Origin of the sequence: Psychrobacter sp. MES7-P7E, assembly GCF_002863645.1 — a bacterium.
Lineage (GTDB): Bacteria > Pseudomonadota > Gammaproteobacteria > Pseudomonadales > Moraxellaceae > Psychrobacter.
This window is the reverse complement of sequence record NZ_PJBU01000069.1, coordinates 1-57,671: the sequence shown is the minus strand read 5'-3', so window position 1 is coordinate 57,671 and position 57,671 is coordinate 1. Positions and strand designations below refer to the sequence as shown.

At 42.8% G+C, this 57,671-nt stretch carries 52 protein-coding genes, 2 tRNA genes and 1 riboswitch (1 of these 55 running past the window's edge); of the genes, 24 read left to right on the top strand and 30 right to left on the bottom strand.

The window, feature by feature from the left end:
* The 5 genes from phoU to pstS form a co-directional block, all read right to left on the bottom strand.
* On the bottom strand, positions 1-99 hold the 5' portion of the coding sequence (gene phoU, locus CXF62_RS01790) for a phosphate signaling complex protein PhoU (RefSeq protein ID WP_102078266.1). The gene continues 684 nt to the left of window position 1, outside the view; the window shows 99 of its 783 coding nt (coding positions 1-99); it begins with the start codon at positions 97-99; its stop codon lies off the left edge, out of view.
* 119 nt (positions 100-218) lie between these two features.
* Entirely contained in the window at positions 219-1,139 is a 921-nt protein-coding gene (gene pstB / locus CXF62_RS01785) for a phosphate ABC transporter ATP-binding protein PstB (RefSeq protein ID WP_102092673.1), read from the bottom strand.
* Positions 1,140-1,216: 77 nt separating this feature from the next.
* Positions 1,217-2,122 (bottom strand): phosphate ABC transporter permease PstA, encoded by a 906-nt coding sequence (gene pstA, locus CXF62_RS01780; protein ID WP_102092672.1) that lies wholly within the window; start codon positions 2,120-2,122, stop codon positions 1,217-1,219.
* 61 nt (positions 2,123-2,183) lie between these two features.
* Entirely contained in the window at positions 2,184-3,137 is a 954-nt protein-coding gene (pstC, locus tag CXF62_RS01775; protein ID WP_102092671.1) for a phosphate ABC transporter permease subunit PstC, read from the bottom strand.
* 209 nt (positions 3,138-3,346) lie between these two features.
* Positions 3,347-4,513: a phosphate ABC transporter substrate-binding protein PstS gene (gene pstS / locus CXF62_RS01770; RefSeq protein ID WP_057757805.1), complete on the bottom strand. Its 1,167-nt coding sequence runs from the start codon at positions 4,511-4,513 to the stop codon at positions 3,347-3,349.
* Between the two features lie 293 nt (positions 4,514-4,806).
* Positions 4,807-4,951: riboswitch (TPP riboswitch) on the top strand.
* Positions 4,952-5,199: 248 nt separating this feature from the next.
* On the opposite strand from pstS, the gene thiC reads away from it, so the two are divergent.
* Positions 5,200-7,314 carry a phosphomethylpyrimidine synthase ThiC gene (gene thiC, locus CXF62_RS01765; RefSeq protein ID WP_228153128.1) on the top strand — a complete coding sequence of 705 codons (2,115 nt, stop codon included), beginning with the start codon at positions 5,200-5,202 and terminating at the stop codon, positions 7,312-7,314.
* Between the two features lie 122 nt (positions 7,315-7,436).
* Here thiC and CXF62_RS01760 read toward each other — a convergent pair whose 3' ends face one another.
* Both CXF62_RS01760 and CXF62_RS01755 read right to left on the bottom strand, forming a co-directional pair.
* Positions 7,437-8,327, bottom strand: coding sequence for a fructose bisphosphate aldolase (locus tag CXF62_RS01760; RefSeq protein ID WP_102092670.1), 891 nt, complete (start codon positions 8,325-8,327; stop codon positions 7,437-7,439).
* Positions 8,328-8,503: 176 nt separating this feature from the next.
* Entirely contained in the window at positions 8,504-9,352 is an 849-nt protein-coding gene (locus tag CXF62_RS01755; RefSeq protein ID WP_102092669.1) for a hypothetical protein, read from the bottom strand.
* A gap of 369 nt (positions 9,353-9,721) precedes the next feature.
* Here CXF62_RS01755 and CXF62_RS01750 point away from each other — a divergent pair, with 369 nt between their 5' ends.
* The 3 genes from CXF62_RS01750 (at position 9,722) to CXF62_RS01740 (ending at position 13,248) form a co-directional block, all read left to right on the top strand.
* Positions 9,722-11,638: an ABC transporter ATP-binding protein gene (locus CXF62_RS01750; protein ID WP_102092668.1), complete on the top strand. Its 1,917-nt coding sequence runs from the start codon at positions 9,722-9,724 to the stop codon at positions 11,636-11,638.
* 81 nt (positions 11,639-11,719) lie between these two features.
* On the top strand, positions 11,720-12,610 hold the full coding sequence (locus CXF62_RS01745; protein ID WP_102092667.1) for an alpha/beta fold hydrolase: 891 nt from the start codon (positions 11,720-11,722) through the stop codon (positions 12,608-12,610).
* A 20-nt stretch (positions 12,611-12,630) separates the two neighbouring features.
* A complete protein-coding gene (locus CXF62_RS01740) occupies positions 12,631-13,248 on the top strand; it encodes an alpha-ketoglutarate-dependent dioxygenase AlkB family protein (protein WP_102092666.1) in 618 nt (205 codons plus the stop codon).
* A gap of 32 nt (positions 13,249-13,280) precedes the next feature.
* Here the strand turns inward: CXF62_RS01740 and CXF62_RS01735 are convergent, their stop codons facing one another.
* From CXF62_RS01735 to CXF62_RS01720, 4 genes are all read right to left on the bottom strand, one after another.
* Positions 13,281-14,123, bottom strand: a complete 843-nt coding sequence (locus CXF62_RS01735) for an EcsC family protein (protein WP_102092665.1) — start codon at positions 14,121-14,123, stop codon at positions 13,281-13,283.
* Between the two features lie 195 nt (positions 14,124-14,318).
* Positions 14,319-15,350: an NADP-dependent oxidoreductase gene (locus tag CXF62_RS01730; RefSeq protein ID WP_101204652.1), complete on the bottom strand. Its 1,032-nt coding sequence runs from the start codon at positions 15,348-15,350 to the stop codon at positions 14,319-14,321.
* Between the two features lie 186 nt (positions 15,351-15,536).
* The gene (locus tag CXF62_RS01725) at positions 15,537-16,292 is read right to left on the bottom strand and encodes an endonuclease/exonuclease/phosphatase family protein (protein WP_102092664.1); all 756 of its coding nucleotides are present in this window, start codon (positions 16,290-16,292) and stop codon (positions 15,537-15,539) included.
* A 208-nt stretch (positions 16,293-16,500) separates the two neighbouring features.
* A complete protein-coding gene (locus CXF62_RS01720; RefSeq protein ID WP_102092663.1) occupies positions 16,501-17,613 on the bottom strand; it encodes an AOC03_06830 family ribosome hibernation factor in 1,113 nt (370 codons plus the stop codon).
* Between the two features lie 496 nt (positions 17,614-18,109).
* Between CXF62_RS01720 and CXF62_RS01715 the strand changes: the two genes are divergently transcribed.
* The 4 genes from CXF62_RS01715 (at position 18,110) to CXF62_RS01700 (ending at position 21,867) form a co-directional block, all read left to right on the top strand.
* Positions 18,110-20,320, top strand: a complete 2,211-nt coding sequence (locus CXF62_RS01715; protein WP_102092662.1) for a M3 family metallopeptidase — start codon at positions 18,110-18,112, stop codon at positions 20,318-20,320.
* On the top strand, positions 20,321-20,578 hold the full coding sequence (locus CXF62_RS01710; protein WP_102092661.1) for a YheV family putative zinc ribbon protein: 258 nt from the start codon (positions 20,321-20,323) through the stop codon (positions 20,576-20,578). It begins immediately after the preceding gene.
* Between the two features lie 142 nt (positions 20,579-20,720).
* On the top strand, positions 20,721-21,269 hold the full coding sequence (locus tag CXF62_RS01705) for a hypothetical protein (protein ID WP_102092660.1): 549 nt from the start codon (positions 20,721-20,723) through the stop codon (positions 21,267-21,269).
* 34 nt (positions 21,270-21,303) lie between these two features.
* Positions 21,304-21,867, top strand: coding sequence for a hypothetical protein (locus CXF62_RS01700; protein ID WP_102092659.1), 564 nt, complete (start codon positions 21,304-21,306; stop codon positions 21,865-21,867).
* A 119-nt stretch (positions 21,868-21,986) separates the two neighbouring features.
* Here CXF62_RS01700 and pnp read toward each other — a convergent pair whose 3' ends face one another.
* The 14 genes from pnp to tpiA all read right to left on the bottom strand — a co-directional run bounded on the left by pnp (position 21,987) and on the right by tpiA (position 35,782).
* Positions 21,987-24,089, bottom strand: a complete 2,103-nt coding sequence (gene pnp / locus CXF62_RS01695) for a polyribonucleotide nucleotidyltransferase (RefSeq protein ID WP_102092658.1) — start codon at positions 24,087-24,089, stop codon at positions 21,987-21,989.
* Between the two features lie 690 nt (positions 24,090-24,779).
* A complete protein-coding gene (rpsO, locus tag CXF62_RS01690) occupies positions 24,780-25,046 on the bottom strand; it encodes a 30S ribosomal protein S15 (protein WP_045443035.1) in 267 nt (88 codons plus the stop codon).
* Positions 25,047-25,425: 379 nt separating this feature from the next.
* Positions 25,426-25,602 (bottom strand): hypothetical protein, encoded by a 177-nt coding sequence (locus tag CXF62_RS14665; RefSeq protein WP_185156578.1) that lies wholly within the window; start codon positions 25,600-25,602, stop codon positions 25,426-25,428.
* A 113-nt stretch (positions 25,603-25,715) separates the two neighbouring features.
* Entirely contained in the window at positions 25,716-25,877 is a 162-nt protein-coding gene (locus CXF62_RS14660; protein WP_185156577.1) for a hypothetical protein, read from the bottom strand.
* Positions 25,878-25,974: 97 nt separating this feature from the next.
* Positions 25,975-26,499: a type 1 glutamine amidotransferase domain-containing protein gene (locus CXF62_RS01685; RefSeq protein ID WP_102092657.1), complete on the bottom strand. Its 525-nt coding sequence runs from the start codon at positions 26,497-26,499 to the stop codon at positions 25,975-25,977.
* A gap of 385 nt (positions 26,500-26,884) precedes the next feature.
* Positions 26,885-27,976 (bottom strand): tRNA pseudouridine(55) synthase TruB, encoded by a 1,092-nt coding sequence (gene truB, locus CXF62_RS01680; protein WP_102092656.1) that lies wholly within the window; start codon positions 27,974-27,976, stop codon positions 26,885-26,887.
* Positions 27,977-27,985: 9 nt separating this feature from the next.
* On the bottom strand, positions 27,986-28,375 hold the full coding sequence (locus tag CXF62_RS01675) for a ribosome-binding factor A (RefSeq protein WP_101204661.1): 390 nt from the start codon (positions 28,373-28,375) through the stop codon (positions 27,986-27,988).
* Between the two features lie 201 nt (positions 28,376-28,576).
* On the bottom strand, positions 28,577-31,303 hold the full coding sequence (gene infB, locus CXF62_RS01670) for a translation initiation factor IF-2 (protein ID WP_057757754.1): 2,727 nt from the start codon (positions 31,301-31,303) through the stop codon (positions 28,577-28,579).
* A gap of 147 nt (positions 31,304-31,450) precedes the next feature.
* Positions 31,451-32,935: a transcription termination factor NusA gene (gene nusA / locus CXF62_RS01665; protein ID WP_057757751.1), complete on the bottom strand. Its 1,485-nt coding sequence runs from the start codon at positions 32,933-32,935 to the stop codon at positions 31,451-31,453.
* Between the two features lie 134 nt (positions 32,936-33,069).
* Positions 33,070-33,570 (bottom strand): ribosome maturation factor RimP, encoded by a 501-nt coding sequence (gene rimP / locus CXF62_RS01660; protein ID WP_102092655.1) that lies wholly within the window; start codon positions 33,568-33,570, stop codon positions 33,070-33,072.
* Positions 33,571-34,022: 452 nt separating this feature from the next.
* A tRNA-Met gene (locus CXF62_RS01655) sits at positions 34,023-34,099 on the bottom strand.
* 123 nt (positions 34,100-34,222) lie between these two features.
* Positions 34,223-34,306 (bottom strand) — tRNA-Leu (locus CXF62_RS01650).
* A 141-nt stretch (positions 34,307-34,447) separates the two neighbouring features.
* Positions 34,448-34,756 carry a preprotein translocase subunit SecG gene (gene secG / locus CXF62_RS01645; RefSeq protein ID WP_021814138.1) on the bottom strand — a complete coding sequence of 103 codons (309 nt, stop codon included), beginning with the start codon at positions 34,754-34,756 and terminating at the stop codon, positions 34,448-34,450.
* Between the two features lie 213 nt (positions 34,757-34,969).
* Positions 34,970-35,782 (bottom strand): triose-phosphate isomerase, encoded by an 813-nt coding sequence (gene tpiA / locus CXF62_RS01640; protein WP_102092654.1) that lies wholly within the window; start codon positions 35,780-35,782, stop codon positions 34,970-34,972.
* A gap of 384 nt (positions 35,783-36,166) precedes the next feature.
* Between tpiA and pilB the strand changes: the two genes are divergently transcribed.
* From pilB to coaE, 4 genes are all read left to right on the top strand, one after another.
* Complete coding sequence (gene pilB / locus CXF62_RS01635; RefSeq protein WP_102092653.1) at positions 36,167-37,882, top strand: type IV-A pilus assembly ATPase PilB; 1,716 nt, start codon at positions 36,167-36,169, stop codon at positions 37,880-37,882.
* Positions 37,883-38,102: 220 nt separating this feature from the next.
* Positions 38,103-39,326 carry a type II secretion system F family protein gene (locus CXF62_RS01630; protein ID WP_102092652.1) on the top strand — a complete coding sequence of 408 codons (1,224 nt, stop codon included), beginning with the start codon at positions 38,103-38,105 and terminating at the stop codon, positions 39,324-39,326.
* A gap of 7 nt (positions 39,327-39,333) precedes the next feature.
* The gene (locus CXF62_RS01625; RefSeq protein WP_102092651.1) at positions 39,334-40,233 is read left to right on the top strand and encodes a prepilin peptidase; all 900 of its coding nucleotides are present in this window, start codon (positions 39,334-39,336) and stop codon (positions 40,231-40,233) included.
* A 141-nt stretch (positions 40,234-40,374) separates the two neighbouring features.
* Complete coding sequence (coaE, locus tag CXF62_RS01620; protein ID WP_102092650.1) at positions 40,375-41,061, top strand: dephospho-CoA kinase; 687 nt, start codon at positions 40,375-40,377, stop codon at positions 41,059-41,061.
* On the opposite strand, the gene rlmB is transcribed toward coaE, so the two are convergent.
* Both rlmB and CXF62_RS01610 read right to left on the bottom strand, forming a co-directional pair.
* Positions 41,024-41,794, bottom strand: a complete 771-nt coding sequence (rlmB, locus tag CXF62_RS01615) for a 23S rRNA (guanosine(2251)-2'-O)-methyltransferase RlmB (RefSeq protein WP_102078746.1) — start codon at positions 41,792-41,794, stop codon at positions 41,024-41,026. The two genes, coaE and rlmB, sit on opposite strands and share 38 nt — an antisense overlap.
* Before the next feature lie 223 nt (positions 41,795-42,017).
* On the bottom strand, positions 42,018-42,353 hold the full coding sequence (locus tag CXF62_RS01610; RefSeq protein ID WP_057757729.1) for a pyrimidine/purine nucleoside phosphorylase: 336 nt from the start codon (positions 42,351-42,353) through the stop codon (positions 42,018-42,020).
* A 764-nt stretch (positions 42,354-43,117) separates the two neighbouring features.
* Here CXF62_RS01610 and recN point away from each other — a divergent pair.
* The 7 genes from recN to CXF62_RS01575 all read left to right on the top strand — a co-directional run bounded on the left by recN (position 43,118) and on the right by CXF62_RS01575 (position 48,636).
* On the top strand, positions 43,118-44,797 hold the full coding sequence (gene recN, locus CXF62_RS01605; protein WP_102078809.1) for a DNA repair protein RecN: 1,680 nt from the start codon (positions 43,118-43,120) through the stop codon (positions 44,795-44,797).
* Positions 44,798-44,964: 167 nt separating this feature from the next.
* Complete coding sequence (locus CXF62_RS01600; RefSeq protein ID WP_101204671.1) at positions 44,965-45,528, top strand: YqgE/AlgH family protein; 564 nt, start codon at positions 44,965-44,967, stop codon at positions 45,526-45,528.
* A gap of 50 nt (positions 45,529-45,578) precedes the next feature.
* Positions 45,579-46,154: a Holliday junction resolvase RuvX gene (ruvX, locus tag CXF62_RS01595; protein ID WP_227673305.1), complete on the top strand. Its 576-nt coding sequence runs from the start codon at positions 45,579-45,581 to the stop codon at positions 46,152-46,154.
* Between the two features lie 86 nt (positions 46,155-46,240).
* Positions 46,241-46,735: a hypothetical protein gene (locus tag CXF62_RS01590; protein WP_102092649.1), complete on the top strand. Its 495-nt coding sequence runs from the start codon at positions 46,241-46,243 to the stop codon at positions 46,733-46,735.
* An 83-nt stretch (positions 46,736-46,818) separates the two neighbouring features.
* The gene (tusA, locus tag CXF62_RS01585; RefSeq protein WP_102092648.1) at positions 46,819-47,145 is read left to right on the top strand and encodes a sulfurtransferase TusA; all 327 of its coding nucleotides are present in this window, start codon (positions 46,819-46,821) and stop codon (positions 47,143-47,145) included.
* Positions 47,146-47,211: 66 nt separating this feature from the next.
* A complete protein-coding gene (gene xerD / locus CXF62_RS01580; RefSeq protein ID WP_102092647.1) occupies positions 47,212-48,150 on the top strand; it encodes a site-specific tyrosine recombinase XerD in 939 nt (312 codons plus the stop codon).
* 156 nt (positions 48,151-48,306) lie between these two features.
* On the top strand, positions 48,307-48,636 hold the full coding sequence (locus tag CXF62_RS01575) for a DUF3817 domain-containing protein (protein WP_102092646.1): 330 nt from the start codon (positions 48,307-48,309) through the stop codon (positions 48,634-48,636).
* A gap of 63 nt (positions 48,637-48,699) precedes the next feature.
* Here CXF62_RS01575 and CXF62_RS01570 read toward each other — a convergent pair whose 3' ends face one another.
* A complete protein-coding gene (locus CXF62_RS01570) occupies positions 48,700-49,143 on the bottom strand; it encodes a PH domain-containing protein (RefSeq protein WP_102092645.1) in 444 nt (147 codons plus the stop codon).
* 241 nt (positions 49,144-49,384) lie between these two features.
* Here CXF62_RS01570 and CXF62_RS01565 point away from each other — a divergent pair, with 241 nt between their 5' ends.
* Positions 49,385-49,993 carry a class I SAM-dependent methyltransferase gene (locus CXF62_RS01565; RefSeq protein WP_102092644.1) on the top strand — a complete coding sequence of 203 codons (609 nt, stop codon included), beginning with the start codon at positions 49,385-49,387 and terminating at the stop codon, positions 49,991-49,993.
* A 120-nt stretch (positions 49,994-50,113) separates the two neighbouring features.
* Here the strand turns inward: CXF62_RS01565 and lptG are convergent, their stop codons facing one another.
* Together lptG and CXF62_RS01555 are read right to left on the bottom strand one after the other, a co-directional pair.
* Positions 50,114-51,322, bottom strand: a complete 1,209-nt coding sequence (lptG, locus tag CXF62_RS01560; protein ID WP_102092643.1) for an LPS export ABC transporter permease LptG — start codon at positions 51,320-51,322, stop codon at positions 50,114-50,116.
* Entirely contained in the window at positions 51,322-52,632 is a 1,311-nt protein-coding gene (locus CXF62_RS01555) for an LPS export ABC transporter permease LptF (protein WP_102092642.1), read from the bottom strand. Before CXF62_RS01555 ends, lptG begins: the two co-directional genes overlap by 1 nt.
* A gap of 492 nt (positions 52,633-53,124) precedes the next feature.
* Here CXF62_RS01555 and CXF62_RS01550 point away from each other — a divergent pair, with 492 nt between their 5' ends.
* From CXF62_RS01550 to sstT, 4 genes are all read left to right on the top strand, one after another.
* On the top strand, positions 53,125-53,742 hold the full coding sequence (locus tag CXF62_RS01550) for a cysteine hydrolase family protein (protein ID WP_228153127.1): 618 nt from the start codon (positions 53,125-53,127) through the stop codon (positions 53,740-53,742).
* Between the two features lie 225 nt (positions 53,743-53,967).
* Positions 53,968-55,623, top strand: coding sequence for a leucyl aminopeptidase (locus tag CXF62_RS01545; protein WP_102092641.1), 1,656 nt, complete (start codon positions 53,968-53,970; stop codon positions 55,621-55,623).
* Positions 55,624-55,630: 7 nt separating this feature from the next.
* Positions 55,631-56,128 carry a DNA polymerase III subunit chi gene (locus CXF62_RS01540; RefSeq protein WP_102092640.1) on the top strand — a complete coding sequence of 166 codons (498 nt, stop codon included), beginning with the start codon at positions 55,631-55,633 and terminating at the stop codon, positions 56,126-56,128.
* 295 nt (positions 56,129-56,423) lie between these two features.
* On the top strand, positions 56,424-57,626 hold the full coding sequence (gene sstT, locus CXF62_RS01535) for a serine/threonine transporter SstT (protein ID WP_057757687.1): 1,203 nt from the start codon (positions 56,424-56,426) through the stop codon (positions 57,624-57,626).
* Positions 57,627-57,671 lie beyond the last annotated feature (45 nt).

Here is a 57,671-nt window from a genome sequence, read left to right as displayed (position 1 = left end):
CACTTGGTTAGCCGCGCTATCACCCATGTATAAAAATAAACGGATGGCTTCATCAAGGTCTTGGTCAAAACTTTTGGAGATATGCTTATCACTTTGCATAAGAGGTATTCCCTAGAATCTATATTTTAATAGCGCAGTGTGCCTATGAAGTTAGAAAGTCGGCTTATGACATACTAGTCAGCGTTGTCTGCTTGTACCGACTTCAATCTCAATCAATATTAGCCATAACGACCTGTAATATAGTCTTCTGTCGCGGTTTGGGTAGGTTTGGTAAATATCTGATCGGTCTCACCCATTTCAATCATGTCGCCCAAATACATATAGACCGTGTAGTCAGATACGCGTGCTGCTTGCTGCATATTGTGAGTGACGATAGCGATGGTATAGTCGTTTTTCAGATCTTCGATCAAATCTTCGATAGCACCCGTCGAGATAGGATCCAGTGCTGAGGTCGGCTCATCAAGCAACAGCACTTCAGGCTTGGTCGCCACACTACGGGCGATACACAGACGCTGCTGCTGACCACCTGATAACGACAGTCCTGATGCTTTTAGCTTGTCTTTCACTTCTGGCCATAGCGCCGATTTTTTTAGTGCCCACTCCACGCGATGATCCAGCTCGTCTTTGCTGAGCTTTTCATAGAGTTTGACACCAAAGGCAACATTGTCATAGATTGACATCGGGAACGGCGTTGGCTTTTGAAATACCATACCGACCTGCGCGCGTAGCAAGTTGACATCTATGTCTTTGCCCAAAATATTGCGCCCATCAAGGTTGATAGCGCCCTCTGCACGCATTCCTGGATACAGATCATACATGCGGTTAAAGGTACGTAGCAGCGTCGATTTGCCGCAACCTGATGGACCAATGAACGCCGTTACTTTCTTTTCTGCGATATCGATATTGATGTTTTTTAATGCCTGAAAATCATCGTAGTAAAAGTTTAGATCGCGGACTTCCATTTTTGCTTTGGGCATGTTTTTGGGGATATCATGAATGCTTTGCTTAGTGAAGTCAGCAGTATTGGGTTGCTGCGATTGCGCACTATGAGACGTGGTTCTATTTAACAAGCTGTCTGTTGTACTGTTAAGGCGATCAGCCGTTGTTTCTGTGCGGGCTTTGCTTACGACATCATTCATAATATTATCCAACCTAGCTTAGTGTATTTCGTATAAATATAAGTAAATACTTGGTATCTTTGCAGCGATATCTGTCTTTATTTGACCTGACCGCGATTGCCAATAAATCTTGCCAAAATATTCAATACCAAGACCGACGCTGTGATCAGCAGCGCGGCTGCCCATGCCAGTGTGTGCCAATTATCATAAGGACTCATCGCAAACTGGTAAATGGTATTGGGTAAGTTAGCAATAGGCTGACCCATATCTGTACTGAAGTATTGATTGTTAAGTGCGGTAAATAGTAACGGCGCTGTCTCACCAGTGATTCGAGCAAAGGCCAGTAGCACACCTGTGGTCAGTCCAGCTCGTGCAGCTTTTACCGTAACCTGAGTGACCAGTTTCCATTTAGGAGTACCTAGCGCATAAGCTGCTTCGCGTAGACTATTAGGTACCAAGTTCAGCATGTTTTCTGTCGTACGCACGACCACTGGAATAACAATCAGCGCCAATGCCAACGCGCCCGCCCAACCAGAGAAACTTTGACCTTTTACCATCAGCGCATAGATAAATAGACCGATGACAATCGATGGCGCTGACAATAGAATATCATTTAAAAAGCGAGTGACCTTGCCCAGCATACTGCCTTTAGAAAACTCAGATAAGTAAATACCTGTCATAAGACCAATAGGTGCACCGATAAACAAGCCTGAAAACGCCAACATGACCGAACCAACGATAGCATTACGTAAGCCGCCTGCACTCATCGGTGGCGGCGTATCAGCGGTAAAGATTGGCAACTGCACCATGCCTTGGAAGCCTTCAACAAACAAAGTCACCAAAATCCATGATAACCAAAAGAGGCCAAAAATCATCGCTGACATGGCAAAGCCTAGACCTAACTTGTTGGTCAAACGACGCTTGTTATACAGGCTTTGATTGTAGCGGGTAGCGCCGTTTGGCTTAGTAGGTAGTGGTGCATTGATCGTATTGTTAGCAGGCATAATATTTATTTCCCATATCTTTTATCAATATCTATCAAGGTTCAATAAATCGGTAACAGACTTATCGGTTACCTGCTTTGTGATCCATGCGCATGAGCATCAGTTTTGCTAAAGACAGCACAATGAAGGTGATGACAAATAAGATTAAGCCTAGATGTAGTAAAGACGCAAGATGTAGCTCACTAGATGCTTCAGCAAACTCATTAGCCAAGGCCGAGGTAATCGTCACACCAGACGTGAATAGGCTTGGACTGATATTAAACGCATTACCAATCAAGAAAGTAACTGCCATCGTCTCACCCAATGCACGACCAAGACCCAAAATTACGCCACCAACGACACCAGCTTTGGTATAAGGCAAGATAATCTTGAACATGACTTCCCAAGTCGTCGCGCCCATGCCATATGCTGACTCTTTCAGTAAGTCTGGTACGACAGAGAAAACATCGCGCATAGTAGCGGCGATGAACGGTATGATCATAATGGCAAGTACTAGGGAGGCGGTAAACATACCCAGTCCCATAGGCGCACCTGCAAACAGCTTACCGACAATAGGCAGAGGGCCGACGTGCTCAATAAACCATGGCTGAATGTGATCACCAAAAAATGGCGCAAATACGAATAATCCCCACATACCATAAATGATAGATGGGATACCAGCCAACAACTCAATGGCGATACCAAGTGGTTTTTTGAGGAACTTAGGGCACATCTCGGTTAAAAATATCGCAATACCGAAACTGACTGGAACCGCGATAACAATAGCGATAAATGACGTGACTAAGGTGCCGTAAATAGGCGCTAATGCCCCGTATTCATTGGCGACTGTATCCCAGTTATTACTGGTATAAAATCCCAAACCAAACTCTTGAATACTCGGCCATGCTCCAACAATTAGAGACACCAAAATGCCCCCTAAAGATAGGAGGACGAGTATGGCAAACGCTTTAGTAGAGTTGACAAATAAAGCGTCGTAACGTTTTTGTTTAGCCAGTTGGGACCTTAAGTCTGTCATAAGTGTCTCAGCATTGAATGGGATGAATCGAAATATTAAAAAGATGTATCTCAGGTTTTAACACAACAAACTTAAATGGGATATGTAAGCATATTTATCGAGATGTATTCATCAAATTTGCTGTGTTAAAACCTCTCAAATAACTACCGGAGAATAGTTATTCGAGAGGATAACTTGTCGGTTGCTAAATAGTATTTAGCAGAAACAAATTACTGAGCTGGCTTGTAGACAGGCTGTCCATCACTACCTTTCACTTCGTTCCACTTCTCTTTAAACAAGGCTACTGCCGTATCAGAGAATGGTACGTAGTCTAATTCCATGGCGCTGTCATCACCTTGGGTATAAGCCCAGTCAAAGAAGTTCAACACGCCAGCGACTTGCTGAGGATTTTCTGGTTGCTTATGTACCAAGATAAAGGTCGCAGCAGCGATAGGCCATGCTTGGTCAGTTTCAGAGTTGGTGATGACCTTATAAAAGCCTTCTTGTTGTGACCAATCGATATCACCTGCCGCAGCAAACGTCTCAGCAGATGGCTGTACGATGTTACCAGCTGCGTTTTTCAGCGCAGTATGTGACATCTTATTCTGCTTAGCGTAAGCATACTCAACATAACCGATAGAGTTTTTCATACGGTTGACGTAGCTTGATACGCCTTCGTTACCTTTACCGCCTGCACCAGTAGCAGAAGTCGGCCATTTGACGGTTTTATCAACACCAACGGTGTCTTTCCAGTCTGGTGAAACCTTGGCAAGATAGTCAGTAAAGTTAAACGTCGTACCTGAACCATCTGAGCGGAATACTGTTGTGATTGGGGCATCTGGCAAGGTCAAATCTGGGTTCATCGCCTTAATCGCAGGGTCATTCCAGTTACTGATTTTACCCAAATAGATATCAGCCAACGTTGTGCCGTCTAGCTTCAGTGCACCAGGCTCAACGCCATCAATGTTGACGATTGGTACAACACCACCGATGACTGTTGGGAACTGAATCAAACCTGCTTCGTCTAACTCTTCAGGCGTCATCGGTGCATCAGAAGCACCAAAGTCTACTGTCTTTGACTGGATTTGTTTGATACCACCAGATGAACCAATCGACTGATAGTTGACTTGGCCGCCGGTCGCAGCATTGTAGTCATATGACCATTTCGCATAGATAGGCTGCGGGAATGACGCACCTGCACCTGTAATATTCATAGCGATATTTTCAGCAGATTTAAAATCTGACGTAGCAGAAGATGCTGTCTGAGAGGTTGTTTCAGCTGTTGTCACAGCGCTACTGCTAGTATCAGCAGTTGGCTCCGCCGTATCTGTTGACTTATTACACGCCGTAAGCATTAATGTACAACTGACGGCCACTGCTAATAACGAATAACGCATGTAGGACTCCTGAAGTTTAACAACGGTATAAAAAAGCATTGCTTGTGATATGCGTGTTATCTTGCCAAATCTTTATGACAGTTTAATGACAACTTCTAGAATCCTTCATTCGCTTTACATAATATTTGAACAATTTGTCTACAACCTAGTAATACTAAGTACCCTCATCTATCAACACTCAAAAAAATTATTCACGAAAATATTGAACCGTGTGTTTGACACAGAATATTTGTATCCAAATACTATTAGCCGTTGGTAGAGAATTTTGTTAGTATGAAGGCTGATTTACAACACTGACAGACTCGGGGTGCGGTGTATTTTTGGCTCACTTTATTAAACTTGCTTTATCAAAGTAGTCGCCTTGATACATTCGCTGAGAGATCACCCGCCGAACCTGATGCGGTTAGTACCGACGCAGGGAAGTCTTAAGCACTTTGTTATTTATGACAAAGGGCGCGTAGAAATACATTTTTATCGTCACTATTGTCTTAATATGCGTAATGCATAAACAGATAAGAAGAGATGATATAAAGCTGCGTCCAATATTTGATGATCACCATGCGCGACGATACTTTTTGGTCGAAGTTGTGGGTTCATGATATAAATTTGTCTAGATGATGGATGCCTACCCCCGCAGATACTGGCGGTGTTGATTTTATTCAAAAACCAACACGCTAGGACAGCATATGACTACTGCAGACACTACCTCAATTGCACCGAAAGCCCAAACGCATAACCCAGCCGACAACTCAACGCTTGCTTCAAATGCTGCTGACACGACCAAAGTCAAAGCAGATAAAAAAGCAGATGCGTTAAAAACCCCTGCTCACCGTGCCGCAAGTGATGCCCGTTTCGAAGAAGATGCGCGCGACTTGCACCGTATTTTACCCGCCTCAAGAAAAGTCTATCTCGAAGGCTCAAGACCTGACATCCAAGTACCGATGCGTGAAATCAGCTTGGCTGATACACCTGTAGGCGGTACGGGAGATAAAGACGGTGAGCATAATCCACCGTTTTATGTGTATGACACCTCAGGTGTATATACCGACCCTAATGTCGATATCGACCTAACACGTGGATTGCCAAAGTTGCGTGAAAGCTGGATCGCGGAACGCAATGATACCGAGCAATTAAGCGGCCTATCTAGCTCATACGGACAAGCGCGTGCGCGTGATATCAGCACTGCTAACCTTAGATTTGCCCATATTGATAAACCGCGTCGCGCCAAAGCAGGACAGAACGTCACGCAAATGTACTACGCGCGCCGAGGCATCATCACCCCTGAGATGGAATATATCGCCATACGCGAAACGCAAAAGCAGCATGAACTGACCGATATGCGTCAACACGATGGCGAAAGCTTCGGTGCCAATACGCCTCAAATCATCACCCCTGAATTTGTCCGTGATGAAGTGGCGGCTGGACGCGCAATTATTCCAAACAACATCAACCACCCTGAATCTGAGCCGATGATCATCGGGCGCAATTTCTTGGTGAAAATCAATGCCAATATCGGTAACTCAGCGCTGGGCTCGTCTATCGATGAAGAAGTATCTAAAATGACGTGGGCAACACGTTGGGGTGCGGATACCATCATGGATTTATCAACGGGCAATCACATTCATGAAACCCGTGAATGGCTAATCCGTAACTCTCCTGTGCCGATTGGTACGGTACCGATTTATCAAGCATTAGAAAAAGTCGATGGCGTCGCTGAAGATCTTACATGGGAGATATTCCGTGATACGTTGATCGAGCAAGCAGAGCAAGGCGTAGATTACTTTACTATTCACGCTGGCGTGCTATTACGCTATGTGCCGCTCACCGCAAAACGTCTGACAGGTATCGTCTCACGCGGCGGCTCTATCATGGCGCAGTGGTGTTTAGCCCATCACAAGGAAAGCTTTTTATATACGCATTTCGAAGACATCTGCGAGATTATGAAACAGTACGATGTAGCATTTAGTCTAGGTGATGGCCTACGCCCTGGTTGCTTGCAAGATGCCAATGATGAAGCGCAGTTCGGTGAGCTACGTACGCTTGGTGAATTGACCAAAGTGGCATGGGAGCACGATGTACAGGTAATGATCGAAGGCCCTGGACACGTCGCGATGAACCGCATCAAAGAAAACATGGACTTGCAGCTTGAGCTATGTGCTGACGCGCCTTTCTATACTTTAGGGCCATTAACGACAGACATCGCTCCAGGCTATGACCATATCACTAGCGCCATCGGAGCTGCGATGATTGGTTGGTTTGGTACAGCGATGCTATGCTATGTCACGCCAAAAGAACACTTAGGCTTGCCAAATAAAAAAGACGTCAAAGACGGCATTATTACTTATAAAATCGCTGCACACGCTGCTGACCTTGCTAAAGGTCATCCAGGAGCACAAGCACGTGACAACGCGCTATCTAAAGCCCGTTTCGAATTCCGCTGGGATGATCAGTTCAACCTAGCGCTCGATCCTGATACTGCACGTGAATATCATGATGAGACGTTGCCAAAAGACGCACACAAATCGGCACACTTTTGCTCCATGTGTGGCCCTAAGTTTTGTTCAATGAAAATCACTCAAAACGTGCGTGAATATGCAGCAGGACTAGATAAAGCTGCTGCCAACCAAAAAGTAACGCCGCAAACAGGCGACTTAACTGACGCTGGTCATCTAATCAAAGAGGTAGATACAGAGCTCGTTGGACAAGTTGGTGAAGCCACTGCTGAGGAAATTCGCCAAGGCATGGCGGAGATGACTAAGAAATATAACAACGAAGGACGCCAGTTATATAAAGAGGTGTAGTGTTAATAACCTATGCTTTTGAAATAAGAAAAGCCCTACTATTTAAGTATTTGCACACTTATCTAGTAGGGCTTTTTTGCTTATTTACTCATGATTTATGTGCGAGTTTTTATTTACTACGTTTACACTTTCGACGCTTCATAAATCTCTTCAATTGACGTATTAATGGTTTCAGCAAACTCGCTATCACTTTGTTGCTTACTCAAGCCTTCAGTAAAGGCACGCGAGAAGCTCGCAATCATACCTGGGTTTTGTTTAAGCTTGGCACAAGCATCGCTACGACTATAACCACCAGATAACGCCACAACTTTTAACACTTTAGGATGGTCAATCAGCTCCTGATAAAACCCTGCCTCTTCTGGTAACGTCAGCTTGAGCATCACTTGATGTTCGTCACTTAAGCGTTCCAGATTGCGCAGTATATCTGTCTTCAACAGTAACTCGCACTCATGCTTTTGAGTGCTTTCAATATTGACCTCTGGCTCGACGATAGGCATCAAACCTTTTGAAATAATTTGCTTAGCCACATCAAACTGCTGCTGTACCACAAGCTCGATACCATCGACATTTGGCTCATAGATGACTGAGCGCATTTTAGTACCGAATACGGGATAGTTTTTTGCTTTGTCTAATAATAGATCTAGATTCGGGATTGGCTTCATAATTTGTACGCCGCTCATTTGCTCAGCCAGACCTTTGTCTACCTTTAAAAATGGTACGATATTTTTATCTTCCCATAGGTAATTGGCCGTCGACTTACCATTGACTTCGCGCTCCATAGTGTCTTCAAACAAAATTGCACCAAGTACACGATCACTATCAAAACAGTCACACGTCATAATACGAGCACGCATTTCATGAACCAAATCAAACATGGCCTCATCATTATCATAAGCATCGCTGCTGACACCATAAGTCTCTAACGCTTTTGGTGTGCTGCCACCACTTTGATCAAGAGCAGCAATAAAACCTGAACTATTTTTTATACGCTGTAATTGCTTATCGTATTCCATTGAGCCTGCATCCTATTTTTATTGGTTAAATTAAATATCATAAACTAAGCTTTTTTATTCCATACAAGCCGTGTTATTTGTAGATAACCTTATCATAGGATGATTTGTATGCCTATATAGGATACGTGACAATATAGCCAAAAAATCATGAAACCAATACTTTTAGACAATGCGCATTACGCCAAAAATAGTACCCCTACACAGCAGACTGCCAATACTAAGCCTACTATATTGATACGGTTTAACTGCTCTTTAAATACACCTACGCCAATCAATGTCGCTACGGCAATAACACCGACATTCATACCAGTAAAGACGATGCTAGGAGAATCATGCAGCACTTGGTGTGCCCGTACATAGGCGTAGATATTGCCCATGTTTAGTGCACCAAGCAGCAAGCCTGTCATAAGCGCTTGTTTTTGCCAACGTACCCGTGTGATAAGTAAATAGATTAGAAGCAATAAACCTGCTACGCCGAAGCTAACCAGTAGAGTCAATGGAAAAGCTGCTCCTTGTTTGGCAACTTGTTTGAACAAAATATCAATAATGCCGTAGCCTGCCCATACCCCGAATAACCACAGTGGCGTATGCTTTGCTTGGCGAGTAATATCGTTATACTGTGGTCGATAGACAAGTGCACCTAATGCCAAAAATCCTAACGCCAATCCAAGTATACGTGTACCAGTCAGCACCTCACCGAATAGCAAAAAAGCCGCTACGATAGGAATGATAAGTGATAAGCGCTGAGAGGCGTCGGTTGCTACCATCCCCACCGCTTCAATAGCCCGTCCCAGAATGATAAATACGGCAGGTAATAGTATCCCAAGCGCGATGATGATGCCCCAAGCGCTATCAAGCGCATGTATGGCCCCTATATCAGGTTTTAGTAATACCCAAGTCAGTAAAAAAGCCACAGGATAGCCTGCCACGATGGTCTGACGAATATCTATATTTTTCTGGCGCAATATTTTCAAAAGTATGGAGACGGCGACGCTACATAGCACCGCTATTATTAAATACATCATTCACTACTACCTTTTGAACTTCAATGTTGAGTTATTACTGTTCGTATATTAATAAAAACCATTAAATAAAACCCCTGCTAATCAGCTGATTTTTGCAATGAAATCATGCTTATAAAAGCAATATTTAAACCATAAATAAATTTAGGTGTAGAATGTAACAAAATATGTTTTCTACAGCAATCTATTTATTATGGTTATAACTGAAGCTTTCAAAACATAGCTATTCTTAAGCAAATTACAATTAGCATGCAGGTATGATTAGTAATTTTGCTAAAATAGCACCTAATCCCAATCACAAAAGTAAAGATTCTAGATAACGAGTCCTCTCGTTCATCTTGACGTACTGCTATTGATGTTTTATTACTGCCTATGAATGCTCTATTTCGCTTTTTCGAAAACCGCCTACCCGCCTTTCCAGATACACCTATGCCATTGCCATCACCTCGCGATGGCATGCTGAAGTTTTTGTGGGCATGTACCAATGGCCTACGCGGCTGGCTACTAATCTTTATGATTTTGTCCGCTGGTATCGGTATCTACGAGGCCATGCTGTTTGCTTGGATAGGTAATATCGTCGATTGGTTGGGCGTTTATACGCCGCAAAACTTATGGGTAGAAAAAGGCGATATGCTACTCATCATGCTCGCTGTCATGATAGTGAGCCCATTGTGGATCGCCTTGTCATCATTTATCCATTTTCAGACCTTGCAGGGCGTGTTTCCTATGCAGATGCGCTGGCGGTTTCATCAGCGAATGCTTGGGCAATCCATGCAGTTTTATCAGGATGAGTTTTCGGGTCGTGTCTCAGCTAAGGTAATGCAGACAGCCCTAGCAGTACGCGATACCGTAATGACCGTCACCGATATGTTTATGTATGTCTCTGTCTACTTTATCACCTCAGGGGTGATTTTGTTTAATTTAGACAGCTTACTACTCATTCCATTTGTCATTTGGCTGGTCTTGGTTGCCATTACCATTTGGTACTTTATCCCTAAGCTTAAACAAACAGCGATTGTGCAAGCGGATGCCCGTGCCTTGATGACAGGACGAATCACTGATGCTTATGCCAATATCATGACCGTTAAGCTATTTAGCCATTCTCGTCGTGAGCTAGGCTATGCCAAAAATGCCATGGGACAATTCTTAGGTACGGTACATGCGCAGATGCGCTGGGTCAGCTATTTAGAAGTATCGACCCATCTTATCAGTGTGATCTTGGTCAGTAGTACCGCGGGTATTGGATTGTACTTGTGGCAACAAGGCGCAGTTGGTGTTGGCGCCATTGCTGCTGCGACTGCTATGGCGTTGCGTCTAAATGGTTTGACGCGTTGGATTATGTGGCAGACAGCCAGTTTGTTTGAGAGTATCGGTACAGTTCAAGATGGTATGCGTACGTTGTCAGCACCGCAGACAATCATTGATAAACCTGATGCGCCAGCCCTAGCCGTTACGGACGGGCGTATCGTGTTCGACCATGTTGACTTCAGTTATGAAAATGACGAAGAAGACAATGACCAAACTAGCGAGCCTATTGATAGTACCAACATCGCTAAGCGCGCTCCTAACTCATATATCAAACTGTTGGACAACTTCCACTTAGATATTAAGCCGGGTGAAAAGATTGGTTTGGTTGGGCGTTCAGGTGCTGGTAAATCGACCTTGGTCAATCTGTTACTGCGCTTTTTTGATGTCGATAGCGGTAAGATTCTGATTGATGGTCAAGCTATTGATGCGGTCACACAAGAATCGTTGCGTCAACAGATTGGTATGGTGACTCAAGATACCTCGTTGCTACATCGTACTGTACGTGAAAATATCGCCTATGGTCGTCCTGATGCTACTGATGAAGAGATTATGATCGCTGCCAAACAAGCTCAGGCATGGGATTTCATCAAAGATCTGTACGATGATAAAGGCAATACAGGACTTGATACCCAAGTGGGTGAACGCGGAGTCAAACTATCTGGCGGTCAACGTCAGCGTATTGCTATCTCACGTGTTATGCTAAAAAATGCGCCGATTTTACTTTTAGATGAAGCCACCAGTGCGTTAGATTCTGAGATTGAATATGCTATTACCGAAAGCTTAAATGACATCATGACCGGCAAGACCGTTATTGCTATTGCCCATCGCTTGTCTACTATTGCCGCACTGGATAGACTGGTCGTTATGCATCAAGGCCGTATTATTGAGCAAGGTAGTCATGATGAACTATTGGCATTGAATGGTGTCTACGCTCGACTGTGGCAACGTCAAAGCGGTGGCTTCTTAGGTGAAGATAACTAGGACTTGTTAAGTCAGCTCAATCATAAGAAGACAAACTACAAAAAAATCACTCAAAATAAGTCACAAGGAAGTGTTTATTTTATGGAAGCATTCACAAACCGCATTAATCTTGGCGGAAAACAGGCACGCTATTATGACCTTAGCCAGTTTAATCAGCCGTTAGATTTCAGCTCTACTCCCCGCGCGCCAGCACATTTTTATAGTGGTAATAGTTTTACCGTTGGCACTTATACACCGCTATTAAGTAAGCTAGCCACTGAGTTTGATATCAGCTCACTTGCCCTACGTGGCTACTGGTATGATAAGCCGCAGAGCCGTCGTCTGACGCGCGAGCAAGATGCTGATATGCTGATTGAGTTTTTAGAAAAGACCCAAAATAAGCCTGTCATAGGTATTGGTCATTCGCAAGGGGCTACGGCTACAGCGATGGCAGCTGCCAAACGTCCAGAGCTATTTTCACAGTTATACTTGATCGAGCCAGTCACATTTACCAAACACCAAGCCACCTTATATAACCTTTTGCCACGCTCTGTCCTACTGAGCCGCGAGCCTTTCAAAAGCACCTTAACTAAGCAATCTACTTGGCCAAGTACCCATAGTTATTACGAGAGCCTACGTGCGCAGCGTGCTTATAAACGTATCAGCGATGAGCACTTGCAAGTATTTGCTGAACAAAGCCTGAGCAAAAACACAGATGGTAGCTATACGCTTATGTTTGCACCAGAACAAGAGCTGGCCAATTATTTTGGCGCACCTCATATCGATGCTGCCCTTAAAAAACTACGCTGTCCCTACACGTTGATTACAGGCAAGCCTACCCTGTTCATCAATGACAAAGTACGCAAGCAATGGAAAAAATTTGTCCCAGATAGCAGTCTTATTTCGCTGTCAGATTATGGTCATCTATTGCCAATGGAAGCGCCTGAACTATGCGCTCAAATTATCAACGAGCACTATCAAAGCAGTAAATAAGGATTTACAACGACTAAATTATGACTGACCTCTTTGCTTCTGCACCCACGGATAACTTACTACCCTATGATGGTAAGGTGAATGATTTAGGCGTGATTATCGACGATGCCACTGCCCTTTATCACACTCTACTAAATGAGCTACCTTGGCAATCAGATATCGTGACGTTATTTGGTAAGACCCATATAACCACTCGGCAAATCGTTTGGATGGGAGACGAAGATGCCAATTATCAATACTCGGGGCATGTGCGGCAAACCGTTCCATGGACAGATAAAGTGTTTCACGTGAAACAGAGAATTGAGCAAGCTTTAGCAGAGATTGGCGTCACTGCCAATTTCAACACCTGCCTGCTTAATTACTATCCTTCTGGCGCTGATGGTATGGGCTATCACGCTGATGACGAAAAAGAACTCGGTCATCAACCAGTCATCGCCTCCTTATCGCTTGGTGCCACACGAAAATTTGTTTTTAAGCATAAAAAAACTCAAGACAAAGTTGAACTTTATCTTGAGTCTGGTCAGCTCGTTGTGATGCATGGTGATACACAAACCTTTTGGAAGCATACGATTACTAAGACAAAGACGGTCGATGCTGGGCGAATCAGTCTAACGTTTCGGCATATGCTTACATCTTGATACTATCGCTGACTTAACGAGTCATCTAATTCTTACGCGAGACGGTCCAAAAAACGCTCACGGTAACACTGATAAGCAGCTTCACAAACATTGGCAGTGTAGCTAGCATTAACACCACCTGCGACCACTGCGCCTACCGCTGGAATAATTTGCGCCGCTTTTGTCTTAACGATGTTAGTGGCTACTTTAGTCGCTGTCTGACGCAGTACACGAGACATAACTTCTTCATTAATCTGATTGAATGCTTGAGTTTCTGGATCTTTAATCATCGCATGAGTGTCATCTAACGCCGCTTTACGCTCTTCAACAGAGGCAGAAGTTGCTACAGCCAACAAAGACATAGCAAATAACTGTTCGCCTTCATCATTGATATCAAAGCCATAGTACGTTGCATATTCTCCAATCGCTCGTAGGTTAGCTGTAATAAGCCCAACGACATCAGCAGGGATACCTGCCCAGCCTACAACCCCCGTAGTCACCCCTTGCGCACTGGTTAGCGCTACATATTTGCTCTTAAAAAGCTTAACTTGTTTATCTATAACAGCAATGGGTAGACTTTTGATGTCAGACAGCGTTTTGATAGAGAAGTCGTTAATATCTGCTGCCTCTTGATAGCTATCAATAACGTCTTGAGTGTCCAGTGTCCAATTGGCTGCATCACTCAAAGCACTAATCGTTTCTTCAGTTGCTTTTTTTAGAGAATCGCCAAATTGTGGAGCCTCCATTAACGCATCACCGGCTGCTACCACAGGGGTATTAAGCACTGAGAGCGTCTTATCCAAAATCCCTTTATCAGGGTTCTTCCATGCTTCTATTTCTGCACGGACTTTGGATTCATAAGCAATGTGGTCATCTGTTTTTTCATTGATAGTCATATTATTCCCTTTCTTAGTATCGTTCGCTTTCTATCCTATGATAAATCAGCGAAGACTACAGGGACGTTCTGTTGTCCAAAATAAAACTTTTGTATGATTTGTTAAATCATCAGTTAAGTTTACTGCGTTTCAACAGACATCCCTTTACTAATAAATCCTATCGAACACTACCTAATACTTGGGCAATCTTGACATTCACTCAGCTGCCGCTAAGACAATCTTGCCAAAAGCATCGCCTTTTTGTAGCTCGTGGTGCGCTGCAACGACTTCTGAGAGTGGATAGGTTTTTTGAATTTTTAAAGTTAGCTTACCATCGGCCACCTCCTGTAAAACACGCGCCATATCTTGACCACTACGCTGCGCTTTATAGCCTGCTACTGCTAAGTCTTTTTGCTGACCGGCTTCTTTGAGCTTATCAACCCAGATAGTTGGTAATACATTCACTCGAGCGCCTGACTTGAGCACGCTAAGCGCGCGGACACCTGCTTCATCACCGACTAAATCAAGTAGCACGTCGGCTTGTAGGTCAGGGAAGTCTTCATCTTTGGTATAATCTATCCAGCCCGCCAGCTTAGATACGTCTATCAATTCATCAAGCTTGGCGTACTTTTCTGGCGAGCAAATTACCGTCACCTTGATGTTATCTTGCGCCACCTTATTCATGAGCAATTGGATTAGTAAATGACCGACACCGCCTGCTGGTGCATTAATTACCACATGCTCGCCTGTTTTTATATCAGCAAAATCTACAAATTGTAGCGCCGTTTGTCCAATACAAGGTAAAGCACCCGCCTGCTCTAAGCTGACATTGTCTGGTACTTTCGCAAGCAACTTGGCATCTACTGCCACGTATTGCGCATAGCCACCACCGCTAAAGGTCAAAGCCGCTACTCTATCGCCAACAGCAAACTCGTCGCTATTACTGCTGACTACTTCGCCTGATACATCGAACCCTAAAATAGCTGGCTGATCATTCTCAAACTTGTCTTTGCGAATGTTTTCCGCACCCCAGCCTTTACCTTGGCGAGTTTTATAATCGACAGGGTTAATCCCAGCATAGGCAATTTTTACCAGTACTTGGTCGTCCTGTAGCTCAGGGACATCAGCACCATCTTGATATTTCATTACTTCAGGCTCACCGAACTCGCGTATGAGTACGGCGTGCTGTGTCTTAGGTATATTGTGGTTAGCTTGTTGATTATTATCAGTAGTAGACGTTGTTGCCATCGTAGAATATCCTTATATTTTGTTTATTAGGCTGTACTTGTTATTCATTTTATTGAAACGTTGTGCTGTTAATATCACTTTCAATCGAGAACATAGTTAATTAATAATATGATCAATAAAGACAATTGTTCATATATCGATAGATTGCCAATATAATACATTTAGACGAATTATTATAGTTAGGTATTAGGGCAACATCAGCTCTGCGCTAATGGGCAGATGATCTGATAGCGATGACCAAGGTTTTCCAGTGTGTACCCAAGCATCCTTCACAAGCAAATTGCGCACATAGATACGATCTAAGCTGAGTACTGGCAGTTTTGCGGGAAAGGTTGGCAACAGCTTGCCATGACAATGTTTGAACGCTTCTATCATACCGAGATCTGACGCCAGTTTGTCACAAGACATCTTTTTCCAATCATTAAAATCGCCTGCTAAGATAAGTGGTTGATCCGGCGCAATCTCATTTCGCACATAGTCACTAATCGCTTGATACTGCTTGATACGATCGCGCTCAAACAAGTTCAAATGTGCACACAATACGACAACTGGCATCTCCCAACCGACAGGTTTTACCTCACAGTGCAAGACACCGCGCTGCTCAAGCTTGTTGACCGTAATATTTACATTGTGTTTGGGGTCTAGCGGGAAGCGACTCAATACTGCATTGCCGTGGTGGCCGTTTTCGTATTCGGAGTTTTTACCGTAACTGTTTTGCAAATCTAAAAATTCGCCAAACCATTCATGCTGTGATTGATCTGGGTACTCGTTATATTGCATATTACGCTTGAGGTTTTGGCCCTGCACTTCTTGTAGGCACAAGACGTCTGAACCCACAGACTCTAGCGCCTGAGCAATACCTTGCATCTTCACTTGGCGATTCAGCGGTGACATGCCTTTATGGATGTTGTAGCTAGTTAAAACAAAAGAGGTGGTAGTCATAGTTTGGTTAGTTGTACGCTCATTATTTATGGAGTAAAGATCAATAGCTCAGCTACGATAGCATCCATAGTGATGGTAATGACAGACATAAAAAGAGCACTGGCTCGTATTGAACCAATGCTCTCATATTACACCTATGTATTATCAATGGCTAATTCATAAATGGCTGATTCATAAATGAATATCGCACATAGGTGGCATCGTCAGATTAGTAGCGAGTTACTAGCGCTATTGGTTGATCTTCACCCATGATATCTTGTGGCATAAATACAGCTTCGCCGCCATTGTGAATGACGTGCTCGATGATTTCACCGATTGCATCATCTGTGATGCCTTCCGTAGTAGCATCATTGGCAGGGCTTAACGTTTGTGCCTTTTCATCAATCTTAGCAGATTGTATATAGCCACGGCGTACATAAAGTGTCTCGCCAGCTCCTTGGAAAGCACTTCGATATACTTCCTGCAAGTCAGTCTGCAACATATTCGCACCGCGAGCTTTATCTATTTCACCCAATGCAGCTTTGTGCAGCGATGTGCGATACTCTTCTACAGCTTCTTGCACACTGTCAACGATATGCTGTGCACTACCATCTTCTAGATTGGTCGCATTCGATACTGTAGCAATGATATTATCTGGACGATCGCAGACTTCTTTATAGTAGCCAATATTTTTTGCATCACCAACTATCACAAGAGGCATTTTATGCTCGCCCCATAACTCTTGGACGCTTTTATCGACTTGGTTAAAGAATTCTTTTAAGTGACTGCTTTCGTTGTTTGATGAACGATCTGAGCCACCGTCGCCTGTTGTGTATAGTCCGTTGTTTTCGACAGGGAACTGAATGTTCTCCATGTTGTTTTGTGCATCGTCATCTTTATCGAACTCTCTCACGACGCGGTCATTAGATGCTTCAATCAAACGCGCATTGTCACGGGTTAAGACCACCGTATAATAATGAACCGCACTTGCCATATCACGGACCAAGTCACGCGTAGCAAATCTATCTGAAATCACAACGCGCTCTGTCGTATCAATTGGCATACGGATGACTTGCACATCATCTGTACTAGCAAATATAGCTAACGTATCGAGGTTATAATTGTGATTGAGCTCACTGATTTTATTTTGAATATTATCTAGAATGGTAGTCGCTGTGCGTTTGTCGTACTCCTTCGTCAAACGATCTTCGGCAACTTTCAATTGATTTTTTAGAGCGATAGGATCTTGCTCATTAGCTGGATGTTCACGATACGTTTTAACAAAGATACTTACTGCAGGGTTAGCTTTAGTTTCACGTAAACTTTTAAGAGTCGCTTTCATATATTGCTCCTTGTTTTATTATCGTTCATTTTTAACTTTATGTATTTCTTCACTCATGTACTTTTATAAGTGTAGAAATTTCTATCCGTGTTTTTCTTGCATCCTGTCGATGCATAATATTTAAATTCCATTACCTTGATGCTAACAGCTATACCCCACTCCCTGTAGGGTTAATTTGCAAGCAAATGATAGCGCTTTGTAAGTAGAGCACTCTATATTGTTAAAGAACTGCCTTAACGAACATAGCTACATATTCAGATAATTATCTTGAGAAGTTGAATTTAAATATCAGAATCTCGATGTTTACCTTCAGATTGCTAGCACTGTCCTAATTACTTGAATCGTATAAAAGTGCTTAGGTTGTATTTTTACCAAACGAACCCATCTTTTATATAATCTATATATAAAATAAGAACACACTGTATATTTCCATAGTAGCTAGATTTATTTCATTCTCATTTTGATTAATAATAATTCATTGATATCGGATACCTATATGACACCTTCTCCTTCAGATTTACGCCTTGTCGATTTTACCGACACTGCGCCACATACGTTACAAAACCAAGTAATTGATGCCATTGATGCTGCCAATGCTTTTTTAGATACCTTAACCGTGGTAGAAAGCGATAGTGCTGAAAAAACAAGTGCTGAAAAAATAAGCGCTGAACAAGCTTTAGCAGATGTGATGAGCTTTGACCATATCAATTTGGCATTAGATCGTAGCTGGGGTATTTTGTCGCATCTCAATAGCGTGATGAGCAACGATGAGATTCGCCATGTTCACCATGAACTGCTACCAAAACTATCTGCTTACGGTACGCGAGTGGGCCAACATCAGCCTTTGTTTAATCGTTATCAAGCTATCGTCAATGACACAGATTTCTTTGCTACGTTAGAGCCTGCTCGTGCACGTGCAATCGAACTGGCATTACGTAGCTTTGAGTTATCAGGCGTTGCATTACCTCAAGCTGAGCAAGAAAAGTTTGCCGCTATCCAAAGTGAGTTATCGACCCTGTCTGCAACCTTTTCGGACAATATCTTGGATGCGACGCAAGCATTTGCCCTGCCTTTAGAAGACTCTCAGTTAAAGGGGTTAACAGAGAGTGGTTTGGCACTATTGGCAGATGCAGGCGAGCAATACAAAGCGCGTGAGCTTGCTAGCGGTGCCCTTAGCCAAGCTGATATAGATGCGCTTCCTACTCCTTACTATGTGGCCAGTTTAAATATTCCTGTATATCTAGCGATCATGACTCATGCGGACGATCGTAGCCTACGTGAGAAGCTGTATCATGCTTACGTCACACGCGCCTCTGAGTTTGATACGCATACCAATGCAAAAGGCAACTCATTAAATAACGCTGACAATATGAGTCAAATCCTCTCATTACGTGAGCAAAAAGCCAAGCTACTTGGTTTTGCAAATTATGCTGAAGTATCGCTATCGACCAAGATGGCAGACAGCGTCTTAGAAGTTGAAACATTCTTACGTGACTTAGCAACGCAAGCGACCTCTGCTGCCAAAGCGGATTTGGCACAGCTACAGAAATACGCTAGTGATTATGGCATTGATGAATTGCAACCGTGGGATAGCGCTTACATCGCTGAAAAGGTAAAACAAAGTGAGTTCAGCTTATCGCAAGAGGAAATTCGTCCATATTTCCCATTACCCAAAGTGATTAATGGCTTGTTTACTATCGTTGAGCGTCTATACGGTATCAAAGTACAAGAGCAAAACCATAAAGATGTAGAAAGTGACTCAGTCTCTCGCTGGCATGACGATGTAAGCTTTTATCAATTATTCGATGCTGATGATCGCTTGCTCGGTGGCTTCTACTTTGACTTGTTTGCACGTAGCGGTAAGCGTGGCGGTGCATGGATGAGTGGTTTCCAATCTCGCTATAGCTATGAAGCACAAAACCATCAGCAGCTTCCCGTTTGCTTTATGGTTGGTAATTTCACGCCGGCACTTGATGGCAAACCTAGTTTATTGACCCATGATGAAGTATTAACCTTATTCCACGAGTTTGGTCATGGCTTACATCATTTATTGACTCAAGTCACGGTCGGCGATGTCGCTGGTGTCAATGGCGTCGAGTGGGATGCGGTCGAGCTTCCTAGTCAGTTTATGGAAAACTGGGCTTGGGACGCTGAAGGTATCGCTCTTATCAGCAGTCACGTTGAGACTGGTGAGCCATTACCTAAAGACAAACTTGATGCACTACTAGCAGTGAAAAACTTTCAAAGCGGCATGCAAACACTGCGTCAGATTGAGTTTGCTCTATTTGATTTACTCATTCACGCTCATACGCCAGCACTAAGTTACGATGGTATTTTAGAGACGCTCAATACTGTCCGTCATGATATCTCCGTTATGCAAACACCTGACTATAACCGCTTTGCTAATGGTTTTAGTCATATATTCGCGGGTGGTTATGCTGCAGGCTATTACTCATATAAATGGGCGGAACTGCTGTCAGCTGATGCGTTTAGCAAGTTTGAAGAAGACGGTATTTTCAACCCAGCGACAGGCAAAGCGTTCCGTGAATCTATCTTATCTGTTGGCGGCAGTTTCCCAGCGAAGACCAACTTTGAAAACTTCCGCGGTCGTAGCGCCAGTATCGATGCCTTGCTACGTCATAATGGTTTCACTGATGCTAAAAATATCGATGCGGCAAATACTCAAACGACGCGCGAGGTCATTTAAATGCGTTATCAGTCATCGAGTCCTAAGCGCCGATTTTTAGCAGGGGTGCGTTGTCCAAAATGTCAGGAAATGGATGCGGTCGTGCAAGTCAATATCGTAACCCCTGCCCCAGATGAGTATATTGAATGCACTCAGTGCGGACACACAGAGCAACGCCCCGATCCTGATGCCATTAGTGCAAAGAACCATTTAGAAGATCAGATGGCTCGTGATGCGATGGCAACTGGCACTAGCGGCACTGTAAAATTTAAGCCTTAGTTATTTAGTTTTCACAACTAAAAACAGATTAAATACTTTATTATTTAATGGTCTATTAAGCCTATCTATCAATAGATAGGCTTTTTATTTTGAGTTTGCTATAGTATGGCTTCTTATATTCTTGACATGAATCGATCATAATATGAAACCAGACAACATCCGGCCTTCATCAACCCGCGCTTCCAAGAAAAAACAGACTAAAACACGTCAGAAAATTTTGGCAGTACTTATCTCAGTATTGCTACTTATCGTCATTGTCTACCTTATCGTAGGAAGGTCTGGCACTCAGTCCACACTCCCTACAGATAACGCCACTTCAGCACCAGTAACTGACCAATCACAGACAGAATCAGTCACAGACAGCACTTCAGAAGTATCAGATGATTCTGTGATTGACGACGGTGTGCTCATGGATGAAAACTCTGGAGCAGCCAATAATGACAGTACTGCGATACCAAATCCTACTGCTATATTAGATGCGCCGCTACCAGAAAATGATAGCTTGGCGAAAGAAGAGATTGATCGTTTAGAAGATGAACGTCAGCGACTGGCCGAACAAGAAAAGTTAGCCGCTGAACAAGTGGCTATGAATAAGCAGTTGACTGATATGAAGGCAGAACAAATTGCGCTACTCGAACAACAAATTGCTCAGTTAGAAGCAAACGACTCTAATAAAGCGACGGTTCAATAACCGTATACTTGATTTGGTTATAGAGAGGCTTACGATGGCGATTTTGCAATTCACACATGCCTCTATTTTAAATAGCAATGCACAGTTGCTTGTTTTACCTGTCAACAATACTGGTATCGTTTTAGATCCTGTACTCACACGAGCGAAAACTCTATTTCCTGATAATTATAGTCGCTATCATCGCGCGTGCCGCGATGGTAGTCTGAATGTTGGTAGCTGCTTACTTAATAAGCGTACACGTGAGCTGGTCGGACTTGGTATCAGTAGTAACGGTAACCAGCCAAACTATATTGCCAACCTTGTGATATCAAACCATCCTTATCATCCAGCGCGCACACGTTGGCTGACTGCTGCCTTGATTGATTTGCAACAGCAAATAATGCCGCTTATACGTTACCAAGGCATACGCAGAGTTGCATTGCTTGCGCGGCCACTTATCTCAGGCAGACCACGTGATATCGTATCCAATGAAAGCAATACAGCAGATACTCTGCCTTTAGACTGGCATGCTGTTACTTTGCCATTATTAACTGAGTATTTACAAGACCTACCAAAACTTCGTATCGATATACACCTGCCTAAAAGCATTGAGTTATAAATGGCCTTTTAGCTAGCCAGTCATCGTCTTTTTGAGCACATAAAAAAACCGCCTTGAATACTCATAACGAGCATTTCAAGGCGGTTTTTTCTTATTTAAACCACATCAGATATTGAGTATTAGTTCTGCTCAACACCTTTCATAGTTAGTTTGATACGACCACGGTTGTCAACGTCTTGTACAAGTACTTTAACGACCTGACCTTCTTTTAGGTAGTCTGACACATTCTCTACGCGCTCTTCTGCGATTTGTGAAATATGTACTAGACCATCAGTGTTTGGCAAGACATTTACAAATGCACCGAAGTCGACGATACGAGCAACGGTACCTTCATAAGTTTTACCAACTTCAACTTCAGCAGTGAGTGCTTCGATTTTACCGATAGCTGCCTTGGTCGCTGCTTTGTTTTCACCAAAGATACGGATAGTACCTGCGTCATCAATATCGATAACCGCGCCAGTTTCTTCCGTTAGCTGACGGATAGTTGCGCCGCCTTTACCGATAACGTCACGAATCTTGTCCGGGTTGATTTCGATAACCGCGTAGTTTGGTGCATGAGCATTGATTTCAGTACGGCTCTCAGGCAATACTTGGTTCATTGCTTCTAGGATATGGATACGACCTGCATGGGCTTGTTTAAGCGCTTGCTCCATGATATCAGGGGTAATACCTTCGATTTTGATATCCATCTGAAGTGCAGTGATACCGTTTTTAGAACCAGCTACTTTAAAGTCCATATCACCTAGGTGATCTTCATCACCCAAGATATCTGACAATACAGCGAAACGATCGCCTTCTTTAACCAGACCCATTGCGATACCAGCAACTGGTGCTTTTAATGGTACGCCTGCGTCCATCAATGCCAAGCTTGCGCCACAAACAGAAGCCATAGAAGATGAACCGTTAGATTCAGTGATTTCTGATACCACACGAATCACATACGGGAAACGCTCACTATCTGGCAACATTGCTTGTACACCGCGGCGTGCTAGACGACCATGACCGATTTCACGACGTTTTGGAATACCTTCACGGCCCGTTTCACCAACTGAGAAATGCGGGAAGTTATAATGCAGCATGAAATGGTCACGAATCGTGCCACCTAGTGAGTCAATCATGTTGACGTCACGGCTGTTACCAAGTGTGGTAGTAACCAATGCCTGCGTCTCGCCACGTGTGAACAATGCTGAACCATGCGTATATGGCAATACACCAACTTGTACGTCAAGCGCACGAACTGTCTCAGGGTCACGACCATCGATACGCGGCTTACCTGACAAGATGTTGTCACGAACGGTACGATATTTAAGGTCGTTATAGATTTCTTTAAGCTCAGATACGGTATCAGCATAAGTTTCTGACTCAGCATCACCAGCAAGTGCATCAATAATTGACTGCTTAATTTCATCAAGCTTGGTGTAACGTGCTTGCTTATCAGTAATGGTATAAGCGTCAGCAACTTGTTCGCCGAACTGCTCTTTCATGCTGCTAATAAGGGTTTGGTCACGCTCAGGAGCAGAGTATTGCTGCTTAGCAGTACCGATTTCTTCAGCCATTGAAGCAATGTTATCAATAACGATTTGTTGTTGCTGATGGCCGTACAATACTGCACCTAGCATCTGGTCTTCTGACAGCTCTGCCGCTTCAGATTCAACCATTAATACCGCAGACTTAGTACCAGCCACAACCAAATCCAGATCACTGGTTTCAAGCTGCTCAGACGTTGGGTTTAGAACGTATTCGCCGTTAATGAAACCAACACGAGCGGCAGCAACAGGACCATTAAATGGCGCATCAGAGATAGCCAATGCTGCTGAGGCACCGATTAGTGCAGCGATATCTGCAGACTGAGTTTTATCTGATGATACAACTGTTGCGGTGATTTGGATTTCGTTTACGTAGCCTTCTGGGAATAGCGGACGAATCGGACGGTCAATCAAGCGTGAAGTTAAGGTTTCAAATTCGCTCGCACGGCCTTCGCGTTTACCGTAAGCACCTGGAATTTTACCTGCTGCATACATTTTTTCTTGATAATTAACCGTTAGCGGAAAGAAGTTTTGACCTTCTTTAGCTTCTGATTTCACGACTGCTGCAACTAATACGGTTACGCCGCCCATGTGTACTAAAATAGAGTTTGCTTGACGGGCAATACGACCTGTCTCGATAACAACCTGCTGGTTGCCATACTGAAATTCACGCTTAATGGTGTTGAACATTGTCATATAATCTTCCTAATGTTGACTGACAAAACTGATATCAGCGTCAAAAAAATCTGATATCTGTCATTAAAATTCTGTGTATATGGCTATCCGTTGATATGTTTTCTATTAGAAATCATCGCAACCAATGCCAATAACGTTACTTGGTTATCTCATATATTTGTCTGAGTTAGACATCGTACTATTATGTATATTCGGTCGTGCAATTTTGCCTTTACTATAAATACTATCAAAAAGACATTAAGTCAAAAGACTTCGATGCTAAAAACCCTACAGGCTATTTTCTGAACTTTCAAATATCAGCTATCTGCGCTGATTACCAAGCCAAATCATAAATATCTTAACAATAATCGCCATATCTGTAGCAGATGCGCTATCAAACTAACAAGGCATTATTTTACAGTGATTTATAGCCATTGACCAATTAATTGCACAGTAGCGCAATTATCATCAGAAAATACCGCATTTGAGGCTTGGTTAGTACAGTTTATACCAATATTCCTCTTAGCTATTCTAGAGAAGGGGTTCTACCTCTTACTACTTGAGCACAGTATCTAAAACGAATAAGCATAAAAAAACGGCGTGAAACTATTCCACACCGTTTTTAGAAAAATCTATTTTATCGATAACAACAAACAAGTTCCAAGCGATTTAGCAAAAAATTCAGCATTCACTCGTACTATTGTCGTTAGATTAACGACGTAGACCTAACTGGCTGATTAGAGTAGTGTAACGACCAAGGTCTTTACCTTTTAAGTAATCAAGCAGTTTACGACGCGTGTTAACCATACGGATAAGACCGCGACGGCTATGATGGTCAGCTTTGTGTGCTTTAAAGTGGTTCTGCAAATCATTGATACGAGCACTCAACAAAGCTACTTGAACTTCTGGAGAACCAGTGTCATTTTCGCCACGTTGGTATTGAGCGATGATTTGTTCACGATCGGTATTAGTTAGCATAAATATCTCCGGCAATGCTAAAAACTTTAAAAAGCGGACTGCAATTTGAGTCAGTATTAAAGCAATAGAATAATAAATAAAATAACCTGTACGCCATTCAGGACAACCCTGCATTACTAGAGTTGACCTAGTGTACGACAAGCTCAGTTAACAACCATTTAGCATGTTTTGAATCGTACATTGTAGTTAACTATAGCACTACTTAATCAAAGTAATGGGCTAACTACAGTACATCATTCAAAACCTAATTTAAATGTGGGGGTAATTATAACAAAAAACTGCTGAACTAGCAGCAGTTTTTCATAATACTTGTAAAGCGACATTTAATTTCTAGTAGCTAGTATTCTATAGATAACTATCTATTAAGTGCCTACCTAGGCTACTTACTAACGTCAGACTCTGTCGCATTGCCGCCTAGTTCATCATCTTCAAGAGGCGCGGCAGTAGTTACTTCCGCTAAGCTGTCTGGGGCAGTATGCTCGCTTGGATTAATTTCTTCTGCAAGCTTTTCAATCTCTTTTTCCTGCTCGTCCATATTGTTCGGTGAATTACTCATATTAGCTCCTGAATTATTATTTTGTGGACTAACTGTCGTTGCACTCATCGATCATAAGACGTGCAAACTATAAACATATCAATGCCACCTATTACAGGTGGCATATTAAAAACTTACTTATCTTCTTTCGCGTTTTCTAAGTTAGCTGCGATACGTTCTGCTGCTGCTTCGCTGTTTTCACTATGATTATCTTCAGTTTGACTTTTAAGTGCTGCTTCTGCTGAATCAGAACGTTGTTGCTCAAGCTTAGTATCGTTTGGGTTAGAGTTTGACATAGTATCTTCCTTAGTTATGGTTATAAATGTTAGTTGTACAGAATTTAGATTTAATAGTACTTAGTTAATTAAACTTGTCTGGTTAGAAGTCAAAATTCTAAGATAATGCTTTATCTATGGCATCAACAAAATTGGGTATATCGTCTGGGTTACGCGAAGTAATAAGATTACCATCTACCTGCACTGTCTTATCTACGTAGTTTGCTCCAGCGTTTTCTAAATCTAGTTGCAAAGTAGGATAAGCGGTAAGGGTTTTGCCTTTAGCAATATTTGTATTGATGAGAACCCAAGGAGCATGACAAATAACAGCTAGTGGCTTTCCTGCTTCATTTATAGCATTGATAATTTGATGAGCCTTTTCGTTACCACGAATAGTATCAGCGTTGACAGTACCACCTGGTAACACCAATGCATCATACTCAGAAACGTCAGCATCTTCTGCAAAGATATCAGCAGTAAAAGTATCACTCTTATTTACGTCTTGCTGCATGGCTTGCACTTCTTTTTTATCATTTGTTGTTATGAGAAGTGTTTTGTAGCCTTTGTCTTTTAGCTGATTATTAACGTCTTCGTACTCTGCTTGTTCGAAGTGGTTATGCAGTAAAAAAGCGATCGTTTTCATAACTTTCCTTCTTCTTATCTATTAGTTTTTGTGAGCCAGTATATTTTTATAAGCTAATTTTATTATTATTCAGTAGTACATTTTCCTTTGAACTATTTTATTTTTATTCAAATGCGTCCTTTCTGCATTAATTTTTTCTTTTAATTGTCTATTTTTTAATTATTAGCTTTATAGCAATTTTTTATTCTTATAATATTTATCCATTTTATTTTTTAGCTCAGCATTTCCTATCTGATGAATCTAGAGTACAAAAAAAACAGGTTTCACCATAGGCGAAACCTGCAATAAAATGTGACGGTATGTGATTAGTGTAAACTATTAGTAAATCAGGCCAACGTTAGGTGGTAGTTTCTCTATTTAAGTAACATTGGTGAAAACGTGACTATTAGCGCTGAATCAATTTCTTAGGTTGTAGACGTCCATTTAAGCTCACAGACCCCAAACCGAGAAATTCTCCCTGCTCATTGAGTAAACGTATATCAATAGGTATTTCATGCTCTAGGAGCTGAGGCGCATCAAGACCAATATTAGCTTTACTGTGAGTACTAGCATCATCATTAATATCGACAGAGCTATTCTTAGACAGCTGGTCAGAAACCATTCTAGCAACATAATCCTTGAGCTTACCTGTTAGCTCATCAAATACGTTTAAGCGTTGCCCCATATGTACGCGGGCGCATTGTTCCTCTGTCAGCGTCAGCTCAGCATCGATATCAATACAAGCATCGGTAGGCAGCAGCCAAGACTGACGCCCCTCTAAACTATGCTCTTCTAATAATGATACAGCGATCGCATCATCAATGCTGAAGCTCCCTACTTGTGTACGACGCAATGCCGTCAAATGTCCTAGCGTACCTAGCTGCTTTGCAATATCTTCCGCTAATACACGTACGTAAGTACCTTTCGTACAAGTAACCGTTAGATTAATCTGGGTATCATCTATCATCTGTAGATTAATTGCTTTAATCGTGATATCTCTGGGCGGTCTATCAACCTCAATACCCGCGCGAGCATATTCATACAGTTTTTTGCCATCTTTTTTTAGCGCTGAATACATCGGTGGTATCTGCTGCTGAGCGCCCAAAAACTGCTGGGCAATAGTCGCTAATGAGGCTTCATCAAATTTTGGGATAGAAGCCTGCGTTACGATTTGGCCATCAGCATCACCAGTATCGGTTTGACTACCTAGCAAGATAGTCGCTTGGTAAGATTTATCAGCATCCAGTTGATAATGGCTAAACTTGGTAGCTTCACCCAAGCAAATAGGCAGCAGGCCAGTTGCCATCGGATCAAGCGTCCCTGTATGCCCTGCCTTTTTACTATCGTGTATCGGTGATTTAAATAAATACTTCACTTTTGACACAACTTGCTGCGAGGTCATACCTTTGGGTTTATCCACCAATATAACACCTGAAACTTTTACTTTTTCAGATACTTTATTAGCTTTTTTATCAACTTGCTTAGACGCTATAGACATAATAATAATTTACTCGTCATTCTCGTTTTTCTCAGTTTTAGTCACGGCCTTACTAATCAAGTCCATCATGTAGTTACCACGAGCCGTTACTTCATCGTAATGAAAACGTAAGCGCGGCGTAGTACGTGTCTTTAAGCTATGGCTTAATTCTGTACGCAAAAACCCTGCCGCTTTATTCAATACCTTGATACTTTCTTCATGGTTGGTCTTATTCATAGCATCATTGAGCTCAGGCTCCATGATAGTGACATAGACGTCCGCATAGCCTAAATCTGGGCTAACTTTGACACTAGAGATCGTGACAAAACCTGTTAGACGAGGGTCATTAACTTCATCGCGAATAAGAACAGCAAGCTCACGCTGAATCTGATCCGATAATCTTTGTAAACGTTGGTTCATGTTGTTACCTTACTTTAATGGGCTTATTTTATTACTGTATAATTCTGCTGATTAATAGATGTTGCACTGATATGTGCTAAAAAAGGCCTAGCAGGATGTACCTGTTAGGCCTAAGTACAGCTGAATATTAGCAAAGTATCTAAACAGCTCAGCGGATTACGCATATTGCATTAATACATACTCTGCTATCGAACAGCAGCTTTAGATAGTACGTGCGAACTCTTGGATTTCAAAGACTTCGATCTTATCGCCAGCTTCAACATCATAACCACGAACGGCTAGACCACATTCCATACCAGTACGTACTTCATTGACGTCTTCTTTATAACGACGCAATGATTGCAATTGACCAGTAAAGATAACTTGGTCATCACGCAATACGCGGATAGGTTTGTTGCGATAGATTGTACCTTCGACCACCATACAACCAGCAGCAGCACCGAACTTACTAGAACGGAATACTTCACGAACGTCTGCAACACCAAGGATTTTCTCACGATGTTCAGGAGCAAGCATACCGCTCATTGCTGATTTCACATCATCGATCAAACCATAGATTACGCTATAGTAGCGAATATCCATGTTAGCAGTGTCTGCTTTGCGACGTGCGGTAGCATCTGCACGAACGTTAAAGCCTAACAGTACCGCTTCACTCGATTCTGCAAGGGTTACGTCAGACTCAGAGATAGGACCAACGCCTGAACTGATCACTCTGACTTTTACTTCGTCAGTAGACAATTCGTTTAGGGCAGCTAGTAGTGCTTCAAGTGAACCACGTACGTCTGTTTTTAGTACGATATTCAAGAATGACACATCGCCTTGGCCCATCTGATCAAACATGCTTTCTAAACGCATGGCATTCTGACGCTCAAGTTGACGCTCACGCTCACGGTTGGTTCTAAAGTCCGCAACTTCACGAGCTTTTTTCTCGTCCGTCACAACTAGGAACTCGCTACCAGCAGCAGGTGTCTCAGGCAGACCTAAAATCTCTACAGGAATAGAAGGACCAGCTGATTTGATACGTTGGCCATGCTCGTCTGTTAATGCACGAACTTTACCATAGTGCTCACCAGCTAGAACCAAGTCGCCTTGTTTCAATGTACCTTTTTTCACTAGGACACTAACGACAGGACCACGACCTTTTTCAAGTCTTGACTCAATAACCACACCCTGAGCAGCACCGTCTAGTGGCGCTTCTAGTTCCATTAGCTCAGCTTGTAAGCTAATGAATTCTAGTAAGTCTTCGATACCTTCGCCTGTTTTGGCTGAGATACGAGCCATTGGTGTATCGCCGCCCCATTCTTCTGAAACAACTTCTTTCGTCGTTAATTCATTAAGAACACGGTCAGGATCAGCACCTGGCTTATCCATTTTGTTGATAGCAACAATGATTGGCGTACCAGCTGCACGTGCATGATCAATGGCTTCTGCTGTTTGTGGCATCATGCCATCGTCAGCCGCAACCACCAATACAACGATATCAGTCGCTTGAGCACCACGTGAACGCATTGCGCTAAACGCTGCGTGACCTGGAGTATCAAGGAAAGTAATAACACCGCGATCAGTTTTTACATGATAAGCACCGATATGCTGTGTAATGCCGCCCGCTTCGCCATTCGCAACTTTCGTTTCACGAATCTTATCTAGTAGTGATGTCTTACCATGATCGACGTGACCCATGATAGTTACTACTGGTGGACGAGTTTGGATGTTACTGCTACGCTCATCGACTGCATACTGTAAGTCATCTTCGACTTTAGTATCACTAACTGGTACTGGGTTGTGACCCATTTCTTCAACAAGCAAACTTGCGGTTGCTTGATCAATCGTATCTGACTCACGAGCCATTTCACCCATTTTCATAAGTAATTTGGTGACTTCACGAGCTTTAACCGCCATACGCTGTGCAAGATCGGCAACTGAAATTTGCTCACTAATCTCGACATCATAGACGATTTTTTCAACAGGTTTTTCGAACTTATGCTGTGATGCCTGAGTTGAACGCAAACCGTTTTTGCGGTTTTTGATTTCGCGTTCATCTTGGTTCTTACGACGACGACCACGAGTACCAGTACTGTTCGAACCGCGTTTGATTTCGCGACGCTCTTTTTCGAAAGACTCTTCTAGTGCATCACCTACCAGACCTTCAGCCAATGGCTCATCTTTACGTACTTCAGTAACAGGCTCACGATCTGTATATTTACCAGCCATTTTGCGCATTTGCTCAAGTGTACGCTTTTGCGCTTCTTCAGCTTGTGTGCGGCGGGTTTCTAGTTCGATTTCACGCAGACGCGCTTCTTCTTTCTCACGAGTCTCGCGAGCTTTACGTTCAGCAGCGGTTTCAACTTTAGGCTTAGTTGCAGCAACTTTCTTTTTCGGCTGCTCTTTAGGCTTAACTTCAGCCGTCGCTTTACCGCCTTTTTTGACGACAACTGATGTAGAAATATCATCATTCTTGTCGTCTGATTTTTTGCTAGAGCCTAAGCTTGCACGCATTGCTGCTAGCGTTGCTGCTTGACGCTCTTCCGCTTTTTTCTTAGTAGCGGCGCGTTCTTCAGCTTCTTTGGCTGCACGTTCTTGAGACTCAATTAGAGCCTGCTCACGAGCGGCTAGCTCTTCAGCCATTTTTTCCGGATCAGGCTTTTCGAATACTTTCTTTTTACGCACTTCTACGTTGACGCTCTTAGATTTACCAGAAGAGCCTGTCACACGTGCAGTACTGGTCGTCTTAGATTTAAGACTAATACGACGCTTTTCTTGTTGACCATGACTTTGCTTTAAATACGTCACCAGCTTTTCTTGCTCAAGCTCGGTGACTAGGTCATCCTCTGCGCGAGCAGGCAGGCCAGCATCTACTAATTGCTGCTTTACAGCATCTGTAGTTTTGCCTACCATTTCTGCCAGTTCTTTGACGGTCTTATCTGCCATTTATTATCACCTACTGTCTATTATTTGCTATATGTTCAATTCAGTTGTTGGCTACAAATGATTGGGTTAAGGCTGATACTTATAAATAATATCAGCGCTTTATTCTCAATAGCATATCACCAAAAGACAGCGATATGCAGTTACCGCTTATTCATCGAACCAAGATTCCCGAGCTTTCATGATGAGTTTTCCTGCAGTTTCAGAGTCTAATCCTTCGATATCTTCTAGATCGAAGACGGCTTGTTCTGCCAAGTCATCAACAGTAATGATGTCTTTCTGCGCCATTTTATAAGCCCAACTGACTGTCATACCTTCAAGCTCTTGAAGCTCTTGACTTGGCTCTTTCATGTTCTGTTGTTTGACCAGTTCATCAGCGATGACAACTTCTTTAGCACGCTCTTGAATCATATCAATCGCTTCATCGTCTAGACCTTCGATATCATAGAAAGTCTCAACTGGTACATAGGCCACTTCTTCGATACTGGTAAAACCAATATCGACCAATGCCTGTGCTAAATCTTTATCTACTTCTAGGCGCTCATAGAATAATTCAATAAACGCTTTTGATTCGTTTTGTTGACGTTGCTGATACTCTTCTTCGAGCATCATATTCAGCTTATAGCCCGTCAATTCAGACGCTAGACGTACGTTTTGACCTTGTGAGCCAATAGCACGCGCCAATTGATCATTGGTGCTAAAGATAATATCTGCTGTTTGCGTATCTTCATCTAAAATGATACTGCTTACGTCAGCAGGCTCTAGAGAGCTAATGATAAACTGGGCAGGGTCATCTGACCATACCACCACATCAATACGCTCACCGTCTAGCTCTTGCTGTACTGCTTGGATACGTGTACCACGCATACCAATACAAGCACCAACTGGATCAATACGATGATCGTTGGTCTTCACAGCTATTTTAGCACGGGTGCCTGGTAGACGAGCGACGTTACGGATTTCAATAATTTGTTCTGCGATCTCTGGTACTTCTTTTTGCATCAATGCTGATAGCATTTCAGGATGTGTGCGAGATAACAATAACTGTGCACCGCGGTTTTCACGGTTCACATGGTACAAGATAGCGTTGATACGCGACTTTGCACGGAGTTGTTCACGTGGCAACATTTGATCACGTGACAAATAACCTTCAGCATTGTCACCCAAATCGATGATATAGCCATCACGAGTCTGTTTTTTGACTTCGCCATACATCATCTCACCAACACGTGGCTCGAAAGCATCTGCAACTAATGCACGCTCAGCTTCACGAATCTTTTGGATGATGACTTGTTTGGCTTGAGTAGCAGCAATACGACCAAATTCGATTGATTCAATTTGCTCTTCTTTAATATCACCAATTGACCATTCTTCTTGATCAAGATCGGTGATAGCAAGCTGACAAGCTGGCATTTCATGGTCTTCATCTGCAACCACTGTCCAGTAACGATAAGTATCGTAATCGCCAGTTGCACGGTCGATCGCTACCCGTACAGCCACTTCTGGCTGCTCGGTATATACTTTCTTCTTAGTCGATACCACTAAAGCGTCTTCAATTGCTTCAAAGATATCTTCAGGATTTAAGCCCTTTTCATTACTGACAGTTTCTACTACCGTTAAGATTTCACGACTCATGCTATACCTGTCCTATCATTTTTAATTGACTTAAATTTTATAATTTGGGTGCTGCTATTATATAGTTGCTATAAGCCACATAAGCTATTGGAAGATAAAACTGTCTATCTATAAACAGTTACCCTAGTAAAAATCTAGGCATCTTCATAAATCAAATTGGCTTTATCAATATTACTTAGTGCAATCTCAAACTGCTCGCCATCGCTTGACGTCAGTTTTAAAGCGTTTTCATCAATACTATCTAAAGTACCTGTGGCTTTACGACGTTTTTGATCGCCTGTACCGATAGCTTGAATCAGACGCAAGCTCACAGTTTGACCAACATACGCATGCATTTGCTCATCTGAGAAAAACGCACGGTCAAAACCAGGTGAAGATACTTCTAAGATGTACTCACCAGCGATAGGATCATGAACTTCCAAGATACCGCTTACTTGGTGATTTACTGCCGCGCAGTCTTCAATCGTTACTTGTTTATCTTGGGCTTGCTCTTCTGGCAATGCCTCAATATAGATACGTAGTAAAGAGCGACGACCTTGTGGCGCAAACTCGATACCCCATAGTGACACATCACAAGCGGCCACGGCAGGGGCAATAATATTAGTCAGTTCTGCAACTTTAGTCGAAAGCTTCATAATCTCTTTGTATTTTCCTATTCACTTATCTATCGTACTTAGTAAACCGTATTAAAGATTGACTCTTATCTATATATAGCAATCTTATAATGATAAGAATAACGGTCAGTATATAATTTTAAATCACAAATATATGATACATATTGTGCATTTATATAGGGACGAGCGTAAAAAACATCAAGCTCGGCCAAACAATGCTTTTATTATTTATAAAGCACTACTATCGATAAAAGTATGAGGAATAAAAGATAGTGTTGCTTAAGAAGCATCGTGCCGGTAGCGGCCGATGATGACCAGTGACGAGTAATATCGTACTCTATAGACTTAGAGCTTAGCATAAGTAGGATAGATACCGCGATAACACTGACCTTCAGATACAAAAAAACCCACAAACATAATGGTGGGCTAATCGGTACTGACAAATTTAGTGTACAAAACATCAGTATAAAAAGTGGTAGCGGGGGCTGGATTTGAACCAACGACCTTCGGGTTATGAGCCCGACGAGCTACCAGACTGCTCCACCCCGCATCAATCTAGAACGCATATTATAGGGAGGTTCTGTAGAAGTGTCAATACTTTTTTTAAATTAATTATAAAATAAGTATTATCTGCTAAAAATCCAACCTGACGCTATGCTACGTCTGTAAAACTTGGTGCGATTGGGGGGACTTGAACCCCCACAGCTTTCGCCACCACCCCCTCAAGATGGCGTGTCTACCATTCCACCACAATCGCATTGTACTGCTCTGTCTCTATCGTCCAGTCTATAATCAATGATGCTTAAGGTAGGCATCTATAGAACAGGAGTTGCGAAAACAGGAAAGCATTGTAAATCTAACCTACCAAAATAGCAAGCGCTGCCTACTTAAAAGAGGCTTACTCAGGATTTTGAGTCAATGGACGCGGCGTTTGCGGTGCTGAAACTGGCGCATCTAGACGAAACTGATCTTCTGCTTGCTTACGAGCATGAACAGCAAGCGTCATGCTCGTAATAAAAAATATGACCGTTAGTACTGCCGTAGCACGCGTCAAGAAATTAGCAGTACCTGCTGCGCCAAACACGGTACCTGACGAACCGGCACCAAAAGAAGCTCCAGCGTCTGCCCCTTTACCATGCTGTATCAGAATCAAGCCGATCATGGCAATGGCCACAATAATATGCAGGGCTAATATAAACGTAAACATGGTGGCCTCTTTTGCCGCGTAATGACGACTGATAACGGAAAATAAAACGTAGGTTAATAGAAAGACAATCGGCATGATCAAATGCCAAATCGACTATATAAATAAGGCGCATTGTACACGATTGCAAGGGCAGTGTTAAACCTACTTTTACCAACCGATAAAACCATACTCTCTATAAGCTATGATCTTGATATCTGAGCGTTATCTATCCATTTAAGCATTGGCTTGGTTAAATGCGTCGGCAATCGCTAGAAAGCTCTCTGCTTTTAATGAAGCACCGCCCACCAACGCACCATCAATCATAGCGTCAGAAGCAAAACTATCGGCATTATCAGCATTAACACTACCGCCATACAGCACGGTAATCGTATCTGTTATATCAGCAAAGCTTGCAACCGTTTGCTTAATATACTGATGAGTCTTACTCACTTCTGCCACAGTAGGCACTTTACCTGTACCAATGGCCCATACAGGTTCATAAGCGACGAGCAGCTTTTCAGATAATGACGATGCTAACTCTGGCTGTTGAGTCAGTAAATCCTTAATAACCGAGAGTTGCTCATTGATAACGTCGAGTGTTTGACCATTGGCATACTGCTCTTGCGTTTCGCCGATGCAAAATACCACGCCTAAGTTCTGAGAAAACGCATGAGACAATTTGCTTATCAGGCAATCATGAGACTCTTTATGATATTGACGACGCTCAGAGTGGCCAAGTAGCGTCCAAGTAGCACCTGCATCTGCTACCTGCTGTGCTGAGCAGTCACCAGTATAAGCTCCTGTACTTGCACTATAAGTACTAACATCCTGTGCTGCACAGAGTATTGAGCTATCTGCTAGACGCGCACTCACTGTACTTAAATGAACACAACTGGGCGCTACCATTAATTTACAGCGGTTTTTTGACGCCTGCGAGTTGGCTCGTTCTTCAGTATTAACTTTAGTTAATAAGTCGTCCAATAGTGTATTGACAGCACTGTTAGTCGCAGGATTCTGTTTCCAATTGCCAATTACCCAAGCTTGCATACTTATTTACCTTGTCTCATGTATTCATGCCAATTCGGCTAATATGCGCGTCAGTATAACAAATAATTCGTAAGTGCTATAGTAGCGTGCCACCATGAGCAGAATCACTTCTGCAAACTTATCTACAGAGAATATATCAATAGACCGTTATTTTTACGAGCTAGTCGTCTAATGGTATATATAAATTTTTCAAACTAAAGTAAAGTTCTATACTACAGAGTTTATAAAATCAAATATTATTGCTAGTTCTATATATAGATTTACAGGTAGATAAGATAAACAAAGCAAGATAGTTCGAGCGAGTTATCGACTAGCAACGACAAGTATATAGCGGGCAAGACCAAGCAGGTCTACAGCATATTTTGTATCAAAGGAGAGGTTATAATGTCTATCGCAACCAGTAAGTACGGTGGTCTAGCGCAGCAACTGATTAGCGACGGTGTCGTTAGTGAAGCGAACATGAAGACGGCACAAATTGAATCGCAACAGCAGCAAATAGGACTGGTACCTTATCTGGTAGACAATAAACTGGCCGATGCTTATTTACTTGCCCAAATGCTATCCCAAGCTTTCGGTGACCCTCTATTTGATCTTGATGCATTAAACATTGATGTTATTCCAAAAGACTTGGTGGATGAAAAAATCGTTCGCAAGTTTAATGCTTTACCACTCTTTAAACGAGGACAACGTCTATTTGTCGCACTAAGTGATCCCACACGCGTTGATGCTATTGATGCGATTGCCTTTAATTCTCGACTGTCGATAGAAACCATTGTTGTCGAAGAAAATAAGCTCAAAAAGCGTATTGAAAGTGCATACGCAGATACAATGCAAAGTTTTGATAGCTTTTCTAATAGCGACCTAAATGTCGACTTTGAAGATGGTAATGAAGATAAAGAGGATGGTGAGACTCAGCTGAATGACGGCGTCGATGAAGCACCTGTTGTAAAGTTCGTCAATAAAATGTTGGTAGATGCTATCCGTATGGGTGCTTCTGATTTACATTTCGAGCCATACGAAAAATCTTTTAGAGTACGATTTCGTGTCGATGGCGTCATGCAAAAAATGGCCAATCCACCGGTTCAACTTGCGAATAAAATTGCAGCACGTTTAAAAGTCATGTCGCAAATGGACATCTCAGAACGCCGGGTACCGCAAGATGGGCGTATTAAACTAAAAATTTCTAAAAATAAAGCCATTGATTTCCGAGTAAACTCATTACCGACGTTATTCGGTGAAAAACTTGTCTTGCGTATCCTTGACCCATCCTCAGCCATGTTAGGTATTGATGCATTGGGGTATGAACCAGATCAGCAGGAAATGTTTTTAGAGGCATTACACAAACCACAAGGCATGTTGCTTATCACTGGTCCTACTGGTTCTGGTAAGACGGTCTCCCTTTACACTGGTATCAACATCTTGAATACTGGCGCAACCAATATTTCAACGGCTGAAGATCCAGTTGAAATTAACCTTGAAGGAATTAACCAGGTCAACGTTAATGCCAAAGTTGGTCTAACGTTTGCCAATGCGCTCAAGTCTTTTTTACGTCAAGATCCTGATATTGTTATGGTCGGTGAGATTCGTGATCTTGAGACTGCTGAAATCGCCATTAAAGCGGCGCAGACAGGTCATATGGTTCTTTCTACTTTGCATACCAATTCAGCACCCGAAACACTAACGCGCCTACGCAATATGGGCGTTGCTTCTTTTAATATTGCCACCTCAGTCAACCTAGTCATTGCCCAACGATTGGCACGACGTCTCTGTAAGAACTGTAAAAAACCTATTAACATCCCGCGTCAGAGCTTATTAGAGATTGGTTTTACCGATACTGATTTAGATAACACTGATAATATCATTTATGAACCAGTCGGCTGTAATGAATGCCGTGAAGGTTATAAAGGCCGTGTAGGTATTTATGAGGTGATGAAGGTCAGCCCTGATATTTCACGCATTATTATGGAAGATGGTAACGCAATAGATATCAAAGACGCTGCCATCAAGAATGGTTTCCGCGACTTGCGACGTTCTGGGATCTTAAAAGTTTTGCAAGGTGTCACGAGTATTCAAGAAATGATGCGGGTGACTTCTGAATAATAAGTAAAGTCATAGAATGTACCTGCTATTTTTTGGCAACTTAACTTATAGTTGTTAAGCAATTTATAAACTAGCAACATTGTCTATCAGATACTTTTAAAAATAAAACAGATAGACACTGGTTTTTTACGCTAAAATAAAGTATGCCTGACTAATGTCTTAAGTCTGGTATTCTATTGTAAATTTACAATATATATTGGACCATTTTGAGGGTAGTAATATGGCAAAAGCTAAGACCGATATGTTGTTAGATTTTGTTTACGACGGTGTGAACCGACGCGGGCAGAAAGTTAAGGGAGAAACCACCAGTCGTAACTTAGAGCTAGCGAAAGCAACCCTACGTAAACAAGGCATCACGGTTAAAGGGATTAAGAAAAAACCAAAACCTCTTTATACCTTCAAAAAAGCTATTAAAGCCATTGATATTGCTATTTTTGCTCGGCAGTTGGCAACAATGATGAAAGCAGGTGTACCGTTGACCCAGTCCTTTGAGATTGTCGCCGACTCGCTCGATAATCCAAGTATGAAAGACTTAGTATTGAAAATAAAAGCAGATATTGAAGCAGGTGGCACCTTTGCCTCTTCTTTGCGCAAACATCCTCGTTACTTTGATGATTTATTCTGCTCCCTCGTCGAATCGGGCGAACAATCCGGTGCACTTGAGACGATGCTCGAACGAGTAGCTACTTACAAAGAAAAGAGTGAGCTTCTAAAAGCAAAAATCAAAAAGGCGATGAAGTACCCTATTGCTGTTATCGTAGTTGCTATCATTGTCACTATAATTTTGCTCGTAAAGGTAGTACCTGTATTCTCTGGATTATTTGAATCATTTGGAGCGGAACTACCTGCTTTTACTCAGATGGTAGTAGCGATGTCTGAATGGATGCAGGCATGGTGGTTTATTTTGATTATTGTCATTGGTGGATCAATTATTAGCTTTACTGAGGCTAAAAAGCGCTCTAAAAAGTTCCGTGACTTTTTGGATCGGGCTACCCTAAAGGCTCCAATTTTTGGAAACATTGCTTATCAAGCAATTATTGCTCGGTTTGCACGTACGCTATCTACCACTTTTGCCGCTGGTGTACCGCTTATCGATGCCCTAGATTCTACTGCTGGGGCGACCAATAATGTCGTTTTTTACAATGCAACTCAACAAATCAAAAATGACGTATCTACTGGCCAGCAATTACAGTTCTCTATACGATCTACCAACTTATTCCCAAGTTTAGCTATTCAGATGGTTGGCATTGGCGAAGAGTCTGGTAGCTTAGAAGAAATGCTAGATAAAGTCGCTGTCTACTACGAGAATGAAGTTGATAACGCTGTTGATGGTCTAACTAGCTTGATGGAACCACTCATTATGTCGGTATTAGGTGTATTAATTGGTGGCCTAGTCATTGCAATGTACTTGCCAATTTTCCAAATGGGCGCAGTAGTAGGATAATGATTTGATGCAATTTATACAGTTACTACAAGAGAACAGTGCCCTAGCTTTATTCGTATTTGGCCTATTAGGTCTTTGCGTTGGCAGTTTTCTAAATGTTGTGATTCATCGCATACCGCTCATAATGGTGTATGGTTGGAGACAAGAGTGTAGCCAATTTATGTCTGAACAGGCAGATATGCCACGCGAGCATACGCTACCCATAGCAAATATTGTCGCTACTGACCAACCAATTACTTTAAGTCGACCTGCCTCACGCTGTCCTCATTGCGCACATAAAATTAAGTGGTATGAAAACATCCCTTTAATAAGTTGGCTATTACTACGCGGACGCTGTTCAAGCTGCAAAGCGGCTATCGGTCTGCGTTATCCTCTCGTTGAGCTAGTAACTGCCCTCTTATCCGTGTTAGTAATATATAAGTTTGGGGTAAATGCTACAGGTTTGTCCGCATTGGTTTTAGTATGGACACTAGTGGCGTTAACAGGTATCGACTTTGACACACAGCTACTACCTGATCGTCTAACTTTTCCTTTGGCAGGCTTAGGATTGGCGGTAAACTCACAAAGCTGGTTCGTCTCACCAACACAATCAATATGGGGATTACTACTTGGGTTTTTATCGCTATGGATAGTAGTCAAGGTATTCTATTTAATCACTAAAAAACATGGAATGGGTCAAGGGGATTTTAAACTACTAGCAGTATTAGGTGCTTGGCTCGGACCTATGATGTTACCTTTGATTATTCTACTATCATCTTTACTCGGCTCTATCGTTGGGCTGATCTTGATGAAAAAACAAGGTGAAAGTCGACCTTTTGCTTTTGGGCCTTATATCGCTATAGCAGGTATTGTTGCCTTATTATACGGCTCAGATATCGTTAGCTGGTATCTTGGTATGTATGTCTAATAGCTGACAGCGCACACTAGATTATTATAGTAAATATCATTGTAGTAAATTTTCGGTAGTGACTTATAAATAAAGCCTTAAAAGGCCAATTATGAGTTTAAAGCTGCATCCATTGTTCTATCTTTCAGATAAGCCATTATTATGTCAAAAAATACATCGCACTCTTATTCACACCAGCCACAAACCATGCAAACAAAAAGCAAGAAGCTCGTAGTTGGTTTGACGGGTGGTATCGGTAGCGGTAAATCTGCCGCTAGTGCTTGGTTTGCTGAGCAAGGCATCAATATTATTGATGCAGACGTAATCGCCCATGAGACTGTCGCTAAAGGTAGCGCCACTCTGCAGAAAATCCAGAAAAAATTTGGTGATTGGATACTGACGGATGATGGTGTTATGGATAGGGCTGCTGTACGTACACACGTATTCGCAAATCCTGAAGCGCTGATTGAGCTTGAGGCTATCACTCATCCAGCAATACGTGAGACAGCAAAAGCACAGCTAGATGCTAGTACTTCACCGTATATAATCTTGTCTGCGCCTCTACTTATAGAGGCGGCAGAGGCAGGACTGGCCAATTTATGTCAACGTATTTTAGTCATGGATGCGACCGAAGACACGCAGCTTGCACGTGCCAGTCAGCGTGATGATCAAAGCATACAAAAAATTAAGGCCATTATGACCAATCAGCTGAGTCGTGAAGAGCGTAATCGTCATGCAGACAATGTCATACTCAATGAGAGCGACCTTGCCTCTCTATATCTACAGTTAGAACCCTTGCACCAAGAGTATCTTACGCTTGCCCAGCAGCTAAAGTTCGCTGGCGATTAACCTCGTACAATGCCATGCCAGTAGCAACACTCACGTTTAGGCTCTGTAGATTACCATGCTCGTTTCCTGACATTGGAATATAAACCAACTCATCACAGCTCTCCATTGTCAGGCGACGCATACCCTCCCCTTCTGACCCCATAATAATAGCGGTCTTGCCAGTTAGGTCAGCGGCATGTATTGGCTTAGCCTCTTCACTAAGTGCCGTACCAAATACGAAAACGCCTGCATTTTTGATTTGCGACAACGTGCGTGCTAAGTTCGTAACGCTGACGATCGGCATCATCTCTGCTGCGCCAACCGATACTTTAGCCACCGTTGGCGTTAGGCTCGCTGCATGGTGTTTTGGACAAACCACTGCATCCACACCCATAGCCACTGCGGTACGTAGGCAAGCGCCAAAGTTATGTGCATCAGTAATTTGATCCAGTACCAATAATAGGCACTGTTCACGGCCAATAATAGTATCAAGCAAACCTTCATCAGCAAAACCTAACGGACGAGCATTGAGTACCACGCCTTGATGCTGCGGACTACCACACAACTGCGTTAGCTTGTCTTTTTGGGTCGGTTGAATACTAATACCGTTTGCTTCCGCTTCGGCCATGATAGCCTGTACATGACTGTCACTCTCACGCCCTTGCTGCACAAACAAACTAAGACCATCAAGAGGACGATGTTCAAGTAACGCATCAATGGCATGAATGCCGTAAAAATAAATGGGTTTTGCCATAATAGGCCTACTAAATATAAAGTGGATATCGCACTAGGCGACGGGATAAAAGAAGATAACGTAGATTTTACGTGTCATGACCCATTGATGATGAGAGAACAGTAAACCAAACGTCAAAAAAGAAATAAACAATACCAATCCGATATTGTTTATTTTCTCGAAATACTAATGTGTGATAGAACAGGCGCTAGAATAATAAAGCTCAAGCGCCCTATTAATAATATCAGCCTTCTAGATGACAGACATATTGAACAATCTCTTCAGTACGTAGGTTAAAACCGCTATTGCCTTCAACGACAAATGATTGACCTGCACGGTAGTAGCTGAATTCATCGTCACCATTGATCTTCACTTCACACTCACCACTGGTGATTTCGATACGCTCAGAAGTGTTGGTGCTAAAATGATAATGCTCAACCAAGTTGTCACAAGGTAAGATAACGCCTAGCGTTTTATGACGACCATCCTCAAACATAATGGTATGGCTTGAGCAGCGACCATCATAAGATACTGTCGCTTGGGCATTAACTGTTACGTTAGTAAATTGCGCCGCTGTCATAGTGGCTTCCTTATCAAATAATTATGGCAAAACTAAAAAATAAGTAACGGGTTAAAGTACCGACAGAGTTGCACTGGGCTTCAAATACGCGACCAGTAAGCAAACACGCCTGCTTTAGGCACCTTATCCCTCTATAGTAGATATCTGCGCGCTAAAGCTAGCCGCAGGTTCTATGAAAACGCTTTTGAATAATGATCGAGTGGCATGTTTTTACCACTATACGCCTACAATTTTACAAAATTATGACTCGTTATTAGGTTGCATAGCGCATCAAACTCATAAGAAGAGTTTATCATTATGTGAGATTATGCTACCACATTATATCTATAAAGTTTGTTAAAGCGACTAGGAAAATTCTATTCGATGGCAAGTATCTACCCATTCGTTTAATATTCATTTGGTATTTTTCTAGGCGTATGCTAGACCATTATTTTAGGTATATTTTTATCATTATCAGTCAAAATACTTCTTCGCATACTATGCTTATCTTTGAATATCCAATGACCCTAATGATTAATATTATAGATATTATGTTGATGATTTATTGTCAGTTTTTAATAGTTTTATGGTAATCTCCCAATAATAAATTCTGTTATACCTCGTCTTAAAGTTTGTATTTACGCACATTTAACACCATACTATTTGCCTACAATATTTATCTAATTAGCAAGTTTAAATAGATATTTTCAATTCCTTATTTACCCTATTTATAGATGGCTTCCTAAGATTTATATGATGTCCATTGTCTGTCCTGAGAGGCGTTGATGCTAGTATCGTTAACTTTACATCAGTTTGCGTTGATTGCTCAGCATGAGCTGAGCGTGGCTGAAGGTTTTAATGTCATCACTGGTGAAACAGGTGCTGGCAAGTCGTTATTGCTAGATGCACTATCACTGTGTGTCGGTGAGCGAGCAGACAGTGCGATGGTCAGGCATGGCGCTGCGCATGCGGATATCTACGCTCAATTCGATGTAGAAAATAACAGTATCGTCGCTGAGTGGTTTACCAAAAATGAGCGACCGCTAGAAGAGCCTGAAGTACTTATTCGTAGACAATTAAGCAATACTGGCCGCTCAAAAGCATGGCTAAATGGTTCACCGGTTAGCTTAGCGGAGCTAAAGAGTTTAGGCACTTTATTGGTCAATATACATAGCCAACATGCTCAGCAAGCATTGCTCAAGCCGCAATTTGTGGTGCAATGGCTTGATGAGATGGCCCAGATAACACCGCTAGCCATCCAAACTGCCAGTAGCTATCAAGCCTATCAGCAGCTAAAACGTCGCGCAGATGACATCGCGAGCCGCGAAGCCCAGCGTCAAGATCGTATTCAGTTGTTGCAGAGCCAATTAGCAGATATTGCGCCGTTATTGGCTGTGGACTACGCGGAAGTTGAATCTGAACACGAAGAGCTCTCCAACATTGAAGCCTTAATGCAAGAGGCTAGTCATGGTCTGCATTTGCTCGACAATGATACTGATGAGCCAGACGTCATGACCTTGCTTGGGCAAGCGATCAAACTCTGTGACAATCAAGTAAGCGTCAGTCAAACGTTTGAACAAGCCTCTGAGCAGCTGCATCTAGCACAGCAGCAAATCACTGAGGTAACTGCCCTGCTATCAGATTATGCCGAACAGCAGCTACCTGATCCTGAACGCTTGCAAACATTAGACAACCTAATCAGCTTAGGACATCGTTTGTCACGTAAGCATAGCTTGCCCGCCAGTGATTTAATTGATGAAGCAAAAGGCTGGGAGGCGCAATTAGAGCAGCTAGAGAACGAGCCAAGTAGTGATGCAATGGCAGCGCAAATTGATCAGGCTTGGCAAGACTATCTCGCTCTGGCCACACAGTTAAATAAAGAGCGCACAAAAGCTGCCCCGGTAATTAGTAAGCAACTCATCAAACAACTACAACCGCTTGCGCTACCCAATGCTCGCTGTGAATTTGTCTTTACCAAAAAATCTGAACCTAGTCATTACAATGCACAAGGTTGCTACGATATTGATTTATTATTCAGCGCCAATGTCGGTATGCCAATGCAGCCCCTACATAAAATTGCTTCAGGTGGTGAACTGTCACGTATGGCACTCGTGATGCAAGTACTACAAGCGACCAATGCTGATAACAATGCCGCCAAGCCTATGTTGGTATTTGATGAGGTTGATGTCGGTATCAGTGGCGGTACTGCGCAAGTGGTTGGCGAACTGCTACGCTCGCTTGGGCAAACACAGCAATTGCTAGCCATCACACACCAAGCACAAGTCGCAGCACAAGCGCATCAACATATCTTGGTACAAAAGCACCATCAAGAACAGACCGAAAGCGAGCTACTCATACTGACCAACAGTGCGCAAGTAGACGAGTTGGCGCGTATGTCTGGTGGTGTCATTATTACCGATGTCACGCGCGATCATGCCCGCAGCTTATTATCCGATGTTAAATAACGCTCTACCTGACCTATCTAACGTTAAATAACCGTTCGTTTTCATCAAAACGGATGGTTATCTGAGTCTGTATGATGGTCAGTAGCAATTAGTGCGAATCTTGCTTTTCTGTTGATTATCACCATATAGTGGTCTTTCACCTTTATTATTAGGTTGCATTTGTTTCTATGTCTAAAACCAATTTGACCCATCATTTTTTGATTGCAGCACCAGAGCTGTCAGACCCAAGGTTTGAGCAGGCACTTATATATATTTGCCGTCATGACAAGCATGGTGCACTAGGTCTGATGGTCAATCGTCCGCTCGAGCAATCTCGCGTAGGTAAGCTGCTAGAAGATTTAGATATTGAAGTGACCAATCCGCAGGTGATGGAAGATGTGGCATTAGAGGGCGGCCCTATGTATCCTGAGGTCGGCTTTGTGCTGCATACTGGTCAGCCAGAATGGGCTTCTTCTTTTGCTATTTCGGAGAACGTTTGCATCACAACTAGCCAAGATATTCTAAAACGTATCGCCGCAGGTCAAGGCGTCGGTCACTATCAGCTGTGTCTAGGTCATGCCAGCTGGGGTAAGAAACAGCTAGACCAAGAACTGAGTAATGGTGATTGGTTAGTCTGCCCTGCTGATCTGAATTTATTATTTGATACACCGTTTGAAGAACGCTGGCAAATCGCAGCCGACAAAATCGGAGTCAATTTCGACTATCTTAGTAGTGACATAGGTCATGCGTAATCTCATACGCTCTGCGAATTTAGATAAAGACATAAAGGACGCCCATTACTATGGTAGATAGTACTTTTACAGCCAGTAGCACAGACGCTATAGATAATGACATTGATATTGATACTCTCGATAACGGTAGCAATAGCACTGCTGAAACTATTGAGCCAGAGGTAAAGCCGCATCTTATCTTGGCACTAGACTACGGTGTCAAAAAGATGGGAATGGCACTCGGTAATACCATCACACAGACGGCACGTGCCTTTGACATTTTGGCAATGAATAACGGGCAGCCAGATTGGGACAACTTAATTGGTATCATCAAAGTCTGGGGCGTGGCGCAAGTCGTGGTTGGCCTACCGCTTAATATGGATGGCACTAGCTCCATGCTTTCAAAACGAGCGCACAAATTCGCTCGTCGTCTGGCCCATAGAATAATGGAGCAGCATTTGCCAGTGACCGTATCACTGTGTGATGAGCGGCTGACTTCAATCGAAGCAAGAGAAATCGCATGGGACAATGGTTGGATCAAAAACGAACGCGACCCAATCGATGATATCTCCGCTTGTATCCTAATGTCGACCTATTTTGCTGATCCTAATAGCAGTATCGCTATCGATGCAATCAAAGCAGAATAAAGCAGCCAAATAGGTAAAAGACACGTGTGCGGCTATAATGTCACTTCGATACATCATACCTCTTAACGGATAAATGACTGATTACTATGACCACTGTCTCAGACCAATCTTCGCAACATAAGTCACAGCATGGTTTTGCTCCACTTGCTATTGCCCGTATTAAAGGCGCACAGCGTGCCAACCAAATAGCGATTTATCTCATTTATGCGGCTATTTTTGCATTTGTGGTCTTTGGCACGATTGCTAGTATCAAAGCCTTCCATGATAACCAGCTGCTTTATCAATTATTTTATAATTTGCCATATGCCCTAGTAGCCCTCACGATACCCATTACTATTTACGATGCATTGGTCGTTTATCGTTATCGCTTAAATCAACCGTCGATGATTGCCATGAGTATTGGCGTATCAACCATTATATTGGTTGGTGGATTAATTTTTGCCGATACTGCATGGTTAGGACTATCTTGTTGGCTGGGCGTGGCATTTTTATTTAAAGTAAGTTTTAAGCGGTTTTTTAACTTTTTAGAAGTAGCTGATACGCCTGATGCCGACGAAGAGGCTGAAAGTACTGAAGCGTAGACGACCTACAAAGTACGCCGCAATAAGCACTTAAGCAAACTACTCATCCTCAAATTCACTTATTTAGCTTTACGATAATGACTATGACCACTTCGATACCAGACACGCCTATCCACCATCACTTAGACACTCAAGGGCTGATTTGTCCTGAGCCGGTCATGATGCTACATCGCGTCATTCGCAAAGCAGATGGCGGTGAAGTGATTGAAATATTGGCGACAGATCCGGCTACCACGCGCGATATTCCAAATTTCTGTCGTCATTTAGGTCATGAACTAGTAGGCCAAGAAACACTGGCTGAGAACGTGAGCTTAGACGCTGATCCTGATGAAATTACCATCGATAGCGATGAGGATACGCCTGCAAGCGTAACGCTATATCGCTATCTGGTTAAGAAAAAAATGGCATGATAAGTTTGGCATTATTTTAATAACTGTCTGTTATTGCTAACTTAACCCCTACCTGAGTATCATCCTATGAGCCGTGATCGTGCCGTGCAACAACGACAGCCTAAAGCATTGGCGGTCGATGATGAGCCAGCTTATATGACTGAGTTTCGTCAAGCCATGCTGGCACGCGGTCTAGCGACGCGTACTCGTAATGCGTACGTCCGCGACCTACGCTCTTGTGAGCTGACCAATCCTATCGCTCTGACACGCTGGCAGCCTGATGATGTGCTGCACTGTCTGTCACTCCTTGCTCAAGATGGCAAAACTCCACGTACCCAAGCACGCATGCTCTCAAGCTTGCGTCAGTTTTATCTATGGATGATTGCCAGTAATCTGCGTGAGGACAATCCTTGTGAGCGTATTAAAAGCCCAAAACTCGGACGTCCGCTGCCAAAAGACTTAGCTGAAGCGGATGTCGACAATCTACTTGCCGCACCTGATACCAGTACGGCACTCGGACTGCGTGACAAAGCAATGCTAGAAATTTTATACGCCTGCGGTCTGCGAGTGAGTGAGTTGATTAACCTCTCATTAGAGCAAGTGAATCTAAACTCAGGCTGGCTACAAATCACGGGGAAAGGCAATAAAACGCGATTGGTGCCCCTCGGCGAATATGCAGCGGATGCATTGGAAGATTATCTGTCTCATGGGCGTGGCGACTTGATTGCTCATTTAAAATCAGGCAATTGCCAAGCGGTATTTTTGACGGCGCAAGGTGGCTATATGACGCGGCAGAACTTTTGGTATCTACTTAAGAAATACGCCAAAGTTGCCAGTATCGATAAAGAATTATCCCCGCATACGCTACGTCACGCATTTGCCACACATTTGCTTAATCACGGTGCAGACTTGCGTAGTGTGCAGTTATTGCTAGGACATAGCGATTTATCAACCACGCAAATCTATACTCATGTGGCAACAGCGAGATTGCAGAAATTGCATGCCGAGCATCATCCACGTGGGTAGCCTTGCCATATTGCCATATTGTCATATTGTCATATTGTCATATTGTCATATTGTCATATTGTCATATTGTCATATTGTCATATTGTCATATTGTCATATTGTCATATGGGCAGCATTGAAATCTAATATTATTGATGATTGTAAAAGGAATATATCGTGTCGCAAGCTCAACCATCTACCTTATCAAAGAGTCAAAACACTGCTCTCAGAAACCTTACTATCATGGGTTATTTAGAGGGTACGTCTTTTCTGCTGTTACTTGGTATCGCGATGCCACTCAAATATATGTTCGATATTCCAGAAGCGGTAAGCTATATCGGTCCAGTGCATGGGGTATTATTCGTTGCTTATGTCATGGTATTAATCATCACCGCGAGCAGAATAAAAATGCCGCTTTGGGCGCTACCTGCTGGTGTGCTCGGCTCGTTTTTGCCATTTGGGCCATTTATATTTGATCACTTATTAAAGAAGAATTTGGGGAAGTAGTTTCGAAAAAAATTCAATATCAGGAACGATGTATAGCTGAATGCGGCTAACGATAATGCCATTCTATTCGCCTGCTGTATCTATCACTATTTTAGGATTACGTGCCTGTATCTCGCGATAAAAACGTGACTGGTCTTTTGGTGAAATTAGTATTTCTTCATCTTGATATGATATTTTAATCCTATCCAATGATAGTGCTGGCGCAGAACTCATACTTCGAGTCGGCGTCATATAGGTGATATCTGTAATCTCAATTTTTTGAACAGAGAACCCACTATCTACTTGTAGTTGGTCATTCGTTAATATGTACTCAGTACCGAAAAAAGGGATGAGCATTAGTGCTGCAAAAGGTATGAGAATAACCGTCATTAATATAGTTTGTACGAGGGATTTTTGAGCATCTCGCTTCCACTGCCATAATGGAACGGACACAGTAAATAAACTCAAACCCCAAAGTAACAGTGCAAGCCAGAAGTCTACTTTGGATACGAATATAATGTCTGGCATAAATAACACTTAGAGACTATCAGGTTAGATTTGATTCTATCTTAAGCGATACCTCTTATCTAATATCTCTAGCATTTTTTCTTAAAAATTTTTCCGATACAGCAAAATGCAGTTCTAGAAATAGATAGCTGCAAACCCATCCTTTTCTCGTTACAATACCCTTATTAAAGTGCGTCATGATATACATGCTACCTAACTGGGCTGCGCACTACCTTTTACCTATCTATTATCCGAGAATCCCATGAGCCATAGACCACCTTCTGACCTGTTAAAAAACGCCGAACACTGGCGCGAAGATATCAATTTTCGCCAAGAAGTGCTAGGTAAGCCGTTTGATTTTGCGACCACGTGGGGTATTTTTTCACCGCAAAAACTCGATGACGGTAGCTTGATGCTTCTTGATTATGTGGATTTTGAGCAAGATGATGATTCGATCGATTTAGGCTGTGGTTATGGTGTACTTGGTATGACGGCAGCACGTGAATGTCCAAATGGTCAGCATACGCTGATTGATAAAGACTTTATGGCAGTAGAATATGCACGTCGTAACTGTGAAAAAAATGGTCTAAACAATGTCGATGTGCATTTATCAAATGGTTTTAATCATGTGGCAAAAGACAAAGACTTTAGCCTTGTGATGTCAAACTTGCCAGCCAAAGTCGGTAAAGAGCAGCATTATTTATACTTCCTCGATGCCTATGCACGCATGCGTAAAGGTGGACGTTTTTACGTGGTGACGATTAATGGCCTACGCCAATTTGTTAAGCGCTCATTTACCGAAGTGTTTGGCAATAGCGACAAAATCAAACAAGGTAAAACCTATACGATTACGATGGCGACCAAAGACTAGCTTTAGCTTTGCCTGATTGAGTTTCAGCCATTTAAACTGAAGCCTAAATTGAAATCGACATAAAAAAGCACGCTAAATTAATTTTAGCGTGCTTTTTATTTTGTATGGCCAATTGTCTTTTTACATCTGGCGTTTTATTAGATATCCGCCTAATAGCGCGCTGCCAATAATCGGTAATAGCACCATGAGCATTGGTGAAAAGCCTGTCGCCAGCGATACAAAACCAACTAAGTCTTGTATATAGCTAAATAGTAGACCAAACAACAACGCCACGACGATACGCAAGCCTAAGCTGTGCGTCCGTAGCGAGCCAAAGACAAATGAGCAGGCGACAATCACTAGCGACAATATCGACAATGGCGATAGTAGCTTTTGCCAAAATGCGACTTCATGATCTAAAGAGCGATTGCCCTGTTGGCGCATAAACGTGCGATGCTCATAAAGCTGCGTCAATGACAAATCCTCTGCCTTACGCGTCAGCAGATACACAGACTCTGGGGCAAAGGGTAAGCTTAGCGTATCTGATGGTGAAACGGCTTGGCTACTCTCAAAACCTTGATTGATAGAGAGCTTAACCATATCGTTTAATTGCCACTCGTAACGATACTGCTCGCTTGGCTTTTCACTGTTCACATCAATTGGTTCACGGCCAGTATATTTCCCACCTTCCGCATGGACAGCAGTTTGCAAATTACCATTGTTGTCCAAATGCCAGCGTTTCACCTCGCCAATATTGCCTGCGACATCAGCATAATCGATATATAAAATGTCGCTACCATCAGGTGTAGCACTGCCATCTTCTGCGGTGTCGAAACGTGGCTGTATCGTCCAGTAGCCGCGCACTGATGTGACCAGTGAGGTGCTGTCTTCATCATTAATCTGTTTTGCCAACTGATTAGAAGAAGGTAGAACGAACTGATTGATAGCTAATGCCAATAGTACAAATATCAAAGCGGGCTGCAATACCCAGCCGACGATACGATAGATACTGACCCCAGCCGCGCGCATGACGACCAGCTCGCTTTTATTGGCCAGCAAACCTAATCCTATGACGGCACCCAATAGCGCACCCGTTGGAATAAATTGTTCTAAAAAGTAAGGCGAACGATAAAAGATATATTTGAGCGCCTCGCCCATGGTGTAGTTATCATCTAACGAATCAAGCTCTGATAAGTAAGAAAAAATCAGCTGCAACGCCCATAAACCAATGACGGCAGCGATAATAGCCAATAGAGCGTTGAGTTTGACATAACGACTAAGGACTTTTAGATTGGCAGGTTTTTTGGCCAATTGATCAGACTTCGCTGACTTAGCAAATAAAGAGCGCATTAAGACTGCCCTCCTTGTGAGCTGTTGTTCTGATTATCGATGTCGCTAACTGAACTAGTTGTGGCAGCGGCTAGCCTATTTTCTTGTTTGCGAAAGCGTAGTCGATGTTGCACACGGCTACCCCAATTCATATAAAGCGCCAATGCCATAAATCCTAAGATAAGCCATGCATAGGCCCATACGCTGATGCTGTCTTTGCTCACTGCGTTTTTGAGCGAGATGATACCTAATGCACAGCTGACAAATAATAAGATAGAAGGAAACAAGCGCAGCCAGCGTCCTTGACGCGGACGGACTTGTGCCAGTGGCACGGCCAACATAGGCGCGATAATCATCAGCCATGGTAGCGCCAAACGATAGCCAAGCTCACCTTGTGCAGCGCGCATTGCACTATTCGTGCCTAATGACGAACTACTCGTGGCGGCTTGCCATAACGGTCCAATCTTTTGCGTTTCAATATTGTCTTCGGTGATAACTTCCTGTGAAGACTCAGTCAAGGTAATGCGATAACGATCAAAAGCGACTTGATTATATTTCAGACTGCCTGCGCCGACTTCGTAACGACGTCCTTGGAACAGATCTAACTGGGTCACACCGCTATTGCCGGTATCCACTTGCTCAGCACGCTTAGCCAACGTAATCGTGTCTTTGCTAATGTCCTTCGCACCGCTATTTATAATATCTTTTGGAATATCAGAGATGCCAATCTGTTCGGCTGTCTCTCTATCAATCGTGTTATTCATATCAGTAGCAGTGGCATCGACACTTTCAGCAGCACTACCTTTTTTCGCAGGTTCAGATTGGATCAAGATCACATCTTGCAATTTTTTCTTATCATCGCTGAGACTACCCACGTATAAATGGTAATTACCGCTACTGATAAACTCGTTCGGACGAATCAAATCAAACGCACTGGTCAATGCTTGCTGCTGCCAGACAGCCTCAGATGAGCGTACGCCCCAAGGCTTTCCGACGACAGATAGTGCCGCCTCGCCGACGAACAATGCCAATATTAATGGTGTCATCAATCGAGCAAGCTTACCTCGAGACACGCCACTAGCATTGATCACTGCCATTTCTTGATCGACATATAAGCGACCAAATACCAGCATCAAAGCGATAAAAAACGCTAACGGTAAAATGAGCTCTAAAAAGTACGGTAGGTTATACCCAATGATAGTAAACAGTAGGCTGACGTCCAAACGACCTTCAGCAGCGATGCCAAAGTAGCGTATCAAACGACCGCCGAGCATCATCACTACCAAAAACCCCAACACTAAGGCAGTGGTCGAGGCAACTTGTTGTGTCATGTAGCGGCGTAATATCACAATGGGTACTCTTAAACGGTTGGTATGCGCGCGATTGATGATGAGCTTATTGAATGTTTAGGTCGTAGACGTCATATCATCAGCATGATATGGGTCATCTAAATACTCAAATAACGGTAAACGTTACTAAGCGACTGGTTAGTCATACTCAATAAACACAAGCGACAGATATAACCGCTAATGCTAGCATGTTTTGCCCAAAAATGGCTGTGAAATGTGTTTGAAAACATTACCTACACCTTGCTGAGAGCGCATTATTGACAGTAAGTAACAAACATAGCAAATATTGGATAAATAATTGATAAAACCTCAAATTACATCGAATTGATAGTATTTCTAGCGCTAAGTTTTTGCTTTATTTATTTTAGAAAGGTTTGTTTGTCATTCGTATCATCGAACATTTATCTCTGTTATTAATTGCTAGACTGACTGATAGAAAAATATACTTATATTGTTAAACGGAGAATAATACTAATGAATAAAACGATCTCTACACCCTTTACCCTACTTGAGCTCGCTGGCGGCACATTCGATGCGCTTGATTGGTCAAATTGCGCACTCGTTCTTATCGATTATCAAAACGAATACGTCGATGGCGCTATGCCATTAGGGGACGCTGGGGCAAAAGCTATCGCCAATGCGCGCCTACTACTCGATAGAGCGCGTCAGCAAGATTTACCTATCTTCCACATTACCCATCATGGCGCCAAGAATGGCAATGTCTTTGATCCTTTATCAGCTAATGTTGAGATAGTCGAGCCGTTGCAGCCTCAAGATGGCGAAACAGTGATTGCCAAAAAGCATCCGAATGCCTTTTATGATACGCAATTACAATCACTGATTTTAGCAGTAGAAAAGAAGCAGATTATTTTTGCGGGTTTTATGAGTCATATGTGCGTCAGCTCAAGCGTCCGCGCCGCATTTGACCTAGGTTTCGATAGTTTTGTCTGCCATGATGCCTGTGCCACGCGCGATCTACCTAGCGCTACAAGAAAGCCGATAAGCGCTGAAATCATGCATGATACTGCCATGGCCGCACTACAAGACAGATTTGCCGCGATGGTAACGACCGATGAATTGGTCAATGGCTAATATGTTGGCACCATCGAAAAATGATAATGTAACCGCTAAACCATAGCGTAAGTTAGTACAGCATAATAATTCAAACGTATTACCTAAACCTTGCTAACTGCGCACAATTATCGCAATATGCTACACTACTGTGATTGCTCAACAGACCAAATAATCTAATAATATGACAGGTATAAGCAGTCATACAAATCCTGCAATTTTCATAACTCTAATAAGGATAACTATATGAATATCAAATTATCTCAGCATTTACCAAAGACTCATACGCAAAAAATCTTGAAAAAAGAAGCCAAAAGTAAAGACGATGCTTGTCTGGTTGTTTTGGTCGATGACAAGAAAAACATTCTGGCTGAATCTGTGCTAACGGAATATACCACTCGTATTGAGCAGCTGATTGAAGTATCACATTTCAAGGGCACTACCTGTGAGACTGTTGCTGACTATGCGCTGGCAGGTGATAAAAAAACCACTAAGCAAAACCCTGTACAACTGCTATTAGTCGGTGTAGGTAACACTGATAAGTTTAACAACACAATACTGCAAAAAATCGCCAATACTATCTATAGCAGCACTCAAAAGCGTGTGTCTTCTATCACTGTCGCCTTGGGTGATGTATTAGAAGAAAACCACTTTGGTCAATTTGCCCTTAATCTGTTGGCAGCGAGCTACCGCTTTGACAAGTATAAATCTGAGCAAGCAAGTCCTGTATTGACTGATGTTTATCTATTAGCTGATGAGTCACTACAGCCTGCACTTGCCTTTGCTCAGTCAGTATTTGCTGGTCAGAGCCTCACTCGTGATGTGGCCAATGAGCCTGGCAATATTTGCTTCCCAGCTTACATGGCTGAACAAGCTCAAGAACTTGCAAAAACTTACCCTGACCTATTAACCGTGAAGGTACTAGGTGAGGACGAGATGTCAGCGCTAGGTATGCATTGCTTCTTGGCCGTTGCACAAGGCTCTACCAAAGAAGGTAAACTGGTACTCATGGAGTACCGTGGTAAATCAGAATTTAGTTCAAATGCAGGCACTACCGAGCACACCACTAGCAACGCAAAAGTGAGTGGTCTAAAGGCATTGGCCGATAAACTACCAACCAAAAAGTCAGCTAAAAATGCAAGCAAAAATAGCAATGACAATGCACAAGCGACCAATGACGACGCACCTATCGTATTAGTCGGTAAAGGCGTAACCTTTGATTCAGGCGGTATCTCAATCAAGCCAGGTGCGGCGATGGATGAGATGAAGTTTGACATGGGTGGTTCGGCGTCAGTACTTGGTACAATCAAAGCGTTGTGCGAAGCTCGTCTACCAATCAACGTCGTTGGTGCGCTAGCCTGTGCTGAAAACATGCCATCAGGTGATGCAACACGTCCAGGCGATATCGTTAAAGCAATGAACGGTAAATCAGTCGAAATCTTGAATACTGATGCTGAAGGTCGTTTAGTACTAGCAGATACCTTGTGCTACGTGCAGCGCTATCAGCCAAAAGCCATCATCGATGTTGCCACCTTGACTGGCGCTTGTGTAGTTGCACTAGGTCATGTTCGTTCAGCCGTATTTAGTAATGATGAAGATGTCCTGTTTGATTTAGAAAATGCTAGCAACCTATCAGGCGATCTTATTTGGCATATGCCTTTGGATGATGAATATCAAGCTCAGCTTGACTCACCAATCGCTGATATGCAAAACATCGGTGGTAAAGGTGCTGGTGCGGTAACTGCCGCCTGCTTCTTATCGCGTTTCATTGAAGAAGGTCAAGCATGGGCGCATTTAGACATCGCTGGTACTGCATGGAACTCAGGTAAAGACAAAGCAGCCACTGGTCGTCCTGTGCCATTGTTTATGCAATATCTAAAAAACAGCGCAGAGATGGCTTAATCCATTTATGAAAATTAGTTTTTATGTATTAAGTGAGAGTAAGGCCCAAGATTTCTTGGGCTTTATTTGTCAGCTGACGCAGACGGCGCTTAACAAAAGCGCTCAGTCTTTGCTGATTTTAATTGAAGATGGGACATTACTAGCAAATCTAGATACGGCACTTTGGGCACAAGAACCTACGAGTTTTATACCGCATCAATGTCTTTCTGATACTGACAATAAAAGTACCAATGATAGAGGTACTGATGATAGCAACATCAACATTGCTACTTCTGAAGTATCAGCGCCTGTACTGCTAGGCAATCATATGCCAGCAGATTTTAATGGTATCGTGCTCAATACGACGACTCGTCCCGTCAACGATTTTATGGCTGCTACCAATAATTCAAAACCCTCTCGAGTCCTTGAGCTGATCCAACCTGATGCCACAAGTACACAAGAAGGTCGCAATAAATATAAAGCCTACCAGCAATTAGGTTACGATTTGACCCACTTTAAGGTGTAGCTCTACTGTTTATTTCCCTCTTACCTTTCATAGCGAAATCTCTTCCTACCTTATATATCATTGCCTATATCGCTGCTTTTACTCTCCTATAAATGAGGTATTCTGAGTAGCTAGCCCTTGCCTATAAGTGCTACATTCTTTTTTATACTAGTTCTATAACTCTACTATCCCTCTGTTTGCACGCAACAGCTACTGCTATGAGCGGTATGCGAATATGTCAAAAAATGCTACCATCCTTCGATAAATTTTCTGTTGTGACAATTCACTTACTTTTAACGGACTTGAGGGTGTACAGATGCGTTCATTAATTGCAATGTATCAGCGTATAGGGCTGGTGCCGCTTATTATTATTGGTTTGGTGTTAGGGGTATTGATTGGTTGGCTAGCGCCAAGTATCGGCACCGCCATAGGGTTGCTCGGTACACTCTTTGTCGGCGCACTAAAAGCAGTCGCTCCCATCCTAGTATTTATTCTGGTTATGGCAGCCATCAGTCAACATCGTAGTGGCAATGAAGTCTACGTAAAGCCAGTGCTTATCATGTACATGTTCGGCACTTTTTTGGCAGCACTAACGGCAGTCGGTGCCAGCTTTTTATTCCCAACTGAGCTGGTCTTGATCAACGCCGATATCGCGCAAGTACCACCTGCTGACCTAAAAGAAGTCTTGACGAACTTGCTCATGAACCTGGTCGCTAACCCGATCAATGCAATCGCTGAAGCCAACTATATTGGTATCTTAGCATGGGCAATTATTATTGGTTTTGCACTGCGCCAAGCCAGTGATACTGCTCGTAATGTTGTCGGTGATTTCGCTGATGCCATCTCACAAGTGGTTAAATGGATTATTGCTTTAGCCCCATTTGGTATCTTAGGCCTAGTCGCTAGCACGGTTGCTGAGACAGGCTTTGCTTCTTTGGCAGGCTACGCACGTATCTTGATGGTATTAATCAGCTGTATGTTATTCATTGCGTTGGTTGCCAATCCGCTTATCGTCCTTATCAAAACTGGCAAGAACCCTTATCCACTCGTGTTCAGATGTCTGCGCGAATCAGGAATTACTGCCTTCTTTACACGCAGTTCAGCGGCCAATATCCCAGTCAACATGAACCTTGCCCGTAAGCTTGGATTGCATGAAGACACTTATTCGGTGACCATCCCACTAGGGGCCACCATTAACATGGCGGGTGCTGCGATTACGATTAACGTCTTAACGCTTGCTGCTGCTCATACGTTGGGTATCGAAGTGACGTTTGCATCAGCGCTGCTACTCAGTCTGGTTGCTACGATTAGTGCTTGCGGTGCTTCTGGTGTTGCTGGTGGTTCATTGCTATTGATTCCACTCGCTGCTAGCTTATTTAGCATTCCAAATGATATCGCGATGCAAGTAGTTGCGATTGGCTTTATCATCGGTGTGATTCAGGACTCAGCTGAGACTGCTTTGAACTCTTCTACTGATGTATTATTTACAGCAGCAGCGGATCCGACGTATTCGCGTTAATTTCTGCTGTAGTGTTTTATATAGACATAAGAAAAGGGCCTTTAA

What these genes read in the sequence shown, in the direction of transcription:
- nusA (WP_057757751.1), bottom strand. Translation starts at nt 32,935, where the DNA reads ATGAGTCGTGAAATCTTAACGGTAGTAGAAACTGTCAGTAATGAAAAG.
- rpsO (WP_045443035.1), bottom strand. Translation starts at nt 25,046, where the DNA reads ATGCTAACTAATACCGATCGTGAACAAATCATCGCTCAATACCAACGT.
- CXF62_RS14665 (WP_185156578.1), bottom strand. Translation starts at nt 25,602, where the DNA reads ATGAGTAATTCACCGAACAATATGGACGAGCAGGAAAAAGAGATTGAA.
- pstC (WP_102092671.1), bottom strand. Translation starts at nt 3,137, where the DNA reads ATGACAGACTTAAGGTCCCAACTGGCTAAACAAAAACGTTACGACGCT.
- CXF62_RS01755 (WP_102092669.1), bottom strand. Translation starts at nt 9,352, where the DNA reads ATGATGTATTTAATAATAGCGGTGCTATGTAGCGTCGCCGTCTCCATA.
- CXF62_RS01630 (WP_102092652.1), top strand. Translation starts at nt 38,103, where the DNA reads ATGGCAAAAGCTAAGACCGATATGTTGTTAGATTTTGTTTACGACGGT.
- CXF62_RS01735 (WP_102092665.1), bottom strand. Translation starts at nt 14,123, where the DNA reads ATGACTATCAATGAAAAAACAGATGACCACATTGCTTATGAATCCAAA.
- thiC (WP_228153128.1), top strand. Translation starts at nt 5,200, where the DNA reads ATGACTACTGCAGACACTACCTCAATTGCACCGAAAGCCCAAACGCAT.
- rimP (WP_102092655.1), bottom strand. Translation starts at nt 33,570, where the DNA reads ATGAAGCTTTCGACTAAAGTTGCAGAACTGACTAATATTATTGCCCCT.
- CXF62_RS01710 (WP_102092661.1), top strand. Translation starts at nt 20,321, where the DNA reads ATGCGTTATCAGTCATCGAGTCCTAAGCGCCGATTTTTAGCAGGGGTG.
- secG (WP_021814138.1), bottom strand. Translation starts at nt 34,756, where the DNA reads ATGTTTACGTTTATATTAGCCCTGCATATTATTGTGGCCATTGCCATG.
- CXF62_RS01730 (WP_101204652.1), bottom strand. Translation starts at nt 15,350, where the DNA reads ATGGCAACAACGTCTACTACTGATAATAATCAACAAGCTAACCACAAT.
- CXF62_RS01555 (WP_102092642.1), bottom strand. Translation starts at nt 52,632, where the DNA reads ATGACACAACAAGTTGCCTCGACCACTGCCTTAGTGTTGGGGTTTTTG.
- CXF62_RS01565 (WP_102092644.1), top strand. Translation starts at nt 49,385, where the DNA reads ATGAGCCATAGACCACCTTCTGACCTGTTAAAAAACGCCGAACACTGG.
- CXF62_RS01610 (WP_057757729.1), bottom strand. Translation starts at nt 42,353, where the DNA reads ATGACAGCGGCGCAATTTACTAACGTAACAGTTAATGCCCAAGCGACA.
- recN (WP_102078809.1), top strand. Translation starts at nt 43,118, where the DNA reads ATGCTAGTATCGTTAACTTTACATCAGTTTGCGTTGATTGCTCAGCAT.
- CXF62_RS01760 (WP_102092670.1), bottom strand. Translation starts at nt 8,327, where the DNA reads ATGGAATACGATAAGCAATTACAGCGTATAAAAAATAGTTCAGGTTTT.
- pstS (WP_057757805.1), bottom strand. Translation starts at nt 4,513, where the DNA reads ATGCGTTATTCGTTATTAGCAGTGGCCGTCAGTTGTACATTAATGCTT.
- ruvX (WP_227673305.1), top strand. Translation starts at nt 45,579, where the DNA reads ATGGTAGATAGTACTTTTACAGCCAGTAGCACAGACGCTATAGATAAT.
- CXF62_RS01740 (WP_102092666.1), top strand. Translation starts at nt 12,631, where the DNA reads ATGACTGACCTCTTTGCTTCTGCACCCACGGATAACTTACTACCCTAT.
- CXF62_RS01705 (WP_102092660.1), top strand. Translation starts at nt 20,721, where the DNA reads ATGAAACCAGACAACATCCGGCCTTCATCAACCCGCGCTTCCAAGAAA.
- lptG (WP_102092643.1), bottom strand. Translation starts at nt 51,322, where the DNA reads ATGCGCTCTTTATTTGCTAAGTCAGCGAAGTCTGATCAATTGGCCAAA.
- pilB (WP_102092653.1), top strand. Translation starts at nt 36,167, where the DNA reads ATGTCTATCGCAACCAGTAAGTACGGTGGTCTAGCGCAGCAACTGATT.
- CXF62_RS01590 (WP_102092649.1), top strand. Translation starts at nt 46,241, where the DNA reads ATGACCACTGTCTCAGACCAATCTTCGCAACATAAGTCACAGCATGGT.
- CXF62_RS01550 (WP_228153127.1), top strand. Translation starts at nt 53,125, where the DNA reads ATGAATAAAACGATCTCTACACCCTTTACCCTACTTGAGCTCGCTGGC.
- CXF62_RS01600 (WP_101204671.1), top strand. Translation starts at nt 44,965, where the DNA reads ATGTCTAAAACCAATTTGACCCATCATTTTTTGATTGCAGCACCAGAG.
- truB (WP_102092656.1), bottom strand. Translation starts at nt 27,976, where the DNA reads ATGTCTATAGCGTCTAAGCAAGTTGATAAAAAAGCTAATAAAGTATCT.
- CXF62_RS01745 (WP_102092667.1), top strand. Translation starts at nt 11,720, where the DNA reads ATGGAAGCATTCACAAACCGCATTAATCTTGGCGGAAAACAGGCACGC.
- sstT (WP_057757687.1), top strand. Translation starts at nt 56,424, where the DNA reads ATGCGTTCATTAATTGCAATGTATCAGCGTATAGGGCTGGTGCCGCTT.
- CXF62_RS01675 (WP_101204661.1), bottom strand. Translation starts at nt 28,375, where the DNA reads ATGAACCAACGTTTACAAAGATTATCGGATCAGATTCAGCGTGAGCTT.
- CXF62_RS01700 (WP_102092659.1), top strand. Translation starts at nt 21,304, where the DNA reads ATGGCGATTTTGCAATTCACACATGCCTCTATTTTAAATAGCAATGCA.
- coaE (WP_102092650.1), top strand. Translation starts at nt 40,375, where the DNA reads ATGTCAAAAAATACATCGCACTCTTATTCACACCAGCCACAAACCATG.
- tpiA (WP_102092654.1), bottom strand. Translation starts at nt 35,782, where the DNA reads ATGCAAGCTTGGGTAATTGGCAATTGGAAACAGAATCCTGCGACTAAC.
- rlmB (WP_102078746.1), bottom strand. Translation starts at nt 41,794, where the DNA reads ATGGCAAAACCCATTTATTTTTACGGCATTCATGCCATTGATGCGTTA.
- CXF62_RS01545 (WP_102092641.1), top strand. Translation starts at nt 53,968, where the DNA reads ATGAATATCAAATTATCTCAGCATTTACCAAAGACTCATACGCAAAAA.
- pstB (WP_102092673.1), bottom strand. Translation starts at nt 1,139, where the DNA reads ATGAATGATGTCGTAAGCAAAGCCCGCACAGAAACAACGGCTGATCGC.
- CXF62_RS14660 (WP_185156577.1), bottom strand. Translation starts at nt 25,877, where the DNA reads ATGTCAAACTCTAACCCAAACGATACTAAGCTTGAGCAACAACGTTCT.
- pnp (WP_102092658.1), bottom strand. Translation starts at nt 24,089, where the DNA reads ATGACAATGTTCAACACCATTAAGCGTGAATTTCAGTATGGCAACCAG.
- tusA (WP_102092648.1), top strand. Translation starts at nt 46,819, where the DNA reads ATGACCACTTCGATACCAGACACGCCTATCCACCATCACTTAGACACT.
- CXF62_RS01540 (WP_102092640.1), top strand. Translation starts at nt 55,631, where the DNA reads ATGAAAATTAGTTTTTATGTATTAAGTGAGAGTAAGGCCCAAGATTTC.
- infB (WP_057757754.1), bottom strand. Translation starts at nt 31,303, where the DNA reads ATGGCAGATAAGACCGTCAAAGAACTGGCAGAAATGGTAGGCAAAACT.
- xerD (WP_102092647.1), top strand. Translation starts at nt 47,212, where the DNA reads ATGAGCCGTGATCGTGCCGTGCAACAACGACAGCCTAAAGCATTGGCG.
- CXF62_RS01625 (WP_102092651.1), top strand. Translation starts at nt 39,334, where the DNA reads ATGCAATTTATACAGTTACTACAAGAGAACAGTGCCCTAGCTTTATTC.
- CXF62_RS01725 (WP_102092664.1), bottom strand. Translation starts at nt 16,292, where the DNA reads ATGACTACCACCTCTTTTGTTTTAACTAGCTACAACATCCATAAAGGC.
- CXF62_RS01720 (WP_102092663.1), bottom strand. Translation starts at nt 17,613, where the DNA reads ATGAAAGCGACTCTTAAAAGTTTACGTGAAACTAAAGCTAACCCTGCA.
- CXF62_RS01685 (WP_102092657.1), bottom strand. Translation starts at nt 26,499, where the DNA reads ATGAAAACGATCGCTTTTTTACTGCATAACCACTTCGAACAAGCAGAG.
- pstA (WP_102092672.1), bottom strand. Translation starts at nt 2,122, where the DNA reads ATGCCTGCTAACAATACGATCAATGCACCACTACCTACTAAGCCAAAC.
- CXF62_RS01570 (WP_102092645.1), bottom strand. Translation starts at nt 49,143, where the DNA reads ATGCCAGACATTATATTCGTATCCAAAGTAGACTTCTGGCTTGCACTG.
- CXF62_RS01750 (WP_102092668.1), top strand. Translation starts at nt 9,722, where the DNA reads ATGAATGCTCTATTTCGCTTTTTCGAAAACCGCCTACCCGCCTTTCCA.
- CXF62_RS01715 (WP_102092662.1), top strand. Translation starts at nt 18,110, where the DNA reads ATGACACCTTCTCCTTCAGATTTACGCCTTGTCGATTTTACCGACACT.